The organism is Microbacterium sp. bgisy189, from assembly GCF_965345345.1.
Lineage (GTDB): Bacteria > Actinomycetota > Actinomycetes > Actinomycetales > Microbacteriaceae > Microbacterium.
The window spans coordinates 112,981-157,853 of record NZ_CBDRMZ010000008.1 but is presented as its reverse complement, the minus strand read 5'-3'; the positions used below and the strand labels follow the sequence as shown (position 1 = coordinate 157,853).

The window sequence follows — 44,873 nt, the reverse complement described above, 5'->3', positions numbered from 1 at the left end:
GCCCAAACCCCCCGACGCGGCGGACGCTCCCGCTACACGCTGACGATGTCGGACGCGGCCTGACGCCCGCACAGCCCCGACCCCGCGACGGGTTCGCCGTCGTCTACACCGGCACCCAACGCTCCACCGACCGCCGCGTCGCCGTCAAAATCGACTCGCGCATGATGGACGACGAGCGCAACCGCCGCCGCTTCCTCCGCGAAGCCCGCGCCGTCAGCCGCATCAGCGGCCACCCCCACGTCGTCGCGCATTGCGGGTCACAGTGCCGCTCACCCGCCATATGCGACCCGAAGTCGGTCAGATCGGGCACCCGACGCGCCGAAACAGCACGGCACCCACCCCGTAGACTTGGCGGCATCCCCCGGCACCCCTGAACTTTGGAGTCACGCCGCGTGAGCACCCCCGTCGCAGACACCGTTGAGAACGCCGTCGCCACGCCGGAGAAGGAGCAGCCGTACGGCGCCCTCGGCCTCAAGGCCGACGAGTACGCCCAGATCAAGCAGATCCTCGGCCGCCGCCCCACCTCGGGCGAGCTGGCGATGTACTCGGTCATGTGGAGCGAGCACTGCTCCTACAAGTCGTCGAAGATCTACCTGCGCCGCTTCGGCCAGAAGGTCAGCGACGAGATGAAAGAACGCCTCATGGTCGGCATGGGCCAGAACGCCGGCGTCGTCGACGTGGGCGAGGGCTGGGCGGTCACCTTCAAGGTCGAATCGCACAACCACCCCAGCTACATCGAGCCGTTCCAGGGCGCCGCGACCGGCGTCGGCGGCATCGTCCGCGACATCATCTCGATGGGCGCCCGCCCCGTCGCCGTCATGGACCAGCTGCGCTTCGGCGCCATCGACCACCCCGACACCGCCCGCGTCGTGCACGGTGTCGTCAGCGGCATCAGCTTCTACGGCAACTGCCTGGGCCTGCCCAACATCGGCGGCGAGACCGTGTTCGACGCCGTCTACCAGGGCAACCCGCTCGTCAACGCCCTCGCGGTCGGCGTCATGCGCCACGAAGACATCAAGCTCGCCAACGCCACCGGCGCCGGCAACAAGGTCGTGCTCTTCGGTGCACGCACCGGCGGCGACGGCATCGGCGGCGCGTCGATCCTGGCATCCGACACCTTCGCCGACGGCGGCCCCACCAAGCGCCCCGCGGTGCAGGTGGGCGACCCGTTCGCCGAGAAGGTGCTCATCGAGTGCTGCCTCGAGCTGTACCAGGGCGAGCTCGTCGAGGCGATCCAGGACCTCGGCGCCGCCGGCATCTCGTGCGCCACGAGCGAGCTCGCCGCCAACGGCGGATCGGGCATGCGCGTGGATCTTGAGAACGTGCTGTTGCGCGACCCCACGCTCACGCCGGAAGAGATCCTCATGAGCGAGAGCCAGGAGCGCATGATGGCGATCGTCGCTCCCGAGAAGCTCGACGCGTTCCTCGCGGTCGTCGCCAAGTGGGATGTCGAGACGAGCGTGCTCGGCGAGGTCACCGGCGACGGCCGCCTGCAGATCTTCTGGCACGGCGAGCAGATCGTCGACGTCGACCCCTCGACGGTCGCCGTCGACGGCCCGGTGTACGAGCGCCCCGTCGCCTACCCGACCTGGATCGATGCGCTGCGCGACGACTCGGCATCCGCCCTGCCGCGCACCGACGACCCCGACACGCTGCGCCAGCAGTTCACCCAGCTGGTCGCGAGCCCCAACCTCGCCGACACGTCGTGGGTCACCAACCAGTACGACTACTACGTCATGGGCAACACCGCCCTGAGCTTCCCCGACGACGCCGGCATGATCCGCGTCGACGAGGAGAGCGGCCTCGGTTTCGCAATCGCGACCGACTGCAACGGCCGCTACTGCCAGCTCGACCCGTACGCGGGTGCGCAGCTGGCCCTCGCCGAGGCGTACCGCAACGTCGCCGTCACGGGTGCCGTCCCGACCGCCGTCACGGACTGCCTCAACTTCGGCAGCCCCGAGAACCCCGAGGTCATGTGGCAGTTCGAGCAGGCCGTCGACGGCCTGGCCGACGGATGCCTCGAGCTCGGCGTGCCGGTCACCGGCGGCAACGTCAGCTTCTACAACCAGACCGGCGACACCCCGATCTTCCCGACGCCCGTCGTCGGTGTGCTCGGCATCATCGACGACGTCGCCCGCCGCATCCCGTCGGGGTGGCAGGATGCCGGCGAGAACATCTACCTGCTGGGTGTCACCTCGACTGAGCTGAGCGGTTCGCAGTGGGCCGGCACCATCCACGGTCACCTCGGCGGTCACCCGCCGGCCGTCGACCTGCAGAACGAGCGCAAGCTCGCTGACCTGCTGCACGCCGCCGGTCAGCAGGGTCTTGTCTCGGCCGCGCACGACCTGTCGTCGGGCGGGCTCGCGCAGGCTCTCGCCGAGGGCGTCATGCGCTTCGGCGTCGGCGCCCGCGTGTGGCTGCGCGAGATCATGGAGCGCGACGGCGTGGATGCCGCGACCGCCCTGTTCAGCGAATCCACCGGTCGCGTGATCGTGTCGGTGCCGCGCGAGGAGGACGTGAAGTTCCGCGGCCTGTGCGACGGACGCGGCTACCCGGTGCTGCGCATCGGCGTCACCGACGTCGCGGCCGACGGCGACGAGCCGGCGCTCGAGGTGCAGGATATCTTCACCGTGCCGCTGACCGAGCTCCGCGAGCAGTCGCGCGGCACGCTGCCGGCCGCCTTCGGTCCCGTCATCGAAGAGGTCAGCGCATGAGTGACCTCGACGAGTACTCGGGCTTCGCCGACAAGCGCGCCACGCGCATGAAGGTCATCGCCTGGTCGGTCATCATCTCGATGATCCTCGTCGGCGGCGGCGCGACGGTGCTCGCCCTGCTCTTCGGCTGAGCTCGTTCCGGTCGTTGAGCGAGCGCAGCGAGACGAACCGTCGGCCCGGGGCTGCGTTTCGTCTCGTCGCTGCGCTCCTCGCTCAACGATCGGGTGTCGCGCGGTAGCGTGGCGGGCACGACGAGGGATGGAGGACGACGATGTCCGACCAGGTCTACCTGTTCATCGCGTTGGGCGTGTACTTCGCCGGCATGCTGCTGATCGGCTACTTCGCCGCCAGGCGCACGAAGACGCATGAGGACTACATGCTCGGCGGGCGCAACCTGCCGCCGTGGGCTGCGGCGCTGAGCGCCGGGGCATCCGACATGTCGGGTTGGCTCGTGATGGGTCTGCCCGGTGCGATCTACGCCGCCGGGCTCATCGAGGCGTGGATCGCGATCGGCCTCACGATCGGCGCGTACCTCAACTGGCTGCTCGTCGCCCCGCGCCTGCGCGCCTACACGGAGGTGAGCGCGAACTCGATCACGGTGCCGAGCTTCTTCGAGAACCGGCTGAAGGACCGCACCCGGCTGCTGCGGATCCTCTCCGCGGTCATCATCCTCGTCTTCTTCACGCTTTACATCTCGTCGGGCATGGTCGCCGGCGGGGTGTTCTTCGAGAGCGCGTTCGACGGCGACTACCTCGTCGGCATGCTGCTGGTCACGATCGTGACCCTCGCCTACACACTGTTCGGCGGGTTCCTGGGCGCATCGCTGACCGACGTCGCGCAGGGCCTCATGATGCTCACGGCGCTGATCGTGGTGCCGATCGTCGCGATCACCCAGCTCGGCGGCATCGCCGCCGTCGGCGAGACGCTCACCGAGGTCGAACCCGCCCATCTGTCGATGTTCGGCGGCGAGGAGTTCACCGGCGTCACCCTCATCGCGATCATCTCGGCGCTCGCGTGGGGGCTCGGCTACTTCGGGCAGCCGCACATCATCATCCGGTTCATGGCACTGCCGAGTGCAGCCGCGGCCAAGCCCGCGCGTCGCATCGGCATGACCTGGATGGTGCTGTCGATGCTCGGCGCCGTGGTGTCGGGTCTGATCGGCGTCGCGTTCATCGCCGACCGCGGCATCGACCTCGCCAACCCTGAGACGATCGTGCTGCTCATGTCGCAGACGCTGCTGCATCCACTGGTCGCGGGCCTCGTGCTCGCCGCCGTGCTCGCCGCGATCATGTCGACGATCTCGAGCCAGCTCGTGGTGTGTTCGTCGGCCCTCGTCGAAGACCTGTTCCGGGTCATGCGCAAGACGCCGCCGAGCGACCGGATGCTGGCCTACCTCGGCCGGGGCTGCGTGCTGGCCGTGGCGGTCATCGCGGCGCTGCTGGCGATCAGCCCGAACGACACCATCCTCGGACTGGTGTCGTTCGCGTGGGCCGGGTTCGGTGCGAGCTTCGGGCCGATCATCCTGCTGAGCCTGTTCTGGCGTCGCCTGTCGACGTGGGGCGCGCTTGCGGGCATGGCCACCGGCGCGGTCATCGTCTTCACGTGGGGCCTGCTGAACACCGGCATCTACGAACTGCTGCCCGGCTTCGTCGGCGCGCTGCTCGTCGCGATGCTCGTCAGCCTCGCAACGCACAAGCCCGACGAGCGCATCGAACGCGAGTTCACCGACACGCAGGCGATCGTCGTCCAGAAGGCCTGACCCCGAGCACCCCCGATCCTGAGAGATGTTCAGGCGCGCTGGCTAGGCTGGGCGCGTGGATCCGCTGTGGGCATCGGTCGCAGAGCTGTGGTGGATCGCGCCCGCGGCCGTCGGCGCGGGAACGCTCGGATTCGTGGGGGTGCGCATGGCTCGTCGTGACACCGCCCGCCGGCTCGCGTACGACGCCGCACGCGTCGAGCTCGCCAAAGCCCGCTCGGCGGTCACGTCGTCTCGCTCGGCGGTGCGCATCGCGCGCGCCGAGGTCGCCCGTGTGCAGGCCGAGCGTGCCGCATCCCGCGCCAGTGCGCGCGATGTGAGCACCGCCCGCCGCGAACTGCAGACCGCGCAGCGCGACGCGCGTGCCGCGAGTGCGACCGTCCGCGCCCGCCGCGCCCAGCTCACCGCCGCGCGCGCTGCCCTCGGCGACCGCGCCGCACCTCCGCCGCTCGACGCGCTGCGCACCCGGCACGATGCGATCACGGCGCGCTGGATGGAGTACGAGACCGACCCGGCCCGCCTCATCGCGTTCCCCGCCATGAGCGACGCGAAGGTGCCGACGACCTCGGTGTTCCTCGAGGTGCGCGCCCGCGCGTCGCACGCCCGCCCGAAACCGGATGCCAGGGTCTCGCCCGACGAGTACGCCGCGTACCGCGATGCCGTCGTCGACCTGGAGCGCACGTTCGAGGCGGCCGAGAAGGAGGCGTGGCGGCAGGCTCGGGCGAGCGGCGCCGTGCCGGCCGAGCAGCCGGCGTGGACCGTCGCCGCACAAGACGTGCTGGCCCGGTCGACCGACGCGCTGGCCCGTGCAGCCGAAGCAGCCGCCGAACTGATCGAGTCGCGCCGCACGGCCCGCGACGAACGCGCCCGAACCGAGCCCGGACGAGCCGATCCCACCCAGACGACTCGCCCGCCGAGCGCCCCGCCGCAGGACGCACCGCCGCCGTCCGGAGCGCCGGCATCCGACGTGCCACCGCCCCCGACCGCACGCCCGATCTGGCCGGTCCCATCACGCACCGATCGCCGCCCCCGCGACTGACGCCACGAGCTCCCCGCGTAGCATGGCAACGTGGACGCGTTCTTCAACTTCCTCGGGAGCTACTGGTGGCTCGCGTTCCCGCTCATCGGGGCGTCCGGCGCGATCCTCGGGCGCTGGGACTACTACGCCAAACGCCGCCACAAGCGTCGCCTCGAAGTGCTGCGCGCCAAGGCCGAGATCGCGGGGGCGAAGACCGCGGCACGGGCGTCGGAGCCGAAGCCCATCACCAAGCCCGCGCCACTGCCGAATCAGCTCGAGAAGCTGTTCGCGACGCACGACGAGGTGACGGCGCGCTGGCTCGATTACGAACTCGACGTGGCGAAGCTCATCGCCTTCCCCGCCATGAGCGACGGCCGCCAAGACCTCACCGCCGCCTTCTTGCGGGCCAAGAAGATCGCCGACCGGCTGCGCCCCGATTCGGTGGATGCCAAGGTCACCCCCGACCAGGTCACCGAATACCGCGCCGCCGTCACCGACTACGAGGTCGCGTTCGACCTCGCCGAACGCGAGGCGCGCCGCACGAAGGACGCCGGGTTCACCGAGGTCGAGCGCAAACGCCTCGGCACGGCGCAGCGGCTGCTCGCGACCGCCGTCGACCAGGCCGCGACACCGGCCGAACGTCACCTCGCCTATCGGCGCGTGCGTGAAGAGCTCGACGGGCTCATCGCCCTCTCTGACGAGGCGGTCGAGGTGCTCGAGAAGCGCGTCGGCCTGCAGCTGGAGCAGCGTCCGTCCACCCCCGCGAACCCACACAAAACGAACGAACCCTCACGTTCTGCGCGTGCAGAACGTGAGGGTTCGTGAAGAGCGTGAGGGTTCGCGGCAACTACCGCGCGCCCCTTACTCCGCGATGAGGGTGTCGAACGCGTCGGGGTTCGCCTCGATCCACGCGTCGACCGCTTCGGTCTCCTTGCCCTCGCCGTACTCGTTGACGACCATGTCTTCGAGCGACGCGTACTGCGCGTCGTCGAGCTGGATGCCGGCGATCAGCTCGGCCGCCTCCGGGTACTCGTCGGCAAGGCCTGCGGTGCCGAGGAAGTGCAGCGCCTCGGGCTCGCCCATGGCGCCCTTCGGGTCTTCGAGGTCCTTCAGGCCGTAGGTCTCGTTGGCCCAGAACGGACGCCACGAGGTCACGACGATGTCCTCCTCGGCGCTCGTGGCGGTGTCGAGCTCGGCGAGCATGGCCGCCGTCGACGAGGTCACCAGCTCGTACTCGTCACCCAGCTCGTAGGCGGGGATCATCGAGTCCTGCGTCTGCGCGGTCAGGCCCGCACCGGGCTCGATGCCGATGATCTTGCCGTCGAAGCGGTCGGCGTTGCCGGCGAGGTCTTCGATCGAGTCGATGTCGACGTACTCGGGCACCGCGATCGTGAGCTTGGCGCCCTCGTAGTACGCGCCGAGGTCTTCGATCTGGTCGCCGTACTTCTCCATGTACGAGGCGTGGGTCAGCTCGGGCCAGGCCGACGGGTAGATGTCGACGTCACCCTGGGCGAGCCCGGTGTACAGGGGACCGGCCTCGGTGAGCTCTTCCATCTCGACGGTGTAGCCGAGCTTGGTGAGCTGGTCCTCGAGCAGGTACGCGGTGCTGAGCCCGTCGGTCCACGACGGCAGGAAGCCGAGCGTGATCGTGCCGAGACTCTCGGTGCCGCCCTCCTGCGAGCCGCCCTCGGTCTGGTTGCCGCTCGCGCAGCCGGCCAGGGTGAGGGATGCGACGGCGCCGAGCGCCAGGGTTGCTGTGAGGTGTCGCTTGTTCATGTGATTCCTTTCCGTATGGATTCGTTCGTTCCGTATAGGTGTGTGGTGCGGCCGTAGACCGGTCAGACGGTGCCGCCTGCGAGCACGGGCTCAGGAGCCTGCGCGGCGCGACGCGTCGTCGATGCCGCCGTCCGTCGCCGACCGAGGAGTGCCCGCAGAGAGCTGTCGTATGCACTCGGCTGACCGAGCGCGGCGCTCAGGCGATCGAGGTAGACGGCCAGCAGCACGACGCTGAGCCCCGCCTCGGCGCCCTTGGCGATGTCGACGGTCGACATCGCCTGCACGACCTCCTTGCCCAGGCCGTCGGCACCGGCCATGCCGGCGATGACCGCCATCGACAGGGCGAGCATGATGACCTGGTTGACGCCGGTCATGATCGTCGGCATCGCCAGCGGCAGCTGCACGCCGCGCAGGATCTGCCCCGGGGTGGCGCCGAACGCCATGCCCGCTTCGACCGTCTCGGCATCCACGCCTCGAATGCCGAGCTCGGTCAGTCGCACGCCCGGGGGCAGCGCGAAGATGACGGTCGCGACAAGGCCCGGCACGTCGCCCAGGCTGAAGAACACGATCGCCGGGATGAGGTAGACGAGCCCCGGCATGGTCTGCATGAGGTCGAGCACCGGCTTGATGATCGCGCTGAAGCGGTTGCTGCGCGCCGCGAGGATGCCGACGGGCACCGCGATGACGACGGCGATCAGCGTCGCGACCACGACGAGCGCGAGGGTCTGCATCGCGCCGACCCACTGCCCCATCGCCAGGATGAGGACGAACGAGATGGCGGTGCCGATCGCGAACTTCCACGAGCGCACGAACCAGCCCAGCAGCGCCGCGATGATGACGAACACGACGATCGGCAGGCTCAGCAGGGCGCCGGTGAGCGATTCGATCAGCCAGCCCAGGCCGTCCGAGATCGCCGACAGCAGCCAGGCGAGGTTGTCGCGGATCCAGTCCACGATCGCCTCGGCCCACTCGCCGACGGGAATGCGGAATCCATCCATCAGCGCACCTCCTCACTTTCGCCCGACACGGCTTCGACGACGGCCTCCGCGAGCACCTCGTCGATCAAGGCGTGCGGCACGGGCTCGGGCAGCACGGGAATCTCGGTCGTGTCGGTGGTCTGCGGGCCGAGCGCGGTCAGCAGCGTGATGCGTGGGATGACGCCGACCAGGCGACCCTCGGCATCGGTCACTGCGAGCGGCAGCGGCGACTCGGCGGCGGGCACGAACAGGTCGGCCAGCACGTCGTCGACGCCGACGCTCTGCGGCGCCGGGCGCAGGGCACCGCGCAGGTCGCTGTCGCCCCGACGCACGAGCTTGAGGGCGTCGCGGTCGGTGACGATGCCGATGAGCTTTCGCGCACGGTCGGTCACGTACACGGCGGCCATGCGGGCATCGCGCATCGTGCGAAGCGCCGTGCGGGGGCCGGCCGATTCGGCGACGACGGCGGGGCTCGGGCGCTCCATGACGTTCGCGGCCGTCAGCACGCGGGCACGGTCGACGTCTTGCACGAACTGCTCGACGTAGTCGTTGGCGGGGTCGGTGAGGATGTCTTCGGGTGTGCCGATCTGCACGATGCGACCGTCGCGCATGACCGCGATGCGGTCGCCGAGGAACATCGCCTCGTTGAGGTCGTGCGTGATGAACACGATCGTCTTCTGCAGGCTCTGCTGCAGTTCGAGCAGCTGCTCCTGCATCTCGCGGCGGATGAGCGGGTCGAGGGCGCTGAACGCCTCGTCCATCAGCAGGATGTCGGTGTCTGCGGCGAGCGCGCGGGCGATGCCGACGCGCTGCTGCATACCACCCGACAGCTCCGAGGGCAGCTTGTCGCCCCAGCCCTCGAGCCCCACGAGCGAGAGGATCTCTTCGGCCTTCGCGAGCCGCTCGGCCTTCGCAACGCCGCGCAGTTCGAGCGGGTAGGCGACGTTGGCGGCCACGGTGCGGTGCGGCAGCAGTGCGAAGTGCTGGAACACCATCCCGATGCGCTCACGGCGGATGCTGCGCAGCCGGTTCGCCGGCACGTCGGTGATGGGGTCGCCGTGGATGAGCACCGAACCGTCGGTCGCGTCGTGCAGACCGTTGAGCATGCGGATGATCGTCGACTTGCCCGAGCCCGACAGGCCCATGATCACGAAGATCTCACCGCGCTCGACGGTGAACGACGCGTCGATGACGGCGGCGGTGCCGGCGTCGGCCACCTCGGACCGCGTCTGGCCGGCTTTGAGGCGCTTGATGGCGTCTTTCGGGTTGCGCCCGAAGACCTTGAACAGATTCCTCGCTTCGACAGCGGGTGCAGAACTCACAGATCTCGCCTCAGCGGCCGCGCGTACAGGCCGCATCTCGGTCACGCCCGGGTCGGTGGCATCCGGTGCAACGGCCTGCGTGTCAGGGGAGGACACGCGCTCACTGCACAGCGGCGACGTACATCGGGTTCGTCGCCCAACTCACCGACCATACGTCCGTCGTGCGGGCCTCGGGTGCCTCAGCGTTCGACGTGCGCGGACTGGTCGTTCGGGGCACACGGCCCTCTTTCCACGGTAACGAGGTCGATCTGCAAGTGCAAACCGGGGAGATTCGAGCAGAACGCTTGACAGCGCGGCATCCATCGTTGCATGGTTAGTTAGTCAAGTAAGTAACCGACCAAGTACGAGGAGGTCCGGTGTGATCGAAGAAGGCCGACCACTGTTCCTGCAGATCGCAGAGACCGTGGAGGACTCGATCCTCGCCGGCGGCCTGGCCGAGAACGACCAGGCGCCGTCGACGAACGAGCTCGCCGCCTTCCACCGCATCAACCCCGCGACCGCCGCAAAAGGAGTCGCGATGCTCACCGACAAGGGTGTGCTCGTCAAGCGCCGCGGCATCGGCATGTTCGTCGCCGAAGGCGCCCGCGACCTGCTCCTGGCAGAGCGGCGCGAGGCGTTCGCCGACCGCTTCCTCGACCCGCTGCTCGCCGAGGCGCGCAAGCTCGGCCTCGACCCCGACGACCTCGCTCTCCTCCTGCGGGAGCGGGCCACCAACACGGAAGGAAACCCCCGATGACGAGCGTGATCGAGGTGTCGAACCTCACCAAACGCTACCGCCGCAAGACGGCCGTCGACGCGGTGTCGTTCTCCATCGAGAAGGACACCATCTACGGCCTGCTCGGGCGCAATGGCGCCGGCAAGACCACCATCATGTCGATCCTCACGGCACAGAACTTCGCCACCTCGGGCGACGTGCGCGTCTTCGGCGAGCACCCCTACGAGAATGCCCGCGTGCTCAGCCGCATGTGCTTCGTTCGTGAGAGTCAGAAGTACCCCGACGACGCCACCCCGACCCACGCGTTCCGCATGGCGCGGCTGTGCTTTCCGCACTGGGATCAGGCCCTCGCCGACCGGCTCATCGCCGACTTCCAGCTGCCCATGAAGCAGCGCATCAAGAAGCTCTCGCGCGGGCAGCTCAGCGCCGTCGGCGTCATCATCGGACTGGCATCGCGCGCCGAGATCACCTTCTTCGACGAGCCGTACCTCGGCCTCGATGCCGTCGCCCGACAGCTGTTCTACGACCGACTGCTCGAGGACTATGCCGACCACCCGCGCACCATCATCCTGTCGAGCCACCTCATCGACGAGGTCGCGAACCTGCTCGAACGCGTGCTCGTCATCGACAACGGCCGCATCATCATGGACGAGACCACCGAAGACGCACGGGCCTCCGCCGCGACCCTCGTCGGCGACGCCGCGCTCGTCGAATCGTTCATCGCCGGCCGCGAGATCATCCACCGCGAATCGCTCGGCCACGTCGCCAGCGTCACGGTGCTCGGCGGGCTCTCGCCACAGGAGCGGCGCGAAGCCCAGGATGCCGGTCTCGACCTCGCCCCGGTCTCGCTGCAGCAGCTGATCGTGCGCCGCACGCAGCACGCCGCCGGCACCGCCGACATCACCGAAGGAGCCCTGTCATGACCACGGTCGACGCCGCAGCGTACGCTGCTGCCCCCGCCGCGCCGCGCGGCCGCATCTTCAACGTCGTGCGCCTGCAGTACGTCAACCGGCAGACCTTCATCTGGGTGCCGCTCATGGTGCTGGGGGCGTCGTGGCTCATCTCGCTGATGATCTACGGCATCCTCCACAGCGCCGGCATCCCCAACGTCAACGAGACCGGCAACGGCGACGGCAGCGTCATCGGCGGCGGCGCGCAGGCACCCATGTGGTACTACCTCGCCGTCGGCATTCAGGCATTGTCGCTGACGTTCCCGTTCTCGCAGGCAGTGAGCCTGACGCGGCGGGAGTTCTTCCTCGGATCGCTGCTGGCCGCCGCCATCAGCGCCGCCGGGATGGCGTTCGTGTTCGTCGGCCTCGGCCTCATCGAACAGGTCACGAACGGCTACGGGCTCAACGGCTACTTCTCATACCTGGGCTGGGTGTGGGCGGCGGGCCCGGTCGGCGCATGGTTCGCGTACTTCACGACGATCATGCTGTTCTTCGTGCTCGGCTTCTGGTTCGCCATCGTCTACAAGCAGTACGGCGCCGCGTGGCTCACCGCGATCATCATCGCGATCGCGCTCCTGCTCGTCGGGCTGATCGCCCTGTTCACGTGGCAGCAGATGTGGCCGGAGGTCGGCGCGTGGCTCGCGACGACCGGCATCGTCGGCCTCACGCTGTGGGAGGTGCTCCTCGGCGCCGCCCTCGGGCTCGGCTGCTTTCTCACCCTCCGCCGCGTCCCGGCCTGACCGGGCGCATGCGGCACGAGGCCGTCGGGCTACCGCTCGGCGGCCTCGGTGTGGTGGCGGATGACCTCGGCCACCACGAAGTTGAACCACTTCTGGGCGAACTCAGGATCGAGGTCGGCCTGCTCGGCGAGCGCACGCAGGCGCGCGATCTGCTGCTCCTCGCGAGACGGGTCGGATGCCGGCATGCCATGCTCGGCCTTGAGCACGCCGACCTGCTTCGTGCAGCGGAAGCGCTCCGCGAGCATGAAGATCAGCGCCGCGTCGATGTTGTCGATACTGGCCCTGAGGCTGTGCAGCTGAGCGGTGGCGTCGGTCATGGTTCCTCCCGGGTCCGACCCTACCGCCCTAGAGTGTGACCATGACCGACGAAGCGTCGTCCCCCGGCCGCCCGAGCCTGCGACGGATGCTGCGCCGTGGCGAACCCGTCACCGGCGTCGACGCAACCGTCGGTACGGCCGCGGCACCCGATGCGCCGCCACCGGGACGGACGGTCTGGGCGTTCCTGAACCGGCCGTTCGCGATCGGCTTCTTCCTCGTGCTCGGCGGACTCGTCGCAGTGCTGCTCGGCATGGCCGTGAGCCAGCTGGTCACGGTGTGGATCTACATCGCCTTCGCGCTGTTCGTCGCGCTCGGCCTGGATCCGGTGGTGCGCCGGCTGCAGCAGGGCAAGCTGTCGCGTGCGGGCGCCATCGCGATCGTCTATGTGCTGTTCGCGATCTTTCTGGCGGCCGTGCTGTGGCTGATCATTCCGACCGTCGCGACGCAGGTGGCCGCGTTCATCTCCGACCTGCCCACGACGATCGAGTCGTTCGAGCAGACCGCGTTCTACACCTGGGTGACCGCGCAGCTCGGCGACTCGGTCTCGTCTCTGCTCTCCGAGCTCGAGAGTCTGTTGACCGATCCGAACAATCTCGCGGCGATCGGCGGCGGGGTGCTGCAGGTCGGGGTGTCGGTGGTCTCGACGCTGTCGGGCATGCTGATCGTCATTGTGCTGAGCCTGTACTTCGTGGCGACCCTGCCGCAGATCAAGCAGACGTTCTACCGGCTGGCACCGGCGCGCACTCGCCCGCTGCTCGGGGAGCTCACCGAAGAGATCACGGCGTCGGTCGGCAGCTACCTTGCGGGCATGGTGATCCTCGCGTTCTTCAACGCGCTGTTCACGTTCTTGCTCTACCTCGCGCTGGGGCTGCCGTTCCCGCAGCTGCTGGCGGTGATCGCGTTCTGCATCACGATCATTCCGCTCGTCGGACCCGTGCTGTTCTGGGTGATCGGCTCCCTCGTCGCACTCATCTCCGACCCGCTGCTCGCACTGATCTTCGCGGGCGTCTACCTCCTGTACATGCAGATCGAGGCATACGTCATCACGCCGAGGGTCATGAACAAGGCGATCTCGGTCCCCGGCTCGCTCGTCGTCATCGGTGCACTGGTCGGCGGCACGCTCATGGGACTGCTCGGGGCACTCGTCGCCATCCCGGTGACGGCCTCGATCCTGCTGATCCTCAAGAAGGTCATCATCCCGAAGCAGGACGCCAAGGTGTGACATGCCCGACGAGCTCGCCCTGTTGCGGCGCCGTGCCTACGGCCCCGACTCGGGCGCGCTGACGCCGACCGAACGCGCCCGACTGGCAGAGCTCGAAGACCAGCACCGCCTCGCCCACCCGCACGCCGGATCGCAACACACGGCATCTCCGGCATCCAGATCGGCACCCGCTGCGCCCAGTGCGGTCGTGATCGGTGCGCGCAGTCGGTGGCCCGTCGTCGCCCTCGGCGCCGCATTGCTGCTCATCGGGATCGTCGCCGGCCTCACGGCCGCCCCGTTCCTGCCGCGGGCCGGCATCCAGGCGTCGAACCCGTCGGCCACCCCCGACGCACCGATCTCCTTCGCCGAACGCGAGCGAGAGCTCTCGGCCCTCGGCCCGTGGGATGCCGGATCGCTGCGCCCCATGGTCTCGATCCGCGACGACGACGTCTGGTGGGCCACACGCGACGACGGCAAGACGACCTGCGTGCTCGTGTCGTGGGTCGGCGAAGAGCTGCAGATGTGCGGACCGACCCACGTCGTGCGCGAGAACGGGCTCGTCTCGGGGTCGTACTCCTACAGCGACGACGGCGAATGGCGCCGCGGCACGACGCTGCACGTCAACCCCTACACGGGCCTGTTCGTCGTCGGCGCCGAACCCTGAGCCCCGCCGGCAGCCTACGCGCGGTCCGGCAGCAGGCGGGTCGGCGATGGGGTCGCTGTCCGGTGACGTACACGCGAGGGGATGCCGGTGCGCTCGTCGAACCCGAGCGAGACGACCTCGTCGGAACGCTGGCCCGCGACCACGATCGCATCGCGTTCGATGAGGTGATGCCGCGGCCAGTCGACCCCCGAATCGGCGAGCGCGACGGGCGCGAACTCCGCGCCGCCACCGCCGACGCGGAGCACCGCGAGTGTGTTCGATCCGCGCAGGGCCGACACGACGAACTCGCCGTCACGCGACAACGCGATCTCGGCCGCCGTGTCGGTGTCGGGCGCCCCCGGTGCCAGCGGGGCTCCCCCCGCGATGCGCCACGTTCCCGCGCCGTCGGAGGCGAGCGCGAACAGCTCGCGTGAAAGCTCGGTCACGACATACAGGTGCCCGCTCGGATGCCACACCATGTGGCGCGGACCCGACCCCTTCGGCAGCACGACGGTCTGCACCAGCCGCAGCCCGTCGCCGGTGACCCGCCACAGGCGCACGACGTCGCGCCCCATGTCGGTCGTCGCCGTGAGCCCACCGGGCAGGAACACCGCCTGGTGCGCGTGGGACGGGCGCGGCTCGGCGCGTTTCGTCTCGCTGCGCTCGCTCAACGGCCGGGGAGTACGTTCGCCGGGCGACCCGGGAGGGCTTCCGCCGAGCAGCTCGTCGTACTCCTCGCCGACAGCCGCGCGCAGCGCCTCGCGTGCGGCCGCAACCTCGTCCGCGTCGGGCTCGACCGGATCGACGACAGCACCATACGGGTCGATGACCTCGGGCGCGATCGACGCACGCCCGAGCCGGCCATCGGCATCCAGCGGCAGTCGCACGACCCGACCGTCACCCCAACACGACGCCAGCAGCATCGTCCCGTCCGGCGATGGCGCGACGTGGCAGACCGCCGATCCGACCGCGACCGGCGCGGCAAGCGGCTCGAACCGCTCCTCGCCCGTGCGCAGATACGCCTGCACCATGCCGGCGCCCTCGAGCGCGGCGTACAGCACATCGAGCGACGGATGCCACGCGATCCACGACGGCGACATCGCGGCGACGGCATCCGGGCCGACACCCAGCGGACCCGACGCGAGCGGCGAGTCGACCGCGCCGGCATGCAGCACGCCGATGCCGGTCGCCTGGCCCTGCATGTCGGCGCCGTACGCGCCGAGGAACAGTCGCACCGCGCGGGTCAGTCGACGAGGTCGTGACGCACGACGACCGCGTCACGCGCCGCGCCGACACCGATCACCGAAATGCGGGTGCCGCTCATCGCCTCGAGCGCGAGCACGTAGTCCTGCGCCTCGAGCGGCAGGTCTTCGAACGTGCGGGCACCCGAGATGTCTTCCTTCCACCCCGGGAAGTACTCCAGGATCGGGGTCGCATGGTGGAAGTCGGTCTGGTTGACCGGCACCTCGTCGTAGCGCACACCGTCGACGTCGTACGCGACGCACACCGGAATCTGGTCGAGTCCGGTGAGGATGTCGAGCTTGGTGAGCACGAGGTCGGTGATGCCGTTGATGCGCGTCGCATACCGGGTGATCGGGGCGTCGTACCAGCCGACACGGCGCGGACGCCCCGTCGTCGTGCCGAACTCGAACCCGCGCGAGCGCAGGAAGTCGCCGTTCTCGTCGAACAGCTCGGTCGGGAACGGACCCGACCCGACCCGCGTCGTGTACGCCTTCACGATGCCGACGATGCGGTCCAGGCGGTTCGGACCGACGCCCGAACCGGTCGCCGCGCCACCGGCCGTCGCCGACGACGACGTCACGAACGGGTAGGTGCCGTGGTCGATGTCGAGCATCGTGGCCTGACCGCCCTCGAAGACGACGACATCACCGGCATCCAGCGCCTGGCCCAGCAGCAGCCCCGTGTCGGCGACCATCGGACGCAGCCGGTCGGCATACGACAGCAGGTCTTCGACGACCTCGTCGACGGTCACGGCGCGACGGTTGAACACCTTCACGAGCAGGTGATTCTTCTGATCGAGGGCGCCCTCGACCTTCTGGCGCAGGATGTTCTCGTCGAAGAGGTCCTGGATGCGGATGCCGACACGGTTGATCTTGTCGGCGTAGCTCGGACCGATGCCGCGACCGGTCGTACCGATCATGCGCTTGCCGAGGAAGCGCTCGGTGACCTTGTCGAGCGTGCGGTGGTACGACGTGATGACGTGCGCACTCGCGCTCACGCGCAGCCGCGACGTGTCGATGCCGCGAGCCTGCAGCGCGGTCAGTTCGTCGAAGAGCACCTCGAGGTCGATGACGACACCGTTGCCGATGACGGCGTTCACGCCGGGCGAGAGGATGCCGCTGGGCAGCAGGTGCAGGGCGTACTTCTCATCACCGATCACGACCGTGTGACCGGCGTTGTTGCCGCCGTTGAACTTGACGACCCAGTCGGTGCGCTCACCGAGGAGGTCAGTGGCTTTGCCCTTGCCCTCGTCTCCCCATTGCACTCCGACGATGACGATGCCTGGCATGCCTACTCCCCCGTTATCGGACGGTTAGACCCCATCCTATCGGGCCGGGTGCCCGGCACCGACGTGCGGTCATCAGCGGCGCCAGTCCTCGATCGAGCGGCGCGAGCGCATCACCTGACGGAGTTTCTGCAGCACGTACTCGAGGGCGTCCGACTCGGTGTCGAACACGCGCAGCGTGCGGCCCATGGCCCCGCCCCGCTCGTCGGACACCCATACCCGCCATGCGCCGTGATCGTCGCGCGCGAGGACGACGGCGTCCGTCGCCACCGTGCCCACTCCGTACAGCACGGGCGAGTCCAGCGCCTCGTCGCGCACGATCGCCTGCAGCTGTCCGACATCCACCCGCCCATTCTCGTCGCGGCAGCCACGCTGACGACGTCGTCTCCGCACGGTGCTCCGCGCGCTATCGTTCGCTCATGCGTACCCGAACGTGGCCGACGGTGTGCTCGCCCTGCTCGCTGCCGTCGTGTGGTTCTGGATGCGGCCGCATCACGAGCAGCGCGAGCCGCGAGGCATCGCGCTGGCACTCGCGGTGGCGACCACGTGCCTCCTCATCACGGGCGTGGTCTACAACATCCTGCTGCGTCCCCTGCCGAACAACGCGGACGACCACGTCGCGTGGGCGAACGAGATCGTGCACGTCGTGGCTCCGGCGTTCCTGCTGCTAGACCTGCTCATCGCCCCCACCCGCCGCGCGCTGCCCTGGCGGTCGGTGCTGGCCGTCCTCGCCGTGCCGAGCATATGGATCGCCTACACGCTGCTGCGGGGGCCGTTCGTCACCGACCCTCGGCTCGGGGTCGCGTTCTGGTACCCCTACCCGTTCCTCAACCCGAACGGCGTCGCAGGCTGGGGCGGGGTGTGGGCCTACGTCGCGGGTATCGCCGCCGCCTTCGTCGCGGTCGGCTCCTTCGTGGTGTGGATCTCGCGTCTGCGCGGGCGGGAACGCGAGGCATCCCCCGCCGTCGTCCCCGCGACCCCCTGAGTCGTCAGCGCCCCGAGGACTCGCGCACGATCAGGTGCGTGGGCAGCGGGGTGTCCTCGGTGAGACCGTCGGGCTCCTCCACCGCGAGCAGGACCTTCTGCATCATGAGCTCCCCGAGCGCGCGGAAGTCCTGCCTGACGGTCGTCAGCGGCGGCGACAGGTACGCCGCCTCGGGCACGTCGTCGAACCCGACCACTGCGACGTCCTCCGGCACCCGCAGGCCCCGCGCGCGGAGGGCCGACAGCAGCCCGATCGCCATGTGGTCGTTGCCGACGAAGACGGCGTCGCCCGGCTCGACGGCAAGGGTGCGGCCGATCTCGAACCCGCTCGCGGCCGACCAATCGCCGTGCACCGGTTCACCGGCGGACAGTCCGTGCGCGGCGAGCTCGTCCCGCCACCCGCGGATGCGCTCGACCGCGTCCGGATTGCGCACCGGTCCTGCGATGTGCAGGATGCGTCGGTGCGCCAGTTCTGCGAGGTGGCGGACCGCCGAGCGCGCACCGCGGTACTGGTCGATCGACACGAGGGACGGGTGCCGTCGCTGCGTCGCCGCCGCGGCGACCATCGGCACTCCGAGGTCGAGGCCGCGGACGACCTCGAGGACGCCGAGGTCGGTCACGACCAGGACGATCGCGTCGACGCGCTGGCGCAGGAGGCCCTCGACGACCGAGCGGACGCTCGCCGGGTCGGTGTCGGGCGATGTGACCGAGTCGACGGAGTACCGCTCGACGCGCGCCGCGACGTTGAAGTGCATCGCGATGGACGTCGGCCCGAAGTCCGCCGTGCCCGGCGTGATCAGCCCGATGGTCCGGGTGCGCTTGGAGACGAGCGCGCGGGCCGCCGGCGACGGGCTGTAGCGCAGCTGCGCCATCGCCTGCTCGACCCGCGCGCGGGTGGCGGGCCGGACGTTCGGCAGGTCGTTGAGCACCCGCGAGACGGTCTGGTGCGAGACGCCGGCGAGGCGCGCGACGTCGAAGATGTTCGCGGACTTCGCACCGCGCTCGTCGCTCACGACTCGTCCTCGGGTCGGGCCACGAGCGCCAGCAGCGAGTCGACGGTGAGCGAGTCCGCCGGAATGGTGTCGACGAGTCGACCGCCCCGCATGATCGCGATGCGGTTCGAGACCCGCAGCACCTCCTCGAGCTCGGCCGAGATGAACAGCACCGACAGGCCGTTGTCGGCGAGGTCGGCGACGAGCCGCTGGATCTCGACCTTCGCGCCGACGTCGATGCCGCGGGTCGGCTCGTCGAGCACGAGCACCCGGGGCGAGAGTGCGAGCAGCCGCGCGAGCAGCACCTTCTGCTGGTTGCCGCCCGACAGGGTCCCCGCCGGCCGGTCCGGATCGGCGGGACGGATGTCGAGCGCCTCGATCCAGCTCACTGCGAGCTCGCGCCGGCGGGCGCGGGTGAGCCGGTGCAGGATGCCGCGATCGGCCTGCAGCGCGAGGGTGATGTTGTCCTGCACGCTGAGCTCGCCGATGATCCCCTCGGTGCGCCGGTTCTCGGACGAGTAGACGATCCCCTGCCCGATCGCCCGTCGCGGCGTCGCGAGCACGGCGGGCGCACCGCGGACCTCGATCTCACCGGCATCCGGTCGATCCACCCCGGTCAGCGCGCGCGCCAGTTCGGACCGTCCCGAACCGAGCAGCCCCGCGAGACCCACGACCTCGCCCTCGCCGATCGCCAGGGTGGCCGAGGTCAGCCCCGTCCCCGAGACGAGGCCGCGTCCGGCGAGGGCGACGGGAGAGGATGCCGCGGCATCCTCCCGCTGGTGGACGTCGAGCTCGTCGGCCCCGCGTCCGAGCATCTTCTCGACGAGGTCGATGCGCAGCAGCTCGGTCGGCACGTACTCGCCGATGCGGCGGCCGCCGCGCAGCACCGTGATGCGGTCGCAGATCTCGTAGACCTGGTCGAGGAAGTGCGAGACGAACAGCACCGCGACACCGCGGGAGGTCAGTTCGCGGATGACGCGGAAGAGCTCGGCGACTTCGTCGAGGTCGAGGCTCGAGGTCGGCTCGTCGAGCACCACGACACGGGCGTCGACCGAGATGGCCCGCGCGATCGCGACGAGCTGCTGGATCGCCAGGGAATGCCGCGACAGTCGCGTGCGGGGGTCGATGTCGAGCCCCAGCCCCTCGAGGATCTCGCCCGCGCGGCGGTGCGTCTCGCGCCAGTCGATCGCCCCGAACCGCCTGCTCTCGCGTCCCAGCAGCACGTTCTCGCCGACCGAGAGGTTCGGCAGCAGATCGATCTCCTGGTAGACGGCGCTGATGCCCGCGGCGAGCGCATCGGCGGGCGAGGCGAAGTGCACCGGCTCACCGCCGACGCGGATCGTCCCGGCATCCGGTCGCAGCGCACCCGTAATCGCCTTGATGAGCGTCGACTTGCCGGCGCCGTTCTCGCCCATCAGCGAGTGGACCTCGCCGGGCAGCAGACGGAAGTCGACGGCGTCGAGCACCGTCTCGGAGCCGAAGCGAACGGTCGCGCCGGTCACCTCGACGACCGGCGCGACCGCTGCTTCGCGCGCATCCATACGGACCATCATGCCCGCGGTGAGCTCCCCACGAGCGTCACCGCGACGTTCGCGCGGTCCGCGCCACGAGCAGGCGCTGCACGACGACGAAGACGAGCAGCAGTGCTCCGATCGTGATGCGGGTCCACGACTGGTCGACTCCGAGGAAGGAGATGACCGTCTTGATGGTGCCGTAGACGAACACGCCGATCATCGATCCGAGCACGAACCCGCTGCCGCCCGTGAGCAGCGTGCCGCCGATCACCACCGCGGCGATGGTGTCGAGCTCGGTACCGATGCCGTTCAACGGGTAGGAGGCCCCGGTGTACGCCGTGAAGACGACACCCGCGAGTCCCGCGCACACACCGCTGATGACGTACGCGAGCAGCTTCGTCCGCACGACCGGCAGACCCATGAGGCGCGCGGACTGCTCGTTGCCGCCGATCGCGTAGATCGTGCGTCCGAAGCGGGTGAACTGCAGGATCAGGATGCCGGCGAGCACGACCAGCAGCGCCAGGATGCCGGTCGGGGTCAGGTAGAAGCTGCCCGGCCCGCCCTGCATGCGGGTCGACTGCAGCCACAGGATGGCGGGCTCCTCGACGCGGATCGACGACAGGCTCACCATGAACGCGAGACCGCGCGCCGCGAACATGGCCGCGAGCGAGGCGATGAACGGCTGCACCCCGAAGTACTGCACGAGCACGCCGACGAACAGACCCATGAGGGCGCCGAGGACCAGCATGACCGGGATGACGAGGGCCACCGGCATCCCCTGGCTCAGCATGCTGGCACCCAGCATGCCGGTGAAGGCCATCACGGCGCCGACCGACAGGTCGATGCCGCCGGTGAGGATGACGAAGGTCATGCCGACGGCGAGGATCAGCAGGTACGCGTTGTCGAGCAGCAGCGCCGACAGCACGCGCGGGGTGACGAAATTGCCGAAGTAGGCCTGCGCCCCGATGAGCATCGCGACGAGGATGACGACGGCCGCGAAGACGGGCACCCACGAGGCGTGCCGGCTGCGGAAGCGCTGGACCGTGTCGGCGAAGCCGCCGGTGCGTCCGAGGTCTGCGGTGATCGCGCTCACGAGGCCACCTCCACGGTGCGACGGGTGCCGCCCCGGACGGCATCGGCTCCCTTGGCGAAGAGGGACCGCGTGCGCGGGGACTGCACGAGGACGACGATCACGACCACGATGGCGAGGAACAGCGGGCTGACCGCCGGCGGCACCCCGAGGAAGGTGATCGTCGACTTGAGGGTCTGGATCGTGAAGACGCCGACGACGGTGCCGGCGATCGTGAACTTGCCGCCCATGAGGCTCGTGCCGCCGAGGACGACCGCGAGGATCGCGTCGAGCTCGATGTAGAGGCCCGCGGCGTTCGCGTCGGCCGCCATGATGTTGGACGAGTAGAGGATGCCGGCGAAGCCCGCCAGCAGACCGCTCGCCGCGTACGCGCCCCAGACGATGCCGCGCGAGCGGACGCCGGCGAGGCGGCTGGCCTCGGGGTTGATGCCGACGGCCTCGGTGAGGACGCCGAGCGCGGTGCGCCGCTGCAGGACGGCGACGATGACGATCGCGACGACCGAGACGTAGAACGCGAACGGCAGACCGACGAGGTACCCCTGCGCCATGAAGCGGTACGGCGCGCTCGTGATCGTCGTGATGAAGCCGCCCGTGATGAGGAGGGCGACGCCGCGGCCGGCGAGCATGAGCACGAGGGTCGCGATGATCGGCTGCACCCCGACGACGGCGACGAGGAAGCCGTTCCAGACACCCAGCACGAGGGCGACCCCGACGGCGAGCGCGATCGCGATGAGCACCGTCGAGAGGTCCTCGGGTGCCGGCGACGACGAGATGAAGGTGAGGGCCACCGCGCCCGAGACCGCCATGATCGCGCCGACCGAGAGGTCGATGCCGCGCGTCGCGATAACGATCGTCATGCCGAGCGCGACGAGCATGAGCGGTGCGCTGTTGCGCAGGATGTCGATGAGCGGCCCGTAGAGCTGACCGTTCTGCACCGTGATGGAGATGAACGAGGGACGAGCGATCGTGTTGACGATCACGAGCACGAGCAGTGCCGCGATCGGCCAGACGAGGCGGTGCGCCAGGAAGCGCTTGAGTGTCGGGTTCATGCCGCTGTCTCCGGGTTGAGGCGGGACGTCGTCGTCTCGCCGGACTCTTGCGCGATGAGGGCGACCAGGTCGTCGACGGTCACGTCGGTGGCGTCCAGTTCGCCGATCTTAGAACGGTCGCGCAGCACCACGATGCGCTGCGCGATGCGGACGACCTCCTCGAGCTCCGAGGAGATGAAGACGACCGAGAGCCCCTCCGCCGAGAGCTCGGCGACCTTGCGCTGGATGTCGGCCTTCGCGCCGACGTCGATGCCGCGTGTCGGCTCGTCGAGGATGATGAGCTGCGGCGCGGTGGCGAGCCAGCGCGCGAGCAGTACCTTCTGCTGGTTGCCGCCCGAGAGGTTGCGCACGAGTGCGTTCGGGTCGGCGGGGCGGACCCCGAGCGCCGAGATGTACTCCGACACGATGGCGTCGCGCTCGGCGCGGCCGATCGGGCGCATCGCTCCGCGCTTGGCCTGGATGCCGAGGACGATGTTCTCGGCGACGGTCAGGTCGGCGATGATGCCCTCGGCGCGACGGTCCTCGCTCGAGAACGCGATGCGCTTGTCGATCGCGTTCCGCGGGTTGGTGATGCGTGCGGCATCCCCCCGCACTTCGTGGGTGCCCGCGTCGGCGCGGTCGGCGCCGTAGACGAGGCGGACGAGTTCGCTGCGTCCCGAGCCGAGCAGACCCGCGATGCCGACGACCTCGCCCTCGTAGACCTCCATGTCGACGGGTTCGATGACGTTCTTGCGGCCCAGGCCCGCGATACGCAGGACGGGCGTCGCGGTGCGGTCGATCTCGCGCTCGGCCGAGCGCGAGAGGGCCTCGAGCTCGTCGAGCTGCCGGCCGATCATCTTGGCGATGAGTTCGCCGCGGGGAAGCTCGGCGGGCAGATACTCGCCCACCAGCTGGCCGTTGCGCAGCACCGTGAGCCGGTCGGAGATCTCGTAGACCTGGTCGAGGAAGTGCGTGACGAAGAGGATGGCGACGCCGCGGTCGCGGAGACCGCGGACGACGGCGAACAACTGCTCGACCTCGCTGCGGTCGAGGCTCGAAGTGGGCTCGTCGAGCACCAGCACCCGGGCATCGGCGACCGTCGCCCGGCTGATCGCGACGAGCTGCTGCACCGCGATGGAGTGCGACGCGAGCGCCGAGCGCGGGTCGATGTCGAGGCCGAGGGCGGCGAGGTACCGCGTCGCCTCGCGGTGGGTGGCCCGCCAGTCGATGAAGCCCGCCCGGCGCACCTCGCGGCCGAGCATGACGTTCTCGCCGACCGAAAGGTTGGTGCAGAGGTTGACCTCCTGGTACACCGTGGAGATCCCGGATGCCTCGGCGTCGGCCGTCGAGCGGAACACCCGCTGCTCGCCGGCCACCTCGGTCGTCCCGCCGTCGATGGCGTACACGCCCGTCAGCGCCTTGATGAGCGTCGACTTGCCGGCGCCGTTCTCACCCATGAGGGTGTGGACCTCGCCGGCGCGCAGCGTCAGGTCGACCCGTTCCAGGGCGAGCACGCCCGGGAACCGGATGGTGACGTCCCGCATCCGCACGACCTCGTCATGCGCGGGGATGGTGGCCGGGGACTCCGGCGGGGCTGCGACATCGACCATGAGGCGCACCTTTCCGTGGTGACCGCCGGGGACCGGAATCCGGTCCCCGGCGGTGGTTCGGTGATCCGTACGGACCGTGGGGGGTTAGTCGATCAGTAGGGGCGGGAGTCGAGGACCTCGGCGGCCTGCTCCTGCGTGAACGACTGGTCCTCGACGATCGTGCGCTTCTCGACCTCGCCGCCGGCGACGACGGCCTTGACGAGCTCGGCGGCCTTGTCACCGAGGAGCGGGTTGCACTCGACGATGAAGTTGAACTCGCCGTTCGCGAGGGCGGTCATGCCGTCCTTCACCGCGTCGATGGTGACGATCTGGATGTCCTTGCCGGGTGTCAGACCCGCCGCCTTGATGGCGTCGAGGGCACCCAGGCCCATGTCGTCGTTGTGCGCGAAGAGGACGTTGATCTCCTTGCCGTACTTCTGCAGGTAGCCCTCCATGACCTTCTTGCCGCCGTCGCGGGTGAAGTCACCGGTCTGCGAGTCGAGCACGTTGACGTCGGTGCCTTCGATCGCCTCGTTGAAGCCCGTCGCCCGGTCGAGCGCGGCCGACGAACCGGTCGTGCCCTCGAGGACCACGAGGTTCGCGCCCTTGCCGTCGAAGTTCTCCTTGACCCACTCGCCGGCGGTGCGACCCTCCTGCTCGAAGTCGAGGCCGACCCACGAGGCGTAGAGGTCCTCACTGGCCGAGACGGTGCGGTCTTCGAGGATGACGGGGATCCCGGCATCCTTCGCCTCCTTCAGGACGTCGTCCCAGCCGTCGACCGTGATCGGCGCGATCACGATGGCGTCCACACCCTGGTTGATGAAGTTGCGGACGGCGGAGATCTGCGCCTCCTGCTTGTTGTCGGCCGCGTTGAAGATCAGCTCGAAGCCGTTCTCCGCCGAGAAGGCCCTCTTCATCGACTCGGTGTTGGCGGCGCGCCAGCCCGACTCGGATCCGGTCTGTGCGAACCCGACCTTGATGACGTCGTCACCACCGCCGCCCCCGTTGCCCCCGGCTCCGGGAGCCGCGCCGCCGGCGCAGCCTGTTGCGACCAGCGCGAATGCCCCCAGCATGGCTGCTGCGGCGAAAACGCTCTTCTTCATCCCAAAACCTCCTTGTTCGGGTCCGGCTCACCGCCGGTGTTCCGGGCCGCCCTGGCCTTCGGATGCTCGAATGTTAGCCTTCACATTTCTCGCAGCGCTAGATTGTGAGCGATAACATTCCGGTAACACGGCGGGCGGGCAGGGCTACACCTGCGCGGGCGCCAGGCGGCCCGGTCCAGGCGATGTGAGCATTCACATCCCGGCGCACCGACCTGCCGAGCGGAGATTCTCGCCGACACACCGCCCCCCGGCATCCGTTCCCCCGCGTGTCGCCCCGGATCTCCGCCGCAACCGCCCGCGCGTAACCGCGCCGGGGGCCGGACCGCCCGCTCGATAGGATGGAGGCCATGTCGAAGGTCCTTCAGTCCCTGCCCATCGGCGAGCGCGTCGGCATCGCCTTCTCGGGGGGTCTCGACACCTCCGTCGCGGTCGCGTGGATGCGTGACAAGGGCGCCGTCCCCTGCACCTACACCGGCGACCTCGGCCAGTACGACGAAGACGACATCGCCTCGATCCCCGGCCGCGCGCTGCAGTACGGCGCGGAGGTCTCTCGCCTGGTCGACTGCAAGCCGATGATGGTCGAAGAGGGGCTGGTTGCGCTGCAGTGCGGCGCGTTCCACATCCGCTCGGGCGGTCGCACCTACTTCAACACGACACCCATCGGCCGCGCCGTCACCGGCACCCTGCTGGTGCGCGCCATGAAGGACGACGGCGTCGACATCTGGGGCGATGGCTCCACCTACAAGGGCAACGACATCGAGCGGTTCTACCGCTACGGCCTGCTCGCCAACCCGTCGCTGCGCATCTACAAGCCGTGGCTCGATGCCGACTTCGTCACCGAACTGGGTGGCCGCCAGGAGATGAGCGAATGGCTCGTCGCGCACGGGTTCCCGTACCGCGACTCGGCTGAGAAGGCCTACTCCACCGACGCGAACATCTGGGGCGCGACCCACGAGGCGAAGACCCTCGAGCACCTCGACGTGTCGCTCGAGACGGTCGAACCGATCATGGGTGTGCGCTTCTGGGACCCGTCGGTCGAGATCGCGACCGAAGACGTCTCGGTGACGTTCGAGGGCGGACGCCCCGTCGCGATCAACGGCGTCGAGTACGCAGATGCCGTCGAACTCGTCAAGGCCGCGAACGAGATCGGCGGTCGCCACGGCCTCGGCATGAGCGACCAGATCGAAAACCGCATCATCGAGGCGAAGTCGCGCGGCATCTACGAGGCCCCCGGCATGGCGCTGCTGTTCATCGCCTACGAGCGCCTCGTCAACGGCATCCTCAACGAAGACACCCTCGCGACCTACCACGAGCAGGGCCGGCGTCTGGGCCGCCTCATGTACGAGGGCCGCTGGCTGGAGCCGCAGTCGCTCATGCTGCGCGAGTCGATCCAGCGCTGGGTGGGTTCCGCGATCAGCGGCACCGTCACGCTGCGCCTGCGCCGCGGCGAGGACTACACGATCCTCGACACGACCAGCCCGAACCTGTCGTACGCGGCCGAGAAGCTGTCGATGGAGCGCGTCGGCGACGCCGCCTTCGGCCCGATCGACCGCATCGGCCAGCTCACGATGCGCAACCTCGACATCGCCGACTCGCGCGCCCGCATGGAGCACTACGCGAGCCTGGGCCTGATCGGCGGAGCGACGGCAGAACTGATCGGCGAGCTGCAGGCAGGCGGCGCCGCCGAGATCACCGAGCACGCCGCTCCCTACGACGCCGACCGCGAGGACCTCGCCGAGGCCGTCGACGCCGCCGGCGAATCGGCATCCTTCGACTTCGGCGCAGACTGACCCGTGTGATGGCCCTGCGCGTCGAGATTCCGACGCCACACCCGATCACGGACACCCCGTTCGAGATGGGTCACCCGGCTGGCACCCCGAACGGCATCCGCATCAAAAGCCGGCAACTCGAGCGGGACGGCCGGCCGTGGATGCCGAGATCTCGTGGATCGGTGACGTGCTGCGCGTGTACGTCGGTGACGAGCTCATCGCCGACCAGCCGGCTGACCGTCTGCTGAACATCACCGCAAGAACTTGCACATGAGTGTGCAAGTTCTTAGCATGGTTGCCGTGACCACGACCGCATCGACGCGGCGCCCCCGAAAGGATGCCGCGTCGAATCGCGCAGAGATCCTCGACGCGGCCGCCGCCACCATCGCCCACAACCCGCACGCCCCGATCGACGCGATCGCGCGTGCCGCGGGGCTGAGTCGCCGGGCACTGTACGGACACTTCGAAGACCGTGACGCGCTCCTGCGCGCCGTCATCCGCACCGGCGCGGAACGCTACAACGCGGTTGCGGCCGACATCGGCGACGACGATCCGGCGCCGGTCACCCTCGCGCGACTGGCCCTGGCGCTGTGGTCCAACGCTGCGCACATGCAGTGGGCTGCGACGATCGCGCTCGACGACAGCCATGTGGCCGATACGGCGGACGCGCTGGTGCCGGTGCGGCGCAGGGTGCTCGAAATCGTCGCCCGCGGGAGGGCGGAGAACTCGCTGCGTTCCGATCTGCCGGCAGTCACCGTCGCACGGCTGGTCGAAGAGACCGCCCGAACCGTCATCACCAGACTCGATCCCGCCAGCCCCGACGCCTCGACGATCGCCGTGCGCGCCGTCTTGGGCATCGCCGGGCTCGACTGGCGGACAGCCGACAACGTGCTGCGCGACGCGATGGCGGCGACCCGCGTACCGCAGGAGCCCGTCGCGTGAGGAACAGCATGCGGGTGTTCCGTCGCGATGTGAAGCGGCTGCTGCGCGTCCCGAAGAGCTTCATCATCGTGGTGGGGATCATCGTCACGCCCGCCCTCTACGCCTGGTTCAACATCAACGCGTTCTGGGACCCGTACGAGAACACCGCCCACATCGCGGTCGCCGTGGTGAACCTCGACGAGGGCGCCACCAGCGATCTCACCGGTCCGGTTGACGTCGGCGCGCGGGTGGTGGGCCAGCTCGAAGACAACGACCAGCTGGGCTGGACCTTCATGGATGAAGCCGAGGCCGCCGCTGCGCTGCGCAGCGGCGACGTCTACGCCTCGATGCAGATTCCCGCCGACTTCAGCGCAGATCTGCTCAGCGTGACAAGCGGGACGTTCGCGCAACCGGCGCTCGTGTACTCGGTCAACGAGAAGCTGGGTGCGATCTCACCGAAGATCACTGACGTGGGCGCCTCCACGCTCGACGAGCAGATCACGAGCGCGTTCACGGAGCAGGTCGCCGAGGCGGCGACGAAAGCGCTGCGCGACGCCGGCGTCGACGTCGCGTCGGATCTGACGGGTGCGCGCGACGACTCGATCGCCGCGTTCGAGCAGGCGTCGCAGACGCTCGGCGATGCGCGGGAGAAGCTCGAGCGGGTGCAGTCGGGCATCGACGACTCCCGCGGGTCGCTGGCCGACACCGCCGCCACGCTTCGCGGCGTCGACACGACGCTCGGCGACGTGCAGACGGCGATCGCGCAAGCGCAGTCCATCATCGCTGACGCGCAACAGCAGGTGGTCGATTTCACCGATGCGGCCACCACCGCCTACGTGGACGGTGCCACCGCGCTGGCCGATGCCACCTCGGGTGCGAACGTGGCCATCACCGAGCTGACCCAGACCCTCGACGAGGCCGGCGCTCGCGTCGACGGCGCGATCACGAGCGTGACTGCGGTCGCCGAGGCCAACGGCGCCGCCATCCAGCGACTGCAGGACCTCGTCGACACCGCCGGGTTCGACGAGGCCACGACCCAGCGACTGACCGATGCGATCGGCGTACTGCAGGAACGCAACGCCACCGACCAGCAGCTGCTGTCGGATCTGCAGACGCTGAACACCGACGTGGGGTCGACTGTCGATGCGATCCAAGCCGCGAGTGATTCGCTGGCGGATGCGACCTCGAACGCGCAGTCCGCTGCCGGAGCGATCCGTGGCGCGATGACCGAGTCGGTCCCCGCGCTGAACCAGGCGATGTCGACGCTGTCGACCAGCGCGGGTGCATTCTCTGCGGCGATCGACGCACAGCGCGGCCAGCTGTCCCAGGCCCGCACATTGCTGGGTCAGTTGGACACCCAACTGGTGAGCACGGGCGCGTCGCTGGAGAGCCTCGACGCCAATCTCGCGGCCGCCCAGGACGGGCTGGACACCGCGCAGACCGATGTCGCGGCGCTGGGCACCGCGTCAGTGTGGAACAACCTGGCCACCGTCACCGGACTCGACCCGGCAGCGATCGCCGCGTTCATCGCTTCGCCGGTGTCGGTCGACGAGCAGGTCGTCTACCCGGTCGACACCTACGGCTCCGCAATGGCGGCGCTGTTCACCAACCTGTCATTGTGGATCGGTGCGTTCGTGCTGACAGTGATCTTCAAGATCGAGGTCGACACCGAAGAGGTCGAAGACATCACCGTCGGGCAGGCCTACGTCGGCAGATTCCTGCTGTTCGCCTGCCTGGCCACCGCCCAGGCGCTGCTGGTGTGCATCGGCAACCTCGTCATCGGCATCCAGACGGTGAACCCGGTCGCCTATGTCGCAACCGGTGTGTTCACCGGGCTCACCTACCTGAGCATCATCTACGCGCTGTGCGCGGCGTTCGGGCACGTGGGCCGCGGTCTTGCGATCCTGCTGGTGATCATGCAGATCCCGGGCGCCTCGGGCCTGTATCCCATTGAGCTCATGCCGGCGTTCTTCCGAGCGATCTACCCGCTGCTGCCGTTCACCTACGGCATCGACGCGATGCGCGAGACCATCGGTGGGTTCTACGACGGCCATTACTGGCGGTTCATGGGTGTGCTGGCGCTGTTCATCGTGCTGGCGTTCGTGGTGGGCATGGTGCTGCGACGTCGCTTGGCGCACCTGAACCGCATGTTCAACCGTCGGATCGCGCAGACCGATCTGCTGATCGGCGAGAACGTGCAGGTCGTCGGCAGCGACTACCGCCTCACCGACGTCATGCATGCGCTGTCGAACCGGCGCGAGTACCGCGACGACCTGGCGCGCCGTTCCGCGGCGTTCGCCGCTCGTTACCGCCCGCTGGTGCGGCTGACGCTGCTCGCGGGGCTTGCCGGACTGATCGCACTCGGTGTGGTGGCGTGGGCGATCCCCGGCGCCAAGCCAGTGCTGCTGGGCATCTGGGTGCTGTGGATCCTGCTGGTGATCGCGTTCCTGGTCACCCTCGAGTATGTGCGCGACAGCTTCGAGTCGGCCCGCCTGGTCGACCGGCTCGACGACGATGCGTTGCGTGACGCGGTGGTCGTCGAGGCATCCCACGGTCGCCTGCATGTCGAGCACACCGATCCGCCCACCAAGCTGCTCGAAACGCAGGAGGGGACCCAGGCATGAGCGACATCCTTCGGCTGTTGCGCCGCGACCTGCGCCAGGCGACCTCGAACACGATGGCCATCATCGTCATGTTCGGCCTCGTGGTGATCCCGTCGCTGTTCACGTGGTTCAACGTGATGGCCAGCTGGGACCCGTTCTCGAACACCGGCGACCTCAAGGTGGCTGTGGCCAGCGCTGACACCGGCTACGAGAGCGACCTGGTGCCGCTGCGTGTGAACATCGGCGAGCAGGTGCTGTCGGCGTTGCGCGCGAACGAGCAGCTCGACTGGCAGATCACCAGCGAAGCCGATGCGATCGACGGCACCGAGTCGGGCGAGTACTACGCGGCGATCGTGCTGCCGCCCTCGTTCAGCACCGACATGATGACGTTCTATTCGGACGGGTCGGATCCGACCACGATCACCTACTACAGCAACGAGAAGAAGAACGCGCTGGCACCCAAGATCACCGGCCAGGGCGCCGAGGGGGTTTCGGCGCAGATCACGGAGGTGTTCACGCAGACCCTCGGCGATATCGCGTTCGGCGTCATCGACGAGCTGTCCGACTACCTCACCGACGACCAGACGCAGGCTGCGCTCACCCGCCTTGAGGCGCGCGTCGGGTCGGTTGCCGCCCAGTTGGATGCCGGGGCGCAGACCGCGGACATGTTCGCGGCCCTGGCGGGTGCCGGCGTCCCGCTGATCCAAAGCGGTCAGGCACTCATCTCGGCATCCGGTGCGTCGCTGTCCGATGCGGCCGGCGCCGTCGGGTCGGGTCGGGCAGCGGTCGACGGGCTGCAGCAGACGCTGTCCACGGCCACCTCGTCGCTCTCGCACGCCCTGGATTCGACGGCGGCCGGGTACGACGCGGTGAGTACGCGGGTGGATGAGCTGTTCGCCGATGCCGGTGAACTCACCGACGCCCGCGTCGCCACCGTGCGCACCCTCGCCGATTCGGTGCAGCAGCAGGTCGACCGCTACACCGCCGTGCGCGACGGATTGGTGACGAATGTGGGGCCGCAGGTGCCGGATGCTGCGCAGTCCGCGTTCGACGAGGTGATCGCGCGAATCAACGAGGCCATCGATCGGCAGCAGAACGTGCACGACCGTTTGGTGGCCGCGGCCGACGACGCCGCGGCAGGCGGCGACACCGCCCAGCAGCGCCACAAGGCGCTCACGGCATCCCTCGGAGCGGCGCGCGACGCGATCGCGGATGCGCGATCGGCGTACACCGACGAGCTCCGCCCCCAGCTGGACGCGCTGTCGACCACGCTCGACACGATCGACGCCGACGTCGCCGCCGTGCGCGGCGACCTAGCCTCGGCCGCGAGCCGTCTCGCCGCCGACGGTTCGGTCACCGCCGCGCTCACCGGTGCCCAGTCTGCTGCAGCCGAGGTCTCGACGACCCTGCACGAGGGCGCCGACCGGTTGCGCAAGCTCGAAGACGCCATCGCTGAAGCCGCGGACACGGGTGACCTGACCGCGCTGAGCAAGATCATCGGCGCCGATCCGAGCACGCTGGCGGCCTCGCTGGCCGAGCCGGTGCGTGTCGACCGCGTGCCGGTGTATCCCGTGGCCTCGTTCGGTGTCGCGATGGCACCCCTGTACACGATCCTTGCGTTGTTCGTCGGTGCGTTGCTGATGACCGTCGCAATCCGGGTCGACGTGCACGAGGGCACACTGCCCGGCACCGAGCTGACACCGACGCAGAAGTATCTGGGCCGCTACGGATTGTTCGCCCTGACCGGGCTTGCACAGAGCACGCTGCTCGCGATCGGGCTCATCGCGTTCATCCAAATCGACCCGGTGCATCCGTGGCTCCTGCTGCTCGCCGCCTGGGCGACCTCGCTGGTGTTCACCCTCATCACCTATACCGCGGTCGTCGCGTTCGGCAATGCCGGTAAGGCGTTGTGCGTGCTGCTGCTGGTGATCCAGATCAGCGGATCCGGTGGAGCCTACCCGCTCGACCTGCTGCCGCAGTGGTTCCAGAACATCTCGCCGTTCCTGCCCGCAACGCATGCCATCGATGCGCTGCGGTCGGCGATCGCCGGCATGTACGGGGCCGATTTCTGGCAGGCGCTCGGGATGCTGGCGCTGTTCGCGGTCCCGCTGCTGCTGCTCGGCCTGGTGCTGCGCCGTCCGCTCATCCGGTTCAACCGCAAGCTGATCGAGGCCCTCGAGTCGACCAAGCTGATGTGAACCCGTCAGCGCACGGGATACGATGCGACGACGGACTCATCACGGTCACAGGTGCTGAGACCGCGTCGCGGGATGCCTGATACCGCGTTGCTGGAACATTTGGGGAGCTTCACCGACGATGCCCGACACGACACCCGTGCGCCCGCGTCGCTCGCTGCGCCGCCGCATCGCGATCGTGCTCTTCTCGATCGTGGCCGCCGTCACCGTCATCGCGCTCATCGCCGCGGGCGTCGTGGTCTGGACGATTCAGCGCTCGTTCCCGCAATTGTCCGGCACGGTCTCCGCCGCAGGACTCGACGCGCAGGTCGCCGTGCACCGCGACGCGCAGGGCGCCGCGACGATCGTCGCCGAGACGACCGACGACCTGTTCTTCAGCCAGGGGTACGTGCACGCGCAGGACCGCTTCTGGGAGATGGACTTCCGCCGGCACGTCACGAGCGGCCGCCTCTCGGAGCTGTTCGGCGAATCGCAACTCGGCACCGACTCGTTCTTGCGCACCCTCGGATGGCGGCAGATCGCCGAGCAGGAGGTCGAAGCGCTCGACGAGACGACGCGCACGTACTACGACGCGTACGCCGAGGGCGTCAACGCCTACCTCGAGTCGCGCTCGGGTGCGGAACTCTCCCTCGAATACGCGGTGCTCGGCCTGCAGAACCCCGACTACGAACCCGAACCGTGGACCCCCGCCGACTCCGTCGCGTGGCTGAAGGCGATGGCCTGGGACCTTCGCAGCAACGTCGAGGACGAGACCGAACGCGCGCTCCTCGCCCAGACCCTGTCGCCCGAACTGATCGCCGACCTCTACCCCGACTACCCCTTCGACACGAACCCCGTCATCGTACCGACGATCACGGAGGTGGATGCCGCCCCCGCGTCGACCTCGGCATCCGACGCGGACACCGACACCGTGCCCGCGATCTCGTGGACCGAGGTCGGCGACGTCGTCGAGGCGGCGAGCGCACTCGTCGGCGGTGCGGGCGAGGGCATCGGCTCGAACTCGTGGGTCGTCTCGGGCGAGCTGACCGAGACGGGCATGCCGTTGCTGGCCAACGACCCGCACCTCGGTGCCGCCCTGCCGAGCGTGTGGCACCAGATCGGCCTGCGCTGCGAGACGACCTCGGCTGAGTGCCCGTTCGACGTGGCCGGGTTCGGCTTCTCGGGTGTGCCGGGCGTCATCATCGGCCACAACGCCCAGATCGCGTGGGGGTTCACGAATCTCACGACCGACGTCACCGACCTCTACCTCGAGAAGGTGTCGGGCGACGAGTACTGGCGCGACGGCGAACTCGTGCCGCTCGATGTGCGCACCGAGACGCTCGTGGTCGCAGGCGGTGACGACGTCGAACTCGAGATCCGCTCGACCGTGCACGGCCCGATCGTGTCGGGACTGACCGACGGGTTCACCGAGATCGCCGCCGATCCCCGAACCGGCTCGACCGCCGAGACGACCGCACCGAACGACGAGCTCGACGGCGAGTACGCCGTGAGCCTGCGATGGACGGCGCTCGAGCCGGGCACGACCGCACAGGCGATCTTCGCGCTGAACACCGCAACCGACTTCGACGGGTTCCGTGCAGCGGCCGAGCTGTTCGACGTGCCCGCGCAGAACCTCATCTACGCCGACGTCGAGGGCAACATCGGGTACCAGACCCCCGGCCGGCTGCCGATCCGCGGGGCAGGCGACGGGTCCATGCCCGCACCCGGCTGGGACTCTGACTACGACTGGACCGGCTTCATCCCCTTCGACGAGCTGCCGGTCGTGCTCAACCCGGAGTCGAGCTACATCGTCACCGCGAACAACGCGATCGTCGGCCACGACTACCCGTACTTCCTCACGAACGACTGGGACTACGGGTACCGCGCGGCCCGCATCACCGACCTGCTCGCCCGCACGTCGTCGGTGCGACCGCTGACGGCCGACGACATGACCCAGATCCAGGCTGATCAGGAGTTCTGGATGGGCAAGCGGCTCGCCGCCGCCTACGCCGACGTGCAGGTCGACGACCCCGACGCCCAGGCGGCGATCGACGCACTGCAGACGTGGGATGCGCAGAACCGCCCCGAGTCCTCTCCCGCCGCGTTCGCGAACGTGCTGTGGGACGAACTCGTCCTGAACCTCTTCACCCGCGGCGAGGTGACCGCACCGGCCTCGAGCCAGAGCCGCATGTTCACCGTCGTCGGCGCGCTGCTCGACAACCCGGCATCCGCGTGGTGGATCAACGACCGCATCGGCGTGAACGGGCGCGACGAGATGCTCGCGCAGTCCGCCCTCGACGCCTACGACCGCATCGTCGAACTGCAGGGCGAGGACCCCAACCACTGGAACTGGGGCTCGCTGCACGCCCTCGACCTGCGCAGCGACACCTTCGGCTCGAGCGGCATCGCACCGATCGAGATGCTCTTCAACCGCGGCCCCTACCCGGTCGGCGGCGGCGCGAGCGTCGTGGATGCCAACGGCTGGGTGCTCGGCGAGTCGTTCCGCACGGTCACGGTGCCGTCGATGCGCATGACGATCGACCTCAGCGACCTCGACGCCTCCCGCTGGAACCACCTGACCGGCAACAGCGGCCACGCGTTCCACCCGAACTACACCGACCAGACCGAGGCGTGGCAGCAGGGCGTGCAGACCCCCTGGCCGTTCACGCCCGACGCCGTCGAGGCCGCCGCCACCGACACCCTCGTCCTCACGCCCTGACCGACGCCACCACTCCGGTCACCGGATTCGGATATTGCACGCAGATTCGGATGCCGCAGTCCCTGGCATCCGAATCTGTGATCAGTATCCGAATCTGTGACACCCCGCGCCGCGCGCGAGAGCGCTCAGCCGCCGGCGGCAGGCGGGGTTCGACGCGACTCGTCGAGCTCGTCGACGAAGAGCGAGCGCTCATCGATCGTGCCGTTGCGGTAGGCCTGGCGGCCGACCATGTGCGCTGACAGCGGTGCGGTCGCCATCTGGATCAGCACAACCGGCACGAGAAACGCGACGACGGGCCATGACCGCAGCGACAGCGCCACGGCGATGCAAATGAGCAGCAGACCCAGCACCTGGGGTTTGGTCGCCGCATGCAGGCGCGAGGGCACGTCGCGGAATCGCAGCAGGCCGATCGCGGCCGTGAGACACAGCAGTGCGCCGATGAGGATCAGCACGAGGGCGACGATGTCGAGGATCTCGTTCATGAGCCCTCCCTATCGCGTCGGGCCACGAAACGGGCGATAGAGATCGAGCCGAACACGCCGACGGCCGCGACGATCAGCAGCAGCGGCAGGGTGCGGGTGTGGTGGTTGATGGCCATCTCGGCCCCCAGCACGCACATGACCAGGGTCAGCAGCACGTCAGAGGCCACGGCGCGGTCGAGGATCGACGGGCCGACGATGATGCGCCACACTGTCAGCAGCGCCGCCGCCCCGAAGGCGACGTACGACGCGATCAGCAGCCAGGTCATGCCTTGCCTCCCTGCACGGCGGCCTCCACCTGCGCCACCTGCGCTCGCGAACCGACGGCGCGCACGATGCGCTCCTCCCAGTGCTGCACGTGCCGCTTCTGCGCCGCGACGTCGTCGGCGCCGCGCACCCCGATCACGTGCAGGTACAGCACGCGCCGGTCGCGGTCGGAATCGACGATCAGCGAGCCCGGAACGAGGGATGCCGTGACCGCGACGTGCGTCATGATCAGGTCGTCGTCGGTGCGCAGCTGCACGCCGATGATGGCGGTGCCGGGCTGTCCCGGCGTGAGCGCCTGCCACGCGACGAGCAGCGATCCGCGCACGAGCGCGACGAGGAACTCGAGGAAGAACACGAGGCCCCACCACAGGTTCACCCGCCCCGACAGTTCGACCGGCGGCAGGCGGAAGATGCGGGTTACGAAAATCGCGACGGCGAGCCCCGTGACGAACGCGAGCACCGTGAACTGGCCCCACAGCAGCATCCACAGTGCGATCAGCCAGATGAAGAACGGCAGCTGTCGCCAGATCGTCTCCAGCGCGGTGCGCGAACGCGAGGGCGCCGGGGTCATTGCCGGTCCCCTTCCAGTTCGGACAGGCTCGTGGGCTGCATGAGCGCTTCGCCGATGCTGTCGCAGAGACGGTACAGCGGTCCGGCGAACACGGTGAGGGCGATCGTGACGGCGACCATTCCCGCGGTCGCGGCCGTCATGATGCGTGGAATGACCCGCCGCTCTGTCTGCGTGGATGCCGCCGGTGCCGCGCCCAGGTAGGCGTTGCGGTCGGCGACCTCAGCCTCTTCGCCGTGTTCTTCGTCCTCACGCCAGAACGACAGGTTCCAGGCGCGCATGAGTGCGTAGAGGGTGAGCAGCGACGTCACGATGCCGCCGACGATCAGCACGTACATGAGCGGGTCGCCCTCGCGGGCTGCGGCGTCGAAGAGCGCGAATTTGCCGATGAACCCCGAGAACGGCGGCAGGCCGCCCAGGTTGATCGCGGGGATGAAGTACAGCACGGCGATGACCGGCGCGGCGCGCATGAGGCCCTTGACCTTGAGGATCGATGTCGACCCGGCGCGACGCTCGAGCAGCCCGACCGCGAGGAACAGCGTCGTCTGCACGACGATGTGGTGGACCATGTAGTAGATCGTCGCGCCGAGCGACGCGGCGGTGGCCACCGCGAGCCCGAACACCATGTAGCCGATGTGGCTGACGAGCGTGAACGACAGGATGCGTTTGAGCTCAGCCTGCGCGACGGCGCCGAGCACGCCGACGACCATCGTCGCGAGCGCCACGACCAGCAGCAGCACGTTGAGGTCGCTGTCGCGGAAGATCTCGGTCTCGGTGCGGATCATGGCGTACACGCCGACCTTGGTCAGCAACCCGGCGAACACTGCGGTGACCGGAGCGGGCGCGGTCGGGTACGAGTCGGGCAGCCAGAACGACAGCGGGAAGACGGCGGCCTTGATGGCGAACGCGAGCAGCAGCATGAGGTGCAGCACGAGCTGCACTTCGGGCGAGAGCTCCGTCATCCGCTCTGCCAGCTGCACCATGTTGACGGTGCCGAGCGCTCCGTAGATCGCGGCGATGGCCGACAGGAACAGGATCGACGAGACCAGCGAGACGACGATGTAGACGGCGCCGGTGCGGATGCGGGACTCCGTCGAACCGAGCGTGATGAGCACGTACGAGGCGACCAGCAGGATTTCGAACCCGACGTACAGGTTGAACAGGTCACCCGCGATGAACGCGTTGAAGATGCCCGCCGACAGGATCAGGTACGACGGGTGGAAGATCGTGACGGGCGTGTCGTCGTCGCCGTCGGCCGCACCCTGGCCGACCGAGAACAGCAGAACGGCGAGCAACACGATGCTCGAGACGACGACGAGCAGCGCGGCCAGCCGATCGACGTAGAGCACGATGCCGAACGGAATCGGCCAGCCGCCCACCGACACCGCGATCGAGTCGCCGGTCGTGTCGACCGTGTAGAGCAGCACACCCGCGATCGCACACACGAGCGTGAGCGTCACAATCGAGACACCCACCTGCACCTTGGGCCGGCGACCGAAGATGAGCGCGACGGCGGCGCCCATCAACGGCAGGGCGACCAGCAGGGGCACGAGGGCACTCATCGGGCGTCCTCCGGTGATGACGTGGATGACGGGGAGTCGGTGGGGGCGTCGTCGCGGATGCCGTCGAAATCACGGTGCTGCAGCACCGTGATGGGCGCGGTCTCGGTGCCGATGAAATCGGTCGTGGCGTCGTCGTCTTCGTCGGTGATCGAGTCGTCCATCGCGCCCCCGTCGTCGGCCGCCCGCTCACGGATCTCGAGGTCGGCCTCGTCGTCGGCGACGGTGTCGGCCTGACCGAGCTGCCAGGAGCGATAGATCAGCGCGAGCAAGAACGCCGAGACGGCGAAGGTGATGACGATGGCGGTCAGCGTCAGCGCCTGCGGCAGCGGGTCGCTCATCTCCGACGGATCACCCGCACCGTAAAACGGCGCGATGCCGGGCTGGCCCATGACGATCAGCAGGAAGAGGTTCGCGGCGTTGCCGAGCAGGAGGAACCCGATGAGCACACGGGTGAGGCTGCGCTCGAGCATCGCGTAGACACCGGCGGCGAACAGCACGCCCATGATGATGATCAGCACGAGAGACACGTTCATGACGCGCGCCCCCGTCCCTGCAGCTCTTGCGCCTGCCGGTCGACCTCGGCGCCGAGGGAGCGCAGCACGTCGAGCACGAGGCCGACGACGACGAGGTAGACGCCGATGTCGAACAGCGTCGAGGTGACGAACTCGATGTGTCCGATCACGGGGATCTCCGCCTCCCAGAACGTGCTGCGCAGCGGCTCCTGCCCGAACACGATCGGCACGATCGCGCACGCGACGGCGATCGCCATGCCTGCGCCCAGCAGTCGTCCGGCATCCGTGGGTGCCGCCGCACCCAACTCGTACCGGCCGCCCGCGACGTAGCGCATCACGAGCGCCATCCCGGCGACCAGGCCGCCGGCGAAGCCGCCGCCGGGCAGGTTGTGCCCCGCGAACAGCAGGTAGATCGACACGACGATGATCGTGTGGAACAGGACGCGAACGATCACCTCGAGGATGATCGAACGGTTCTCGGGCCGCACCCGCTGCCCGCCCACAAGCCACGCGAGCCGGCTGCCGGTGTTCTCGGCGCTGCGCGGGCGCGGACCCTGATCGGTCTCCAGCAGCGGACGGCGCGTGCGGGTGGCACCGGTGGGCAGCGACGACGCGCGCGAGAGCAGGTCGGAGCGGTGCGTCACGAACACGAGCGACGCGACACCGGTCGCGGCGAGGATCAGCACCGACAGTTCGCCCATCGTGTCCCAGCCGCGCAGGTCGACGAGGGCGACGTTCACGGTGTTCTTGCCGTGCCCGCCGTCGTAGGCGAGTTCGGTCCAGGTCGTCGAGATGGGTTCGGCGACGCGTGCGCCGGTGGCGACGAGCGCGACCCCTGCCATCGTCGCCCCCACCGCGACGGCGAGCACGGCGCGGGCGACCGGCCACACCGAGGCGTTGTGCTCACCCATGCGCGACGGAATGCGCCGCAGCACGAGCGCGAACGCGACGAGGGTGACGGTCTCGACGAGGATCTGCGTGAGCGCCAGGTCGGGGGCGCCGCTCGTGGCGAACAGCATCACCATGCCGAGACCCGTCACCGACACGAGCACGACGCCGGTGTAGCGCTTGCCGGCCCGCACCGCGAAGAACCCGGCGAGGATCATGATGGGCGCGACGAAGATCTGCATCGGCGTCTGCCACGCGTCGAGCTCCATGCGCCACGGCGCGCCGGCGAGCAGCGCCGTGCCCTCGGCGGCGACCAGCACGACGAAGATCGTGCCGACGTACACCGGCAGCGAACCGCGCTGCGTGAGCGAGGTGGTCTCGACCGCGACGCGGGCGATGCCGCGCAGGGTCGCGTTGTAGGCGTCGGCGGCGGTGAACGGCAGCACCCGCTTGTGCCACCCGGTCACCTGCACGAGCCAGAAGACGAGGGCGCCCATCGCGATCGACCCGATCGACAGGAACAGCGCCGGCTCGAGCCCGTGCCACAGCGCCAGGTGGTACGGGTGCTCGTCGATCGTGCGGGTCGAGACGGTGTCTGCGTAGCCGGCGAGCGCCGTGTCGAGCAGGGGTGCGACCAGACCGCTCAGCAGGCTGAGGCCGGCGAGCACGATCGGCGCGGCCAGAAAGCCGACCGGCGGATCGGGCCACTCGGTGCGCTGCAGCGGCGCGGCCTGCGCGTCTTTCTTCGTCCAGAACGCGCCCCACACGAACCGCAGCCCGTAGGCGGCGGTGAGGGCTGAGCCGAGCAGCATCCCCACGAGCGCCACGATCGCCCACGGCTCACCCGACGCGTCGAGAAAGCCGGTGATCGCGGCTTCTTTCGCGACGAAGCCGAGTGTGGGTGCGACGCCCGCCATCGAGGCGATCGCGATGATCGAGAACACGGCGAGGGTCGGGGCCTGCTTGCCGACGCCCGACAACTCGCGGATGTCGCGGGTCGACAGCTGACGGTCGATCACACCGACGACGAGGAACAGCGCCGACTTGAACAGTGCGTGCCCGAGCAACAGCGCGAGCCCGGCGAGCGCTGCGGTGCGGCTGCCGTAGCCGAGCACGACCGTCAGCATGCCGAGCTGGCTGACGGTGCCGAAGGCGAGGATGCGTTTGAGGTCGGTCTCGCGCAGCGCCTGCACGCCGCCGAGCAGCATCGTGAAGACCCCGAGCGCGATGACGATGGGCCGCCACGGCTCGATCGCCCAGAACGCCGGTGCGAACCGCGCGATGAGGTAGATGCCCGCCTTCACCATCGCCGCGGCGTGCAGGTAGGCGCTCACGGGGGTGGGCGCCGTCATGGCGCCCGGTAGCCAGAAGTGGAACGGGAAGATCGCCGACTTGCTGAGAGCGCCGACCAGCAGCAGCACGACCGCCACGGCGATCAGCGGTGGGGTGGATTCGGCCGAGCGGCTTGTCCACAGCTCAAGGATCTCGGTGATGCTCGACGTGCCGAACTGCACGACGATGATCACCACGCCGACCAACATGACGAGCCCGCCGAGGGTCGTCACGAGCAGCGCCTGCAACGCGGCACGACGGCTCGCGCCACGCTGGTGATAGAAGCCGATGAGCAGGTACGACAGGATGCTGGTGACCTCCCACAGCATCACCAGCACGACGAGGTCATCGGTGAGCACCAGCCCGTACATGGCGCCCGCGAAGGCGAGCAGCACGGCGCTGAACTGCCCGACGCCGTCCTTCTTGCCCGCGAAGTACCAGGTGCAGTAGATCATCACGAGCGCGCCGACGCCCGTGACGATCAGGGCCATGATCCAGCCGAGCGTGTCCATGCGCATCGACAGGTCGATGTCGAGGTTCGGAATCCACGCGTACGTCTCGAACGGCACGTCGCCGGCGAGCACGCGCGGCCCCTGCAGCGCGGCGTGCACGAACGTCGCGGTCGGCAGCACTGCTGCGACGAGGAAGGCCCTGGGACCGATGCGACCTACCAGCCACGGCATCACCACGGGGGCGATCGCGAACGCGGCGAGCAGGATCAGCAACCTGGCCTCCTCAAGCTCGCGGGGGTCGGATCTTCAGTCTACCGGGGCGATCGACCTCTTCGGTCGGCCGATCGCGACTCAGCGGGGCGCGGGACCGGTCGTGTTGCCGTCGCGGAACGTGCACGTGAAGCGGATCGAGGCGGGGTCTCGGCCCTGGAGCATCGCGGCGATCGCCTCACCGGCCGCCCGCCCCTTCTCGGTCGAGGCCTGCACGAGCGTCGTCAGCTGATAGGGCGCGAGGCCGTCGACGACGACACCGTCGAAGCCCGTGATGCTGACGTCATCCGGCACGCGCAGCCCGGCATCCTCCGCCGCGCGGATGACGCCGGCGGCCAGCAGGTCGCTCTGCGCGATGACGGCCGTCGGCCGGCGGTTCGGGTCGGCGAACAGCACCCGGCCTGCCGCGTACCCTTCGTCGATCGAACTGGCGGCTGCGGCGTAGACGGGTGCGTCGGGGTACACATCGCGCGCACCCTGCAGCCGATCGCGGGTGACGTCGATCGAGATCTCCGCGTCGGATGCGATCCAGCCGCGCCGGCGCTGCTTGTCGAGCGGGAGCGTGACGATCGAGACGGTCTCGTGCCCGAGCCGGCGCAGGTGTTCGGCGGCCTGCGCCTGCGCCTCGCGGTTGTCGAGCAGAATGCGCGGAATACCCTCGCCCGCGTCGCCCTCGATCACGACGACGGGGATGCCGCGGGCCACGACGGTCGCGAGTGACTCCCGCAGTCGGCCGCTGTACCCGACGAGCACGGCCGCGTCGATCGGCGCTGTCGTGAGGGTGGGCCCCTCAGGTGTCGTGGCCTCCGCTTCGCCGGCGGCCGTGCGCAGCAGGAGCAGTCCCGCACCGATGGGCGAGACGGCTTCACTGAGTCCGTCCATCATGAGGCGCGTGACGGGGTCGAGGAATGCGACGCCGAGCCGCTCGTCGAAGACGACGCCGACGATGCCGCTGCGACCGCGGCGCAGCGATGCGGCCCGCGGGTCGGGACCGGTGTACCCCAGTCGCTCGGCGGCGGCGAGCACTTTCTCGCGCGTCGCCTGCGAGACGGCGGTCTTGCCGCTGAAGACCACCGACGCCGTCGACGCAGCGACCCCCGCCTCTCGGGCGACGTCGCTGATCGTGGCGCGGCGTGTGCTCATCCCCTCGATCGTAGCGTGCTGCGTTTCCGGGCATCGAATCGATTCGGTACGATGACCTGGTGGACACCGCCCTCACCCGCTCGCAACTCGTCGCGTGGCGTGCCGCGATCTTCACGATCTTCTTCGCGACCGGCCTCGGCTTCGCGTCGTGGGCGTCGCGGCTGCCGGCGGTCAAGACGGCGCTGGGCATCGACGACGTCGGCATCGGGGTGCTGCTGTTCGTCTCGGGCGCGGCATCCATCCTCGGTCTGTCGATCGCGAACGTCGTCGTCGCACGGTGGGGCGCCCGCCGGGGCATGATCGGCACGATCCTCGCCTTCGGGCTCGGCGTCATCGTCACCGGATACGGCGTGCAGTTCGCGCAGTCGTTCACGGTCGCCGCGGTGGGCCTCGCGCTCATGGGGCTCGGCATGGCCTCGACCGACGTGATGATGAACGTCGAAGCGGCCGCCGTCGAGCAGTCCTTCGGCAAGACGCTCATGCCGCTGTTCCACGCCTTCTTCAGCCTCGGCACCGTCGCCGGCGCCGGCATCGGCATCGCGATGGCCGGCTGGCAGGTCGGCGTCGCGTGGCACCTGTGGGGCGCGGGCGTGCTCGTGCTCGCGGCCGGGTTCGTCGCGCTCGTGTACGTGCCGTCCCGCGACATCGTGCACGACGACGAAGCGACTGGCCCCACGCGCAGGGAGCGGATGCGAGAGCTGCTCGCCGTCTGGCGCGACCCCCGCACCTACGCGATCGGCGCGATCATGCTCGGCATGGCGTTCGCCGAGGGCAGCGCGAACGACTGGCTCACGATCGCCGTCGTCGACGGGCACGACGAGACCGAGGCGACCGGCGCAATCGCGCTGACCGTGTTCTCGGTCGCCATGACGCTCTTCCGCATCCTCGGCGGTCCGATCGTCGACCGGATCGGCCGCGTGTGGGCGCTGCGCGTGCTCGCGGTGACCGCCGCGGTGGGCCTCGTGCTGTTCATCCTCGCGCCGTCGATGCCGGTCGCCTTCATGGGCATCGCGCTGTGGGGAGCCGGAGCCTCGCTCGGTTTTCCGCTGGGCATGTCGGCCGCCGCCGACGACCCGGCGAAGGCGGCCGCATCCGTGTCGGCCGCGGCCACCATCGGCTACCTCGCGTTCCTGTGCGGGCCGCCCGTCCTCGGCTGGATCAGCGAGCAGATCGGCATCCTGTCGACCCTGTGGATCATCGTCGGACTCATCGTCATGAGCGGTCTGGCCTCGGGCGCCGCCAAGCCCCTCGCCGGCTCGAAGGTCGGCGCCGGCCACCACTGACCGCGGCCGGCTGCCGTCACCAGATTCGGAGAATTGCACCGGATTCGGATCAAACCGCCCCCGGCATCCGAATCCGGTGGTTCCATCCGAATCCGATGCACCCGGCACGGTGGGCAGCGGCGTAGGCTCGTCGGGTGCGTCTCGTCATCGCCCGCTGCTCCGTCGATTACACCGGTCGCCTCAACGCGCACCTGCCGCTGGCGACCCGGCTGCTGGTGCACAAGGGCGACGGGTCGCTGCTCGTGCACTCCGACGGCGGCTCCTACAAGCCGCTCAACTGGATGAGCCCGCCGTGCACGCTCACGGTCGAAGAACCGGATGCCGAGTCCGCTTCGGCCGGCGTCGCAGAGCACTGGCGCGTGACGCACGCGAAGACCGGTGACGCGCTGCTCGTGCGCATCTACGAGGTGCTGCACGATTCGACCCACGAACTCGGCATCGACCCCGGCCTGCAGAAGGACGGCGTCGAAGCCGACCTGCAGCGCCTGCTCGCCGAACAGGTCGACGTCATCGGCGACGATCTGCAGCTCGTCCGCCGCGAGTACCCGACCGCGATCGGCCCGGTCGACCTGCTGCTGCGCAATCCCGAGGGCGGCACGATCGCCGTCGAGGTCAAGCGCCGGGGCGACATCGACGGGGTCGAGCAGCTCACCCGCTACCTCGAACTGCTCGGCCGCGACCCGCACCTGGCACCCGTGACCGGGGTGTTCGCGGCGCAGGAGATCAAGCCGCAGGCCCGCGTGCTCGCGACCGACCGCGGCATCCGCTGCGTCACCCTCGACTATGAGGGCATGAAGGGCATCGAGTCCGGCGTCCCCCGCCTGTTTTGACCTCACGTGTCACCGCGCCGACGGCCGCAACTCCTGACTTTCGCCGCCGGGCGACCGGATCCAGGCCCCGTGCGCGCTGAAAGAGCTGGAATCCCAGGAGTTGCGCGCGCCGAGACACCACCGGCGCCCATCCCGCCCGTCGGT

Annotated in this window: 39 protein-coding genes; 18 read left to right on the top strand and 21 right to left on the bottom strand. The window is 69.2% G+C overall.

The window, feature by feature from the left end; translation table 11 throughout:
• Positions 1-32: 32 nt before the first annotated feature.
• Positions 33-251, bottom strand: a complete 219-nt coding sequence (locus ACSF8R_RS11470; protein WP_434812005.1) for a hypothetical protein — start codon at positions 249-251, stop codon at positions 33-35.
• Positions 252-392: 141 nt separating this feature from the next.
• Between ACSF8R_RS11470 and purL the strand changes: the two genes are divergently transcribed.
• From purL to ACSF8R_RS11445, 5 genes are all read left to right on the top strand, one after another.
• Positions 393-2,714 carry a phosphoribosylformylglycinamidine synthase subunit PurL gene (gene purL / locus ACSF8R_RS11465; RefSeq protein WP_434812004.1) on the top strand — a complete coding sequence of 774 codons (2,322 nt, stop codon included), beginning with the start codon at positions 393-395 and terminating at the stop codon, positions 2,712-2,714.
• A complete protein-coding gene (locus tag ACSF8R_RS11460; protein WP_434812003.1) occupies positions 2,711-2,845 on the top strand; it encodes a hypothetical protein in 135 nt (44 codons plus the stop codon). The genes purL and ACSF8R_RS11460 overlap by 4 nt, the downstream gene beginning before the upstream one ends.
• Before the next feature lie 140 nt (positions 2,846-2,985).
• The gene (putP, locus tag ACSF8R_RS11455; RefSeq protein WP_434812002.1) at positions 2,986-4,473 is read left to right on the top strand and encodes a sodium/proline symporter PutP; all 1,488 of its coding nucleotides are present in this window, start codon (positions 2,986-2,988) and stop codon (positions 4,471-4,473) included.
• A 55-nt stretch (positions 4,474-4,528) separates the two neighbouring features.
• Complete coding sequence (locus tag ACSF8R_RS11450) at positions 4,529-5,509, top strand: hypothetical protein (protein ID WP_434812001.1); 981 nt, start codon at positions 4,529-4,531, stop codon at positions 5,507-5,509.
• 30 nt (positions 5,510-5,539) lie between these two features.
• Positions 5,540-6,313: a hypothetical protein gene (locus ACSF8R_RS11445; protein WP_434812000.1), complete on the top strand. Its 774-nt coding sequence runs from the start codon at positions 5,540-5,542 to the stop codon at positions 6,311-6,313.
• Between the two features lie 36 nt (positions 6,314-6,349).
• On the opposite strand, the gene ACSF8R_RS11440 is transcribed toward ACSF8R_RS11445, so the two are convergent.
• The 3 genes from ACSF8R_RS11440 to ACSF8R_RS11430 form a co-directional block, all read right to left on the bottom strand.
• A complete protein-coding gene (locus tag ACSF8R_RS11440) occupies positions 6,350-7,264 on the bottom strand; it encodes a glycine betaine ABC transporter substrate-binding protein (protein ID WP_434811999.1) in 915 nt (304 codons plus the stop codon).
• A 62-nt stretch (positions 7,265-7,326) separates the two neighbouring features.
• Positions 7,327-8,262: an ABC transporter permease gene (locus tag ACSF8R_RS11435; RefSeq protein ID WP_434811998.1), complete on the bottom strand. Its 936-nt coding sequence runs from the start codon at positions 8,260-8,262 to the stop codon at positions 7,327-7,329.
• Positions 8,262-9,599, bottom strand: coding sequence for a quaternary amine ABC transporter ATP-binding protein (locus ACSF8R_RS11430; protein ID WP_434812013.1), 1,338 nt, complete (start codon positions 9,597-9,599; stop codon positions 8,262-8,264). Before ACSF8R_RS11430 ends, ACSF8R_RS11435 begins: the two co-directional genes overlap by 1 nt.
• Before the next feature lie 322 nt (positions 9,600-9,921).
• On the opposite strand from ACSF8R_RS11430, the gene ACSF8R_RS11425 reads away from it, so the two are divergent.
• From ACSF8R_RS11425 to ACSF8R_RS11415, 3 genes are read left to right on the top strand one after another with little or no spacing between them, the layout of a single operon-like run.
• Entirely contained in the window at positions 9,922-10,299 is a 378-nt protein-coding gene (locus tag ACSF8R_RS11425) for a GntR family transcriptional regulator (protein WP_434811997.1), read from the top strand.
• Complete coding sequence (locus ACSF8R_RS11420) at positions 10,296-11,201, top strand: ABC transporter ATP-binding protein (protein WP_434811996.1); 906 nt, start codon at positions 10,296-10,298, stop codon at positions 11,199-11,201. Before ACSF8R_RS11425 ends, ACSF8R_RS11420 begins: the two co-directional genes overlap by 4 nt.
• A complete protein-coding gene (locus ACSF8R_RS11415) occupies positions 11,198-11,968 on the top strand; it encodes a hypothetical protein (protein WP_434811995.1) in 771 nt (256 codons plus the stop codon). The genes ACSF8R_RS11420 and ACSF8R_RS11415 overlap by 4 nt, the downstream gene beginning before the upstream one ends.
• Positions 11,969-11,997: 29 nt before the next feature.
• Here ACSF8R_RS11415 and ACSF8R_RS11410 read toward each other — a convergent pair whose 3' ends face one another.
• Positions 11,998-12,285, bottom strand: a complete 288-nt coding sequence (locus tag ACSF8R_RS11410) for a chorismate mutase (RefSeq protein WP_434811994.1) — start codon at positions 12,283-12,285, stop codon at positions 11,998-12,000.
• Positions 12,286-12,326: 41 nt separating this feature from the next.
• On the opposite strand from ACSF8R_RS11410, the gene ACSF8R_RS11405 reads away from it, so the two are divergent.
• Both ACSF8R_RS11405 and ACSF8R_RS11400 read left to right on the top strand, forming a co-directional pair.
• Positions 12,327-13,508 (top strand): AI-2E family transporter, encoded by a 1,182-nt coding sequence (locus ACSF8R_RS11405; RefSeq protein ID WP_434811993.1) that lies wholly within the window; start codon positions 12,327-12,329, stop codon positions 13,506-13,508.
• Between the two features lies 1 nt (position 13,509).
• Positions 13,510-14,151: a hypothetical protein gene (locus tag ACSF8R_RS11400; RefSeq protein ID WP_434811992.1), complete on the top strand. Its 642-nt coding sequence runs from the start codon at positions 13,510-13,512 to the stop codon at positions 14,149-14,151.
• Between the two features lie 14 nt (positions 14,152-14,165).
• Here the strand turns inward: ACSF8R_RS11400 and ACSF8R_RS11395 are convergent, their stop codons facing one another.
• The 3 genes from ACSF8R_RS11395 to ACSF8R_RS11385 all read right to left on the bottom strand — a co-directional run bounded on the left by ACSF8R_RS11395 (position 14,166) and on the right by ACSF8R_RS11385 (position 17,002).
• Entirely contained in the window at positions 14,166-15,365 is a 1,200-nt protein-coding gene (locus tag ACSF8R_RS11395) for a lactonase family protein (protein WP_434811991.1), read from the bottom strand.
• An 8-nt stretch (positions 15,366-15,373) separates the two neighbouring features.
• Complete coding sequence (locus tag ACSF8R_RS11390; protein ID WP_434811990.1) at positions 15,374-16,660, bottom strand: adenylosuccinate synthase; 1,287 nt, start codon at positions 16,658-16,660, stop codon at positions 15,374-15,376.
• A 72-nt stretch (positions 16,661-16,732) separates the two neighbouring features.
• Positions 16,733-17,002: a hypothetical protein gene (locus ACSF8R_RS11385; protein WP_248170665.1), complete on the bottom strand. Its 270-nt coding sequence runs from the start codon at positions 17,000-17,002 to the stop codon at positions 16,733-16,735.
• Positions 17,003-17,051: 49 nt separating this feature from the next.
• On the opposite strand from ACSF8R_RS11385, the gene ACSF8R_RS11380 reads away from it, so the two are divergent.
• A complete protein-coding gene (locus ACSF8R_RS11380; RefSeq protein WP_434811989.1) occupies positions 17,052-17,642 on the top strand; it encodes a Pr6Pr family membrane protein in 591 nt (196 codons plus the stop codon).
• Between the two features lie 4 nt (positions 17,643-17,646).
• Here ACSF8R_RS11380 and ACSF8R_RS11375 read toward each other — a convergent pair whose 3' ends face one another.
• The 6 genes from ACSF8R_RS11375 to ACSF8R_RS11350 form a co-directional block, all read right to left on the bottom strand.
• Positions 17,647-18,654 carry a LacI family DNA-binding transcriptional regulator gene (locus ACSF8R_RS11375; RefSeq protein ID WP_434811988.1) on the bottom strand — a complete coding sequence of 336 codons (1,008 nt, stop codon included), beginning with the start codon at positions 18,652-18,654 and terminating at the stop codon, positions 17,647-17,649.
• Positions 18,651-20,174 (bottom strand): sugar ABC transporter ATP-binding protein, encoded by a 1,524-nt coding sequence (locus tag ACSF8R_RS11370; protein WP_423719484.1) that lies wholly within the window; start codon positions 20,172-20,174, stop codon positions 18,651-18,653. Before ACSF8R_RS11370 ends, ACSF8R_RS11375 begins: the two co-directional genes overlap by 4 nt.
• A gap of 37 nt (positions 20,175-20,211) precedes the next feature.
• Positions 20,212-21,240, bottom strand: coding sequence for an ABC transporter permease subunit (locus ACSF8R_RS11365; RefSeq protein ID WP_064002850.1), 1,029 nt, complete (start codon positions 21,238-21,240; stop codon positions 20,212-20,214).
• Positions 21,237-22,286, bottom strand: coding sequence for an ABC transporter permease (locus ACSF8R_RS11360; protein WP_434811987.1), 1,050 nt, complete (start codon positions 22,284-22,286; stop codon positions 21,237-21,239). The genes ACSF8R_RS11365 and ACSF8R_RS11360 overlap by 4 nt, the downstream gene beginning before the upstream one ends.
• Positions 22,283-23,875: a sugar ABC transporter ATP-binding protein gene (locus ACSF8R_RS11355; RefSeq protein WP_434811986.1), complete on the bottom strand. Its 1,593-nt coding sequence runs from the start codon at positions 23,873-23,875 to the stop codon at positions 22,283-22,285. The genes ACSF8R_RS11360 and ACSF8R_RS11355 overlap by 4 nt, the downstream gene beginning before the upstream one ends.
• A 92-nt stretch (positions 23,876-23,967) precedes the next feature.
• Entirely contained in the window at positions 23,968-24,957 is a 990-nt protein-coding gene (locus ACSF8R_RS11350) for an ABC transporter substrate-binding protein (protein ID WP_434811985.1), read from the bottom strand.
• 347 nt (positions 24,958-25,304) lie between these two features.
• Between ACSF8R_RS11350 and argG the strand changes: the two genes are divergently transcribed.
• The 5 genes from argG to ACSF8R_RS11325 all read left to right on the top strand — a co-directional run bounded on the left by argG (position 25,305) and on the right by ACSF8R_RS11325 (position 35,143).
• The gene (gene argG / locus ACSF8R_RS11345; protein WP_434811984.1) at positions 25,305-26,747 is read left to right on the top strand and encodes an argininosuccinate synthase; all 1,443 of its coding nucleotides are present in this window, start codon (positions 25,305-25,307) and stop codon (positions 26,745-26,747) included.
• Between the two features lie 279 nt (positions 26,748-27,026).
• Complete coding sequence (locus ACSF8R_RS11340) at positions 27,027-27,668, top strand: TetR/AcrR family transcriptional regulator (RefSeq protein WP_434811983.1); 642 nt, start codon at positions 27,027-27,029, stop codon at positions 27,666-27,668.
• Complete coding sequence (locus tag ACSF8R_RS11335; protein WP_434811982.1) at positions 27,665-30,271, top strand: YhgE/Pip family protein; 2,607 nt, start codon at positions 27,665-27,667, stop codon at positions 30,269-30,271. The genes ACSF8R_RS11340 and ACSF8R_RS11335 overlap by 4 nt, the downstream gene beginning before the upstream one ends.
• Positions 30,268-32,448 carry a YhgE/Pip domain-containing protein gene (locus ACSF8R_RS11330; protein ID WP_434811981.1) on the top strand — a complete coding sequence of 727 codons (2,181 nt, stop codon included), beginning with the start codon at positions 30,268-30,270 and terminating at the stop codon, positions 32,446-32,448. Before ACSF8R_RS11335 ends, ACSF8R_RS11330 begins: the two co-directional genes overlap by 4 nt.
• A gap of 118 nt (positions 32,449-32,566) precedes the next feature.
• The gene (locus ACSF8R_RS11325; protein ID WP_434811980.1) at positions 32,567-35,143 is read left to right on the top strand and encodes a penicillin acylase family protein; all 2,577 of its coding nucleotides are present in this window, start codon (positions 32,567-32,569) and stop codon (positions 35,141-35,143) included.
• 125 nt (positions 35,144-35,268) lie between these two features.
• Here the strand turns inward: ACSF8R_RS11325 and mnhG are convergent, their stop codons facing one another.
• The 7 genes from mnhG to ACSF8R_RS11290 all read right to left on the bottom strand — a co-directional run bounded on the left by mnhG (position 35,269) and on the right by ACSF8R_RS11290 (position 42,616).
• Positions 35,269-35,625 (bottom strand): monovalent cation/H(+) antiporter subunit G, encoded by a 357-nt coding sequence (gene mnhG, locus ACSF8R_RS11320; protein ID WP_434811979.1) that lies wholly within the window; start codon positions 35,623-35,625, stop codon positions 35,269-35,271.
• Positions 35,622-35,891 carry a monovalent cation/H+ antiporter complex subunit F gene (locus tag ACSF8R_RS11315; protein ID WP_434811978.1) on the bottom strand — a complete coding sequence of 90 codons (270 nt, stop codon included), beginning with the start codon at positions 35,889-35,891 and terminating at the stop codon, positions 35,622-35,624. The genes mnhG and ACSF8R_RS11315 overlap by 4 nt, the downstream gene beginning before the upstream one ends.
• The gene (locus ACSF8R_RS11310) at positions 35,888-36,460 is read right to left on the bottom strand and encodes a Na+/H+ antiporter subunit E (RefSeq protein WP_434811977.1); all 573 of its coding nucleotides are present in this window, start codon (positions 36,458-36,460) and stop codon (positions 35,888-35,890) included. The genes ACSF8R_RS11315 and ACSF8R_RS11310 overlap by 4 nt, the downstream gene beginning before the upstream one ends.
• Complete coding sequence (locus tag ACSF8R_RS11305) at positions 36,457-38,019, bottom strand: Na+/H+ antiporter subunit D (RefSeq protein WP_434811976.1); 1,563 nt, start codon at positions 38,017-38,019, stop codon at positions 36,457-36,459. The genes ACSF8R_RS11310 and ACSF8R_RS11305 overlap by 4 nt, the downstream gene beginning before the upstream one ends.
• The gene (locus tag ACSF8R_RS11300; RefSeq protein ID WP_434811975.1) at positions 38,016-38,552 is read right to left on the bottom strand and encodes a Na(+)/H(+) antiporter subunit C; all 537 of its coding nucleotides are present in this window, start codon (positions 38,550-38,552) and stop codon (positions 38,016-38,018) included. Before ACSF8R_RS11300 ends, ACSF8R_RS11305 begins: the two co-directional genes overlap by 4 nt.
• Positions 38,549-41,476: a Na+/H+ antiporter subunit A gene (locus ACSF8R_RS11295; RefSeq protein WP_434811974.1), complete on the bottom strand. Its 2,928-nt coding sequence runs from the start codon at positions 41,474-41,476 to the stop codon at positions 38,549-38,551. The genes ACSF8R_RS11300 and ACSF8R_RS11295 overlap by 4 nt, the downstream gene beginning before the upstream one ends.
• 78 nt (positions 41,477-41,554) lie before the next feature.
• Positions 41,555-42,616 carry a LacI family DNA-binding transcriptional regulator gene (locus ACSF8R_RS11290; protein ID WP_434811973.1) on the bottom strand — a complete coding sequence of 354 codons (1,062 nt, stop codon included), beginning with the start codon at positions 42,614-42,616 and terminating at the stop codon, positions 41,555-41,557.
• A gap of 59 nt (positions 42,617-42,675) precedes the next feature.
• Between ACSF8R_RS11290 and ACSF8R_RS11285 the strand changes: the two genes are divergently transcribed.
• Together ACSF8R_RS11285 and nucS are read left to right on the top strand one after the other, a co-directional pair.
• On the top strand, positions 42,676-43,899 hold the full coding sequence (locus ACSF8R_RS11285) for an MFS transporter (protein WP_434811972.1): 1,224 nt from the start codon (positions 42,676-42,678) through the stop codon (positions 43,897-43,899).
• 134 nt (positions 43,900-44,033) lie between these two features.
• Positions 44,034-44,729 carry an endonuclease NucS gene (gene nucS / locus ACSF8R_RS11280; RefSeq protein ID WP_434811971.1) on the top strand — a complete coding sequence of 232 codons (696 nt, stop codon included), beginning with the start codon at positions 44,034-44,036 and terminating at the stop codon, positions 44,727-44,729.
• Positions 44,730-44,873: the final 144 nt, after the last annotated feature.

Bases quoted from the DNA above. Each gene is read 5' to 3' on its own strand.
- ACSF8R_RS11460 (WP_434812003.1), top strand. From the start codon at position 2,711: ATGAGTGACCTCGACGAGTACTCGGGCTTCGCCGACAAGCGCGCCACG.
- ACSF8R_RS11400 (WP_434811992.1), top strand. From the start codon at position 13,510: ATGCCCGACGAGCTCGCCCTGTTGCGGCGCCGTGCCTACGGCCCCGAC.
- ACSF8R_RS11310 (WP_434811977.1), bottom strand. From the start codon at position 36,460: ATGACCCCGGCGCCCTCGCGTTCGCGCACCGCGCTGGAGACGATCTGG.
- ACSF8R_RS11300 (WP_434811975.1), bottom strand. From the start codon at position 38,552: ATGAACGTGTCTCTCGTGCTGATCATCATCATGGGCGTGCTGTTCGCC.
- ACSF8R_RS11440 (WP_434811999.1), bottom strand. From the start codon at position 7,264: ATGAACAAGCGACACCTCACAGCAACCCTGGCGCTCGGCGCCGTCGCA.
- ACSF8R_RS11370 (WP_423719484.1), bottom strand. From the start codon at position 20,174: ATGGATGCGCGCGAAGCAGCGGTCGCGCCGGTCGTCGAGGTGACCGGC.
- ACSF8R_RS11290 (WP_434811973.1), bottom strand. From the start codon at position 42,616: ATGAGCACACGCCGCGCCACGATCAGCGACGTCGCCCGAGAGGCGGGG.
- mnhG (WP_434811979.1), bottom strand. From the start codon at position 35,625: ATGAACGAGATCCTCGACATCGTCGCCCTCGTGCTGATCCTCATCGGC.
- ACSF8R_RS11305 (WP_434811976.1), bottom strand. From the start codon at position 38,019: ATGAGTGCCCTCGTGCCCCTGCTGGTCGCCCTGCCGTTGATGGGCGCC.
- ACSF8R_RS11470 (WP_434812005.1), bottom strand. From the start codon at position 251: ATGCGCGACGACGTGGGGGTGGCCGCTGATGCGGCTGACGGCGCGGGC.
- ACSF8R_RS11330 (WP_434811981.1), top strand. From the start codon at position 30,268: ATGAGCGACATCCTTCGGCTGTTGCGCCGCGACCTGCGCCAGGCGACC.
- ACSF8R_RS11420 (WP_434811996.1), top strand. From the start codon at position 10,296: ATGACGAGCGTGATCGAGGTGTCGAACCTCACCAAACGCTACCGCCGC.
- ACSF8R_RS11410 (WP_434811994.1), bottom strand. From the start codon at position 12,285: ATGACCGACGCCACCGCTCAGCTGCACAGCCTCAGGGCCAGTATCGAC.
- ACSF8R_RS11435 (WP_434811998.1), bottom strand. From the start codon at position 8,262: ATGGATGGATTCCGCATTCCCGTCGGCGAGTGGGCCGAGGCGATCGTG.
- ACSF8R_RS11355 (WP_434811986.1), bottom strand. From the start codon at position 23,875: ATGGTCGATGTCGCAGCCCCGCCGGAGTCCCCGGCCACCATCCCCGCG.
- putP (WP_434812002.1), top strand. From the start codon at position 2,986: ATGTCCGACCAGGTCTACCTGTTCATCGCGTTGGGCGTGTACTTCGCC.
- ACSF8R_RS11350 (WP_434811985.1), bottom strand. From the start codon at position 24,957: ATGAAGAAGAGCGTTTTCGCCGCAGCAGCCATGCTGGGGGCATTCGCG.
- ACSF8R_RS11315 (WP_434811978.1), bottom strand. From the start codon at position 35,891: ATGACCTGGCTGCTGATCGCGTCGTACGTCGCCTTCGGGGCGGCGGCG.
- argG (WP_434811984.1), top strand. From the start codon at position 25,305: ATGTCGAAGGTCCTTCAGTCCCTGCCCATCGGCGAGCGCGTCGGCATC.
- ACSF8R_RS11405 (WP_434811993.1), top strand. From the start codon at position 12,327: ATGACCGACGAAGCGTCGTCCCCCGGCCGCCCGAGCCTGCGACGGATG.
- ACSF8R_RS11415 (WP_434811995.1), top strand. From the start codon at position 11,198: ATGACCACGGTCGACGCCGCAGCGTACGCTGCTGCCCCCGCCGCGCCG.
- ACSF8R_RS11430 (WP_434812013.1), bottom strand. From the start codon at position 9,599: ATGCGGCCTGTACGCGCGGCCGCTGAGGCGAGATCTGTGAGTTCTGCA.
- ACSF8R_RS11360 (WP_434811987.1), bottom strand. From the start codon at position 22,286: ATGAACCCGACACTCAAGCGCTTCCTGGCGCACCGCCTCGTCTGGCCG.
- ACSF8R_RS11390 (WP_434811990.1), bottom strand. From the start codon at position 16,660: ATGCCAGGCATCGTCATCGTCGGAGTGCAATGGGGAGACGAGGGCAAG.
- ACSF8R_RS11325 (WP_434811980.1), top strand. From the start codon at position 32,567: ATGCCCGACACGACACCCGTGCGCCCGCGTCGCTCGCTGCGCCGCCGC.